This is a genomic window from Desulfovectis peckii, from assembly GCF_055391705.1.
Map to the genome: position 1 here is coordinate 977,621 of NZ_AP042409.1, position 57,671 is coordinate 1,035,291.

Below are 57,671 nucleotides of genomic sequence, written 5' to 3' on the forward strand. Positions count from 1 at the left end.
CAGGTACCTCATTGGAAGAAACCAGGCAGGTAACTGCTGATGTTGAGGAAATTATTGCCCGGGAATTACCGGATAATAAGCTTATTTTCAGCCGGGTCGGTACCAGCGATATGGCCGGTATGGGTACATCGAACAGCAATGAGGCCAGTATTTACTTAAAGCTTTTACCGGTCAATGAGCGGGATTATTCAGTAGAGCAGGCTGCCGAAAAACTGCGCACTGCCTTAGCCGATATACCTGACGCTACTATCAGAGTAGAAGTCAGCCAAACTATGAGCACCGGTAAGCCAATAGAAATAACTATTAAAGGTGACGATATGGAGGTATTGGCCGAATTAGGCGCGCTGGTTGCTCAAGCAATTGAAGAAGTGGAAGGAGTCAGAAACGTCACCAACTCTTTAGATGAAGAACGGGCGGAAGTGCAGGTAAGTGTAAATCGTGAGCACGCTTCAATCTACGGTTTGTCCGCATCACAGATCATGTCTGCGGTTCGCGTAGCATTTGACGGGCAGATTGTTGGTCAGGTGCGTACCGGTGATAACGAAGTAGATATTCGTTTAAAATATGCAGATGATTATGATGAAACAATGGATCAGTTAGAAAGCTTAATGATTACTTCCCCTAGCGGAGCAAGGGTAGCACTGAGCTCGGTAGCGGATATCAATGTCGTTGACGCACCGATGGAAATTAGCCGGATGGATCAGTCCAGAATAGTATCTATCCAAGCAGATATTACCGGACGTGATTTGGGAAGCATAAATCAAGACATTGAAACGCTGTTAAGTTCAATGGCTTTCCCTGCCGGTTACACCTATGAAATCGGCGGCCAAACTGAAGATATGATGGAAGCTTTCGGCCAGTTAGTTTTGGCTTTGATATTGGCCATAGTGCTGGTTTACATGGTAATGGCCGCGCAATTTGAATCTTTATTCTATCCCTTTGTAGTCATGTTTGCAGTGCCACCGACTATAGTGGGGGTAGCACTGGGATTGTTAGTAACCGGTATATCCCTTAGCGTAGCTGCCCTCATCGGCTGCATCATGCTGGTGGGTATTGTACTGAACAACTCGATTGTTTTGATTGACTATGTAAATACCTTAAGAAAACGAGGCTTGGAACGTGATGAAGCACTAAAACAAGCCGGACCAATCAGATTGCGGCCGATTTTAATGACCGCATCGGTTACGGTGTTAGCGATGCTGCCATTGGCCTTTGGTGTCGGGGAAGGTTCAGAAGGCATGAAACCAATGGCCGTGGTGATCTCTTTCGGTTTAACGCTGTCTACATTGATTACCTTGGTGTTTGTTCCGGTAGTTTATGCGGTGTTTGATGATGTTGGCAAAAAAATAAGCCATCGGCTGACAAAAATAAAGTGGCCACAACTTAAAAAACACAACAATCACACAACAGATGCCTAAATTTACAAATAAGGGCGCACCTGCTGACTACGTTTTTAGTAGATAGCAATGCGCCCTCACAAATTAATGCCCGGCAGCTTTATTAAGGCAGATTGTCGGTTTAATTTTTCAACTGAATAGCTAAAGAACTATTCTACTATTAGCTTGTTTTGTGATATTATTTAGAAAATAATGAACATTTTTACAAAAGGTTCTGCTATTGTTTTAGTCGAAATTTTTGTTATACTACGAAATATGTAGAAAGTCAGGTTGTGAAAATTTGCGCTTATAAATTTGACCTATCTAATAGATCTACAGGTTGGAGGGAACAACATGTATAAGATTGTGCATAAAGAAATACTATCCCCACAGATTAAATTGTTTGAAATAGAGGCACCTAAAATTGCCTCGAAAGCTAAGGCCGGGCAATTTGTTATTCTTCGGCTGGATGAAAAAGGAGAACGTATACCGTTAACAATTGCCGATTATAACCGGTCTACGGGAACCGTGACCATTATATTTCAAGAGGTGGGGCGCACGACAAAAGAACTGGGTAAGTTAAATGCCGGAGACTTTATTACCGACTTTGTCGGTCCCCTTGGCCAACCCACTGAAATTGAAAATTATGGTCGAGTGGTGTGTGTTGGCGGCGGTGTCGGTGTGGCCCCGATCTATCCTATTGCCAGGGCGCTTAAAGATGTCGGTAATGAAGTAATCTCCGTTATTGGTGCCCGTAACAAAGAATTGTTATTTTGGGAAGAAAAAATGGCGGCAGTAAGCGATCGGTTAATTGTTTGCACTGATGACGGCAGCTACGGACAAAAAGGCTTTGTCACAGATGCGGTCAAACAACTTGCTGAAGAAACTAAAATCGACCGAATTTGGGCTATTGGGCCCATGCCGATGATGCGGGCAATGGCTGCCACAACTAAGCCTTTAGGCATAAAAACTATTGTCAGCTTAAACCCCATTATGGTAGACGGCACAGGCATGTGCGGTGCTTGCCGGGTTAGTGTAGGCAATGAAACAAAATTTGCTTGTGTAGACGGTCCGGAATTTGATGCTCATTTAGTTGACTTTGATTTAGCAATGCTTCGTTCGGCATATTACAGAGAAGAAGAAAAAAGGGTAGATGCCGGCGGCAACTGTGGATGTGGAGGTGGTTGCAAATGCAGCAAGTAAAGAAAAGGCATGAAATGCCTACCCAACACCCAAAAGAAAGAATAGGCAACTTTAACGAAGTGGCTTTGGGTTACAGCGAAGAAACAGCCTTAGCCGAAGCAAGCCGCTGTTTAAATTGTAAAAAACCCAAATGTGTAGAGGGTTGCCCGGTAGAAGTGCCCATTCCTGAATTTATTGCTTTGCTCAAAGAAGGTGATTACAAAGGGGCCATTCAAAAAATTAAAACCAAAAACAATCTGCCGGCTGTTTGCGGCCGAGTTTGTCCACAAGAAAACCAATGCGAAAAGTACTGCATATTAGGCAGGAAGGGTGAACCGGTTGCCATCGGTCGTTTGGAACGTTTTGTTGCTGACTATGAACTGGCCCATGGCGGTGAGCCGGTTGAAAAAATGCCTTCAACCGGAAAAAAGGTGGCGGTAGTCGGCTCCGGACCGGCAGGATTAACTGCTGCCGGAGATTTGGCAAAAATGGGTCACCAAGTGACGGTATTTGAAGCACTGCATGTAGCCGGCGGAGTTTTAATGTACGGAATTCCGGAGTTTCGCCTGCCAAAGGAAATAGTACAAAGTGAAATCGAAAAGATTAAAGAATTAGGTGTGGAAATAAAAACCAATTATGTAATTGGTCAGCTGGATTCAGTGGATGAATTGCTGGCAGCAGGTTATGATGCAGTGTTTATCGGCACCGGTGCGGGATTGCCGTATTTTATGAACATTCCCGGTGAAAACTTAAACGGCATATACTCTGCAAACGAGTTTTTAACCCGCACAAACCTAATGAAGGCATATAAATTTCCGGAATATCTCACCCCAATTAAAGTAGGTGAGCGGGTAGCGGTAATCGGTGCCGGCAACGTAGCTATGGATGCCGCTCGTACGGCGCTGCGTTTGGGTGCTAAAGAATCCTATATCGTTTATCGCCGCTCAGAAGCAGAAATGCCGGCCAGAAGAGAAGAAATTGAGCATGCTCGGGAAGAAGGAGTTAAGTTCATTTTGCTAACCAGTCCGGTAGAATTTTTAGGAGATGAAAGCGGCAAGGTAACCGGTATGAAGTGTATTAAATTTGAGCTGGGTGAACCTGATGCTTCCGGACGCCGCCGTCCGATACCGATTGAGGGTTCAGAATTTGAAATGCCAATCGACAATGTAGTGCTGGCTTTGGGGCAAGGACCTAACCCGCTGGTTCCCCGGACAACCCCCGGTTTGGAAATAACCCGCAAAGGCAACATTGTAGCAGATGAAGAAACTTGTGCCACCTCTAAGCCGGGAGTATTTGCCGGCGGAGATATTGTCACCGGTGCAGCTACAGTAATTCAAGCAATGGGTGCCGGGAAAAGAGCTGCCCGGGCTATTGACCAGTACTTAAGAAGCAAATAAACTATCGTTAAATAGCAAACAGGGCAAGTGGGCACTTGCTCTGTTTTTTTATTGGGCTGTCGATAATATATAAGTATTTCTAAAAAAGGATATTTTTCGTTCTTAAAGAAAATTTAATATCATTAGCTGATTGCATTAGGAGGGGTTGAACATGACTGTTGCTCATGATTTTTTAACTAAATTAACTGCTCAGCGGGAGGAAAATCGGCAAGAACATGGTAATGATAACCGTACCATGCGGGAGTGGGCAATGATCTCTGTTGAACACATGGGGCATTTATTGCGGGAAATAAACCACAAAAATTATGAAAATATAGAAAAGGAACTGTTTCATGTAGCGGCACCGCTGTTAGAAATTTATCATCAGCTGCATACTTTAAAAGAATCTCAGTAGTTTCATTTAAGACAATAAAAAATTTGAGTATATTTATATATATCAGGTAAGTCATAACAGCTTTTGATAAAAAATTAGGAAGATTCCAGACATTAAAGGAAATCATTGTTTGACAGCGAAATGTATACATAATCTAAATAACACATTTGGAGAGATTACAGTGTTTGATTATGAAGCTACTGACTTTTTGCATGACATATTAGAAAAGAAACTGAAAATCAACCCTTGGGCCCCAATTATCAAGCATGTTGATCAAGCTCGTTTAAAACAGTTAGATTTAAACGAACTGCATTTTCGGGCAGTGATAAACACCGCTTCCGATCATCTGTTGGTAGAGCTATTCCCCGGGCCGGTAATAATTTTAGATGAGGACGGCAGTATAGTCTCTGCCAATGAAAGTGCACTGTCCTGGATGGGTAAAAACTTTTATGAAGTAGAAGGTGAATTTATCGGGGACTTGTTGTTCGATCGGCGGAGAAAAAGCCATAAAAATCAGTTTTTAAGCCCGATTATCGAGGTGCTGGTAAAGGATAAAGAATGCTTTTTAGCAAAAAGCTATGTAACGACTACCCTTTTTACTAACCCGATATCAGTTGAAATCAGTACCAAAAAAATAGTTAATCGCGATAAAGCTTTTTATATCGTAGTAATTTGCCATGAATTTTCAGCCGGCAGTTTTGACAGAGAAATTATTGATTTATTTACTAAACTTTTTGCCGACAGTCCGGAAACTTTATTATATTTTACCAAGTACATTTCAGGATTAGATGTTCATACCCGTGGACATTGTAAACAAGTTGCCGAAATTGCGGGCATAATTGGCTTGGAAATGGGCTTAAGCGAGCAAGAATTGGAAAGCCTGTATATTGCGGCAATGCTTCACGATATTGGAAACCTGGCCGTTTCTCCAGAAATTCTGCACAAAAAAGGTAAATTGACACCGGCAGAACGCAAGGAAATGCAAATTCATCCGGTGGCCAGTGCCGACATATTGGAAGAAATTGAGATATTTCAAGAACTGGTACCTTATGTTAGGCACCATCATGAAAGGTATGACGGTACAGGTTATCCCGATGGATTGCGTGGCGAACAAATTCCGTTGATATCCAGAATATTGGCAGTAGCGGATGCTTTTGATGCCATGACTTCTTATCGGCCGTATCGTGAACAACAATTAGACATGAAAGAAGTGCGCCGGGAATTATTGGCAAATGCAGCCACTCAGTTTGACCCTGCGGTAGTAAAAACAACGATAGAATTAATCGATAACCATAAATTAAAGCCGCTTCACTGTGGGTATTAAAAGTTGTACACATTTTTAGGGAAAAATAAAACAGGCACCAATCATACTGATGATTGGTGCCTGTTTATGCTGTATACTTTTTACGAATCTTTTTATTATGGAGGCAAATATGGACAACCGGCTAATCATTAATCAGATTTCGCAGGCATGTGGAATAAATGCTCAACAAGTAATGGCGACGGTAAAACTTCTTGATGAAGGCAATACAGTGCCCTTTATATCGCGCTACCGCAAGGAAGCCACTGGGGAACTTACCGAGGTAGAAGTGCGGGAGATTGAAGAAAAACTGAAATATTTCCGCAACTTGGCTAAGCGTAAAGAAGAAGTATTGCGCAACATTGAAGAACAGGGGAAGTTAACTGCAGAACTAAAGGGACAAATTGAAGCCGCTACTAAGATTACCGAAGTGGAAGATTTGTACCGGCCATACCGTCCCAAACGCCACACTCGCGCCTCGGCAGCCAAAGAAAAAGGCTTGGAGCCGTTAGCGGACTTTTTGCTGTCCTTTCCTAAACATGGAGATGTATATTCTGAAGCTAAAAAATACATTTCCGAGGAAAAAAAGTGCTAACCGTGGAAGATGCCCTGCAAGGTGCCCAAGATATAGTTGCCGAGAGGGTGGCGGATCATCCCGAGGTTAGGGGTTGGGTCAGAAACTATATGTTTAAGCAGGGAGTGCTGACGTCAACAAATAAAAAAGCTGATAAAAAGTCAGTTTATGAAATGTACTACGAGTTTAGTCAGCCGGTAAACAAAGTATTACCCCACCGCACCCTGGCTATCAATCGCGGTGAAAAAGAAGGTTTTCTGAAAGTAAAAATAGAAGTAGAAGAAAAAATTATTTTAGAACACTTATATAAAAATTGGCTTCAACCGGGAAGCATTACCGCTGAGTATGTAGAAAAAGCAATTAAAGACGCCCTCAACCGCCTGATGCTGCCGGCAGTAGAAAGAGAGGTGCGCAACGAGCTGACGGAAGCCGCTGAAGAACAAGCAATTAAAGTATTCAGTAAGAACCTGCGTCAATTGCTGCTGCAGCCGCCGGTACAGGGCAAAACCGTGTTAGGTGTGGATCCCGCATACCGAACAGGATGCAAATGGGCTGTAGTAGATGACACCGGAAAACTGCTGCAGGTGGGGGTTGTTTATCCCACGCCGCCGCAAAACAAAGTAAAAGAGGCAAAAGAAGAATTTAAACGATTAGTGGATAAGTACAATATCGATATTATAGCAATCGGCAACGGTACTGCTTCGCGGGAAACCGAGGCATTTGTAGCGGATTTTATTAAAGAATATACTCAAAAACAGTTGCAGTATATTATTGTCAGTGAAGCCGGTGCCAGTGTATATTCAGCTTCTAAGCTGGCCGGTGAGGAATTTCCTGAGCTTGATGTTGCCGAACGCAGTGCGGTATCTATTGCCAGAAGGCTGCAGGACCCACTGGCGGAACTGGTAAAAATTGATCCCAAATCACTGGGAGTCGGTCAGTATCAGCATGATGTTAACCCCAAAAAATTAGAAGAAAGCTTAGCTGTTGTAGTGGAATCAGCCGTTAACCATGTCGGCGTGGACGTAAATACCGCCTCTCCGGCACTGCTTTCTTATGTAGCCGGCATTAACAAAACAGTTGCCAACAACATTGTAAAATATCGTCAGGAGATCGGCCGCTTTAACAATCGAAACGACCTAAAGAAAGTTCCGCGTTTAGGGGCAAAAACATACGAACAGTGCGTCGGTTTTTTGCGGATTTTTAACGGTGAGAATCCATTGGACAAAACGCCGATTCATCCGGAATCATACCACATTGTTGAGGCACTGTTAAAAGAAATAGGCTGCCGGTTGAGTGATGTTGGCAGTAACGAAATGCGTTTACAATTAACTAAGCTGAATATAGAAGAAACTGCTGAAAAAATCGGTGCCGGGGTGCCCACGTTAAAAGACATTGTGGCATCTTTAATTCGTCCCGGACGCGACCCACGGGAAGATCTGCCTAAACCGATTTTGCGTACTGATGTTCTCACTATTGAAGATCTGGAACCGGGAATGGAACTTAAGGGTACGGTGCGCAATGTAGTGGATTTCGGCGCATTTGTGGATATTGGGATTGGGGTGGACGGTTTAGTTCACATTTCGCAAATTGCCGATTATTATATTAAGCACCCTTTAGAGGCGGTAGCGGTGGGTGACATTGTAACGGTTTGGGTATTGGATGTAGATACTCAGCGTCAGCGCATTGGACTGACAATGCGTCAAAATAATCAGTAAAAAAATATATTCACTGTATAGGGTTTGTGATATAATACACATATCATAAACTTGGAAATTATATAATTATGGAGGGGATTTTTGTGAACTTACTGATCATGGGACCACCCGGTGCCGGTAAAGGTACGCAAGCTGAAAGAATGGTTAAGGAACTGCAGATTACCCATATCTCTACCGGTGACATGTTCCGTGCAGCCATTGCCAATGGCACGGAAATGGGTATGAAAGCTAAGGAGTACATGGATAAAGGTGCCTTAGTACCCGACGAAGTGGTTATTGGAATGGTTAAAGACCGTTTGCAAGAAGAAGATTGCAAAAAAGGTTTCCTGTTAGACGGTTTTCCGCGCACGGTAGAACAAGCTGAAGCTTTGGATCAAACATTAAAAGAGCTGGCTATTAAGCTTGATGCAGTGATTAATATTGAAGTACCGTTGGACAAGCTGATGGCCCGCTTAACCGGTCGCCGTGTGTGCAAGAACTGTGGTGCTTCTTACCATGTTCTGTTTAATCCTCCTAAAACAGAAGGTAAATGTGACAGCTGCGGCGGTGAATTATACCAGCGTTCAGATGATAATGAAGAATCTGTAAAAACCCGTCTTGATGCCTATATGGAGAAAACCCAACCGCTGATTGATTATTATAAAGAAAAAGGCATTTTGAAAAACATCAACGGTGACCAAGAAATAGATAAAGTTTTAGAAGATATTTTGGCAGCTGTAAAGTAAATGATGGAAAATAAGCTGAAGCACTGCGAGCTAAAAGCTTCGATGGTGCTTCAGTTTTTTTGTGTATGGCTGGGCTCCACGCCGACCTGCAAAGAAAGGCACAGTTAAAAGCAACTGCAGTGAAGGCCGCCAAGGCATTTACCTACGCAAACACGCCGGCACCTATAATTGAACGAGCTCCGCCGCCTCCGGGCCGGCGGCCGTGTACTTTCATCCTAAATTTTTTAATCAGATGAAAGTGAACTCGCTGACGCTCAAACAGTCCTCGGCGCTAATCCTCCGTTAGCAATGCTCTTTGAATTAGCGGGCTATCGTTTGCTTCGGTAAATGGCCTTGGCGGCAAAGTAACCCTGCATTTATGAGAACAAGAAAGTTGCTTTTTTATCTTAAATAGGTAAGGATGTTGGGTTGAAGGTGCAGCTTTCTTTATCGTCGCTTGCATTTAACTGAAACAGGCAGGAAAGTACCCTGCCTGAAGAAGATTCTAATCTATAATTACGGATGAATTTCGTTGTTTGTTAACGGCTGTGGCGGATGCTGCGGCAAATAAGCCTTTCCGGACATCTGCATTTTTTTGGAATGTAAATGGGCACTTTCACCGTATTGTTGCGCCCATTTTTCCGCTTTTTTGTTTTCTAAGGCGGCAAAGACAGTTGCTTGTTTGGCATGACTGTCGACAATTTTAGCGGCCGTTTTGCTGTCGATAATCGTACCCGGCCCCCCAACACATCCATGGGGGCAGCCCATCCCTTCCATGAAATTAGCGTCTAAAGTGCCTTCTTCCAACTGCTTTAACAAGCGGTTGCATTCCTTTAATCCGTCTCCATAGACAGCCTTAACTTCATATTGAGGTGCCAACTGTTTTATTGCCCGGGTAATGGCTGCAGTAACACCTCCGGTATGGGCATAAATGCGTCCGTCGTGGGACGCATCAGTCAGCTCTTCAGTGCCCAAACTTCCGTCCAGTGGCACATCAGCGGCTTCAAACAATGCCATTGTTTCTTTGTAAGTTAATACACAGTCAATAGCGGGCTGAAGATCCGGTCTTTTAGCTTCGGCTTTTTTGGCAATGCATGGTCCGATAAAAACTACCCGACATTCCGGCTCACGCTGTTTTAACATTTTGCCCATGGCAATCATTGGTGAAACCGAAGGTGATAACAAGTTGCTTACCTTTGGTCGGATTTTTTCCACTAATTTAATAAACGCCGGGCAACAGCAGGATGTAATCATAAAATTTTTCCCTTTTTGCATTCTGTCTATATATATTTCCGCTTCATGCCGGGTGATAACATCTGCTGCCATGGCAACTTCATATACATCGGTAAAACCGATACTTTTCAGTGCCCCTTTGATTATTTCCGGGGTGGCTTTTTCGCCAAATTGCCCAACGAAAGACGGGGCTAAAATAGCATAAACCGGGTAATCTTGGCGTTGCATAATCATGGCGGCTACCTGCGCGAACTCCGATCTGGTGACAATGGAACCGGTAATGCAGTTGTCTACACATAATGTGCACTCTACACATCTGTCTTCATTGATGGTGATTTTGCCGGATTCATCCTTCGCGATGGCTCCGGTCGGACACAGGTCAACACAGGGCTTGTTATCTAAGCAGTCATCACAGGCACCTTCTATTAATTGTACCAGTAGCGCACTTTCGCCCCTGTCTTCATCTAAAAGCAGAGACAGCCTTTTTTCTACTCTGTCTTTCCAAAAATCATAATCAGGGTCATTTTTATCGATGCTTTCATTTAATATCCGCTGAACTAGTTTATTGCGTTCAAGGGCTGCTCCTTCTCTGATTTGTCGGGCTAAACTAACCAGCAGACGGTGAGCAAATTCATTGGGATTCATAGCGGTCACCTCTGCAGTTATTTTCGCCCAATTTTGCATAATTTATAAAAAATTATTGATCCGCTAAGTTAATCCATTCCTCCATATATTGCTCCTGCTTGCTTTTTAATTGCTCAAGTTCGTCAGTTAATTCTAAACACTTAACGTGGTCTTGGTAAACGTCAGGGCGTGTGAGGTGGGTTTCCAGCTCACTGATGCGTTGTTCGCACTGCTCAATTAAGTTTTCCAGTTGCTGTAACCTGCGCAATTTGCTCCTTTCTTTGCGTTTTGCTTCCTTGGCGGCTAAGTAGTTTTGCTTGTCCCGCTGTTCCTTAGGCTTTATTTCCTTGCGGGTCGGGGTAGTGCCGGTGTTGTTTTTCAGTTGTTCTTTTTTATAAACATAATAGTCGTAGTTACCATAATAGTTAGTCACTTGGCTTTCGCTTAATTCGATCACTCGGGTAGCTATTTTGTTTACAAAATAACGGTCGTGACTGACAAACAAAATTGTTCCGGGAAAGTCAATTAAAGCGTTTTCCAGAACCTCACGGCTATAAATGTCCAAGTGATTGGTCGGTTCGTCTAAAATCAAAAAATTAGCCTCTTTAAGCATCAGTTTGGCCAGTTCCAGGCGTGCTTTTTCACCGCCGCTTAAATCCTGCACTGATTTTAGCACATCGTCCCCGCTGAACAAAAAGTTACCTAAAACAGTACGAATATCTTTTTCGTTGATATGTGGGTATTCATCCCACAGCTCATCAAGCACTTGTTTAGTACTGTATAGCTTTGCTTGTTCCTGTTCGTAGTAGCCGATTTCTACATTGGCGCCAAATTTTATTTTCCCGTGTTTAGCTTTTAATTCCCCGATGATGGTTTTTAACAAGGTCGATTTACCTACACCGTTCGGACCCATCAGGGCTACTCTTTCGCCCCGTTCAATTAAGAAATTTATCTCAGCTGCCAGTGTATTTTCACCGTAACCAATAGCCAGGTTTTCTACTTTTAATACTTCTTTACCGCTTTGACGGGAAATATTAAAAGAAAAGTGAGCCTTGTCCGTTGAACGAGGCTTATCAATAACGTTCATTTTTTCCAACATCCGTCTGCGGCTTTGTGCACGCTTACTGGTTGCCGCCCGGGCGATATTGCGTTGAATAAAATCTTTCATGCGGGCAATTTCGTCCATTTGTTTGTTGTATTGTTTTAATTGTGCGGCCATAAGCTCAGCCTTTTGCTCTAAATATGCAGAGTAGTTTCCGTGATATTGGTATATTTTAGCCGATTCCAGCTCATAAATAGTATTTACAAGTGAATCCAACAAATAGCGGTCATGGGAAATGATCAAAATAGCGCCGGAGTATGATTTAAGATATTGTTCCAACCAATTAAGTGTGTTAATATCCAAATAGTTGGTAGGCTCGTCCAGTATTAGAACGTCCGGTGCTTGTAGTAGCAGTTTGGCCAGAGCCACCAATGTTTTTTGGCCGCCGCTTAAATTTTTTATCGGGCTATCACTGCCTAGCGCTTCCAAATTCAGGCCGTGCATAACACTCCTGATAGCGGCATGATAACTATAGCCGCCCAGTTCTTTAAATTTTTCTGATAGATGAGCGTATTTACTTAATAGTTGCTGCTGAAGTTTTTCGTCATTGGTTGTCGTTTTGCTGCTAATGGATTTTTCCAAATCTCTTAAGTTTAGTTCCATTTGCGCTAAATGATTAAAAACCGAAACCAATTCTTGATAAATGCTGCGCTCAGAATTTAACCCACTGTCCTGGGCTAAGTAGCCGATGGTGACATTCTTAGGCTGAATAATATCGCCCGCATCACAAGGCAATTGCCCGGCAAGGATTTTTGCCAAAGTAGATTTACCGGCACCGTTAGCACCGACCAAGCCAACTCTTTCGCCGGATTGAACAGTCAATGTCACGTCGTCAAGAATGATGTTAGCGCCATATGATTTTGTCACATGTGAAGCTTGTAATAGTATCAAAAGTTTTCACCTCTACCGATATGTAGTTTATCGCACCTTGATAGGAGGGGCAACCCTTTGTTCATAGAGAAGCAGTAGTAATGTAGGTAATAAATATAAAATTAAGGAGGACATCAAATTGATTAAAATTACACCAAAATCAGGCAGCATAGGTATCATTGAAGCGCCGCATGCTGTAAATACAACCGGCGTAACTTTGTTTAGTCCGGAATTTGAAAAGCCATACAATGAGTTAGACAAAGCAAGCAGAGTGGCCGGTGCTTACACCGGTAAGTTTGACTACCGGTGGCAGTATTCTGCCGAGGATGATGCTTATTTGCTGGTAGTGGATTATTACAAAGGGAAGACGGTATTTGCCGTACAATTCCCCCGGGCAACCGCCGGTCAGGTTCTGCAGGCATTAACTGATCAAGGACAAAGAATTTTTACCTTGGTGTTAAAATTTAAGGAAGGGTCAAAAAATTTATTTGAAGATGCCATCGTATTAATGGGCTTAGAACTGGATATAATTCCCGAGGCCGGATGGCCGGTTTAATTAACAGGCTGAAGCACAACGAGCTATCAAGTTCGTTAGTGCTTCAGCTTTTCTTATTTAGTTGGTTAGCAGCGGGCGGCCTGTACTTTCAGGCGTGTAGTTAATAACTAAAAACGGTTTTAAAAGCCCTTTTTTACATTTAGTGTCTGATAACTGTACAGCCAACTGTTTAAATGTTAATTAATTTTTTTAAAAATTATTGTATAGTTAGCAGGAGTTTATTAACTTATGCAGAATAAAAATACAATGTCAACTTATTAAACATTTAATTGTCCAAATGTTCAAGCTGACATTTTGCGTCCTGGGAAGCTTAGAGGTGGTGTCTATATTGGTAGCGCAGCACGGCTTTAATCTGCGCGTTAGCGATGTAACTTATATTCCGATAGAAGAAGTTAAAAATAATAGCGAACTTTCGGCACATTTAAAAAATGCCGTTTCTGTTACCGAAAGTGACCCGCTTTTAGAGATATTATCAAATTCTAAAAACAGCGGTAAATGCTTATTAGTAAAAGATAAGCACAATATGGAAAAAGGTTTAATAACATCGGAACAGTTGGTCAACTTTTTAAGTGCTGCCTATAAAAAACTGTTAAGTTATTTTGATGCGGTACTGAGAACGGTAAATGAGGCGGTAACTGCTGTAGATTCAAATAATAAGGTATTGATTTGGAATCAAAATGCAGAAGATTTTTATCGCCTTTCCGCCGAAAAAATATTAGGTGCCGACATTGAAGACTATTTTGCCAATTCAATTGTTACCCAAGCAATTCACGAAAATACAGCCGTGAATTCACATTATCATCAACCCTGTCCCGGTGTGCATGTTTTGGTTAATGCAGTGCCGGTAAGGCAAGGGCAACAGTTAATCGGTGGCGTGTCCTGTGGGCGCAATATTACAGATGTTGTGCGTTTAAATAATGAGTTATCCAAAGCAAGCTCCCAGGTTAATTTATTAAAACATGAAATTAGCAAAATCTCCGGCCGAGATTCTGCTTTTAACAAACTAGTCGGCCGCTCACGAAAAATTCAAGAAATACGCGAAATCGGCAGAAAAGTGGCCGGTACCGCCGCCACTATTTTAATCAAAGGAGAAAGTGGCACCGGAAAAGAGCTATTTGCCCGTGCGGTGCATTTAGACAGTCCGCGGCGTAACGGTCCTTTTATTACCGTCAACTGCGGTGCCATTCCGAATAATCTTTTTGAAAGCGAACTGTTTGGTTATGCTCCGGGCGCATTAATCGGCGGGGAGCCAAAAGGAAAACCGGGAATGCTTGAACTGGCCCACGGAGGCACAATTTTTTTAGATGAGGTAGGAGAACTGCCGTTAGACATTCAGGCTAAGCTGTTTAAAGCACTGCAAAATAAGCACTTTAACCGAATAGGGTCGTCAGAACCGATAAAAGTAGATGTACATATTATAGCGGCTACTCACCGCGACTTGGAAAGCATGGTAGCTAAAAATCAATTTCGAGAAGATTTGTACTATTACTTTAGTGTAGTGACGGTAAATATGCCGGCTTTAAGGGAACGCAAAGAAGACATTCCGGAACTGATGCACCTTTTTATACAAGAGTTTTCGCAAACCTACGGCAAAGTAATCAATAAGGTGGATCCGGAAGTAACTAATATCATGATGGATTACTCTTGGCCCGGCAATGTACGGGAATTAAAAAACGTGGTAGAAAGGCTGGTGGTATTGGTAGAAGATGACGTAATCACAAAAGAATACTTACCGGAAAACTTGCGCCGTCATACATATATATCTCTGCCTTCATCGCCCAATAAAGAAAAGCTGACTAAAGTGGCGGTTGAGGCCGAGCGACAGGTGATATTAAAAGCGCTGGAAAGATGTAACGGCAACAAGTCTGCAGCGGCGCGGTTTCTGGGCATTCCTCGCAGTACTCTTTATTATAAACTGCGGCATATGGATATCAGCGAAGGCTCAGGAAAGCATTCCGGTAATAGAGATGAAAAGTAATTTAACTAAATAATAATTATGGGAGGTATCTATCAATTGAAAAGAAAAAGTTTGTTATTAGCTTTAATTGCTATCTTGGCACTATCATTAGTTGCAGTCGGTTGTGGCGGAGGCGGTGATCAGGCTGCAAGTACTTCTGCCGACGGCGATACCATTAAGATTGGCTTTTTAGGTGCTAAAACAGGTGGGCATGCTGATTTTGGTATTAAGACTTTGGCCGGTATGAAAATGGCTGTTGAGGACATAAACAATGCCGGCGGCGTTCTGGGCAAGAAATTGGAAATTGTTGAAGAGGATCACGGCAGTAAGTTAACTGAAGGGGCTAATGTTACCCAAAAGTTAATTCAGAGTGATAAGGTGGTAGCTATTGTCGGTGACCCAACCACCGGTATTACCAAGCTGGCTGCCCCGATTGCTGAAAGCAACAAGGTAGTTTTACTTTCAGCCGGTGCAGTAGGTGATTATGTGGTTAGCGATGAACAAGGTAATTTGCGTGAATATGTCTACCGCAATACCCTGCTCGACGCGGTGGCCGCTCCTGCAGTTGTGAAGTATCTGAAAGAAGAAATGGGCTGGAATAAAGTAGCTTTAATTACCTCTATCAACAATGACTACAGTGTCGGTCTTTCTAAGATTTTCAAAAAGGCCTTAATAGATAATGGCGTGGAAATTGTGGCGGAAGAAAGTGTTCAAGACGGTGACCAAAACTTCAGTGCTCAGGTAACTTCCATTAAGCCGAAAAAGCCGGACGGCATTATCTTTACCGGTTACTATACTGAAGGCGGCTTAATTATGAAGGAAGTAAGAAAACAGGGTATGGACATTAAGATGGCCGGCGGTGACGGCTTACTTGGCTCTACCCTTTGGGAAATGGGCGGCGATGCGGTAAACGGCAGCATGGTTTACTGCGGTTTTGAAGCTGACCCGGAAAATGCTACCGGTAAAACCAAAGAATTTATTGAACGCTACAGTGCAGCAAATAACGGTGAACTGCCAAATATGTTTGTGGCTCAAGGCTATGATGCCGTAATGATGCTGGCCGATGCCATGAAAGCAGCCGGCAGTGCCGATCCGTCTGTATTTAAAGAAGAAATTAAGAAACTCAAGAATTGGCAAGGAGTTTCCGGTACCATTACCATTCAGGATAACCATGAACCTCTGAAGAGCCCGGTTTACTTGTTAGAAGTAGCTCAGGATGAAAACGGAAAACAATTCTTCAAGGTTAAGAAAGCCATCCCAGTTCAGTAATTCCTGTAAAGACAAGTTAGGTGATAGCCATTGTGCTGGTCACAATGGCTATTCCCTTGCTTAGCTTAATTAAATTACCTGTAATTTTTGCAGCAATAAAGCCTTAACCGATTGGAGGAGACGTTATGCTTGAGCAACAAATTATTAACGGGTTAACTCTGGGAGCAGTTTATGCCTTGATAGCCCTGGGCTATACAATGGTCTACGGTATTATTCAACTAATTAACTTTGCACACGGGGATATATATATGATTGGCGCCTTCACCGGTGTTACGGCTATTACCGTACTAGGGCAGAATTTCTTTGGCGCGATTTTGATTGCCATGCTGGTATGTATGATACTGGGTGTTACGCTGGAGCGAGTTGCCTACAGACCGCTGCGCAGGTCGGCGCGTTTGGCGGCTTTGATTTCGGCATTGGGTGCGTCGATTTTTTTCCAAAACTTCATGATGTTATTAAAAGGCCCGCAACCGGTAGGTTTTCCCAGAGTTGTTGAAGATGCCATTTATCATCTTGGGCCAATAGAGATAACTAAAGTGCAACTTATTATCTTAACGGTGTCTGCTATTTTAATGGCGGTACTTACCTATATTGTTAAGTATGTAAAAATAGGTAAAGCAATGCGTGCGGCATCTCAGGACTACGATGCTGCTGCTTTAATGGGAATTAACATTGACCGAGTAATTTCATTTACCTTTGCCATTGGTTCATCATTAGCTGCTGCCGGTGGTGTGCTGGTAGGCATGTATTTTAATTCCGTTGCCCCGTTAATGGGTTTAATGGCCGGTACGAAGGCCTTTTGTGCTGCGGTACTGGGGGGCATTGGCAGTATTCCCGGAGCGATGCTGGGAGGAATCTTTCTCGGTGTAGCGGAAACAATCGGCGTAGCCGTGGGGTTTAGCACATATAAAGATGCAATAGCTTTCACCTTATTAATTATAGTACTGCTGTTTAAACCGACCGGTTTACTCGGCAAGCCAATTCAAAAGAAAGTGTAGGTGACACAGCATGGAAGCGTATTTAGAGACATTTATCAACCCCTATTATATCCAAGTGTTAACCCTGCTGGGCATCTACATTATTGCTGCTCTAGGGTTAAACATTATCACCGGTGAAACCGGGTTGTTTTCTTTTGGACATGCGGCTTTCTTTGCCATTGGTGCATATGGTGCGGCAATATTAACAGTTAAGTTTCAAATGCCGTTTTTTGCCGCGCTGATTTTTGGCGGTATATTAGCTTCCATAGCCGGAATTGTTATTGGTTTTCCGGCCTTGCGTCTTACCGGTGACTACTTGGGAATTGTTACCTTAGGTTTTGCGGAGATTGTCCGGATTGTTCTGTTAAATCTCGGCATTACCGGTGGTGCTCTTGGCCTTTCCGGTATTGTCAGAGAAGTAAATATTGTTATGGTATACGTACTGACGGCAATAAGCATTGTTATTTTCTACTTGTTGCAAAATTCCAGGTTTGGTCGGGCACTGATTACAATACGTGAAGATGAAATTGCCGCCCAGGCTATGGGGATAAATATAGCTGCCTATAAGGTAAAAGCCTTTGCCATTGGCTGCTTCTTTGCCGGCATTGCCGGCGGTTTGTATGCCCATTTGTTGCAGTATATTAACCCGAACGATTTTGGGCTTACTAAATCATTTGAGTTTTTATGCTTTGTTGTGTTGGGTGGATTGGGCAGTATTCCCGGAGTGGTTTTAGGAACCTCAGTACTTACTCTTGCTCCGGAGTTCCTGCGCTCATCCGCTGAATACCGGATGCTGTTATACGGTGCACTGATGATTGCCTTAATGGTATTCCGGCCCAACGGATTACTGGGTGGAGTCAATTTGCGTTATTTAATCTTTAAAAACAAATATCGCCAACAATCTAACCGGGGTTCGACTGCCGGGGAAGCATAATAAAGCGGTAAGGAGGGTACTGGTTTGGCAACAATACTTGAACTAAATAATCTAACTATACGCTTTGGTGGTTTAACGGCAGTTGATCAGGTAGATATGAGTATTGAAGAGGGCTCTATTAATGCTTTGATCGGTCCGAACGGAGCGGGGAAAAGTACGATCTTTAATATAGTCTCCGGGATTTATCAGCCCACGGAAGGCAAAGTTTTCTTTAAAGGTGAAGATATAACCGGCTTGAAACCCCATGTGATCACTGCCAAAGGAATAGCGCGTACCTTTCAAAACATCAGATTATTTGCCAACATGACCGTTCTGGATAATGTAAAAGTAGGTCAACACTGTCGGACAAAATGTGATATGCTGGGAGCCTTAACAAGTTTTTTTAATCCGAAAGTAAAAAAAGAAGAAAAGCATATTACCGAAAAGTCGTTAGAAGTTCTGGAATTAATGGAGCTGTCTCATAAAAAATATGAACTGGCTAAAAATTTGCCTTACGGTGAGCAGCGCCGCTTGGAAATTGCCCGGGCATTAGCTACCGAACCCTCATTGTTGTGCTTAGATGAACCTGCTGCCGGGATGAACCCGCAGGAAAAACAAATGCTGATGAAGATGATTAATAAAATAAGAGAAGCCGGCCTGACAATATTCCTGGTAGAACACGATATGAAATTTGTGATGAACTTGTCAGACACCGTAGTTGTGGTGGATTATGGACGAAAAATTGCCGAGGGTACACCCGAAGAGGTGCAAAAAAACCCGGATGTTATTGCCGCTTATTTAGGAAAGGATGTGGATTAGATGCTGTTAGAAGTAAACAACCTACATGTTTCCTATGGAGCTATCCGGGCATTAAATGGAATCTCATTTAATTTGAATAAAGGTGAAATTGTGGCCCTGATAGGTGCTAACGGAGCGGGAAAAACTACTACCTTGCGCACAATATCCGGACTAATCAAACCGTCACAAGGCTCGATTAAATTTGACGGCCAAGAGTTGACCAAGATGCAGCCCCACAAAATAGTAAGTTTAGGCATATCCCAAGTGCCGGAAGGACGCAGAGTGTTTCCCTTGATGTCGGTGATGGAAAATTTAGAAATGGGGGCTTACACCAGAAAGAATAAGAAAGAGATAAATGAGGCTTTAGAAATAGTCTTTAAAAGATTTCCGCGGTTAAAAGAACGCATCCACCAGCCTGCCGGTACCCTATCCGGTGGTGAACAGCAAATGCTGGCCATGGGGCGGGCGTTAATGTCTAGGCCGAAAATTTTGCTTTTAGATGAACCGTCAATGGGTTTAGCTCCGATGCTGGTTAAGGAAATATTTGACATTATCAAAGTAATTAATCAGTCAGGTACCACGATATTATTAGTAGAGCAAAATGCTCATATGGCTTTATCGATTGCTAACCGAGCATATGTTTTAGAAACCGGTTCGATAGTGCTGTCTGGGCCGGCAGATGAACTGGCTAAAAACGAACAGGTACGCAAGGCATACCTGGGTGAGGACTAGTTAATTACCGAAAAACAGCCAGATTCCTCCTCGCGGAATTAGATATTGCAAAGGGTATAAATATGATAAAATTAAGTTAAATAGCTATTTAGTGATTATTTTAAGGGGAGGATCCTATGAAACAAGCTGAGTATATAACAGTAAGAGAGGTATTATACCGGAATTATATAGAAGTAAGCCCGGATACCATGATCAGTGAAGGCAGACTGCTTGCTGCTGAAAAAAGCTCTTTTTTGACAGTGGTTGATCGTGGTAAATTAGTCGGTCTTGTTTCCTATAAAAGATTATTTAAGGAAGGTCCTGACCCTGATGCTAAAGTCAGCGAAATTATGCGTACCGATTTTTCAATTTTAGAAAAAGAAAATTTAGACGACAATATTCTGACATATTTGGGAGAGCTGCGCTATCATCCGTTAGTTGCGGTTGGAGATAAAAATGAAGTGCTGGGTATACTGTATTTCGATATTTTATATACAGAACTGGCAACACGACTGAAAATTGTTCAGTCCAGGCTGGATACCGTCTTAAATACTGTAGATGAAGCAATATGTATAATTGACGATCAAGATATAGTTACTAATTGGAATTACCGGGCCGAGGCGTTGTATGATATTAAAGCTGAGGAAATCGTGGGAAACAATATTGAAGAATATTTTTCTAACTTAATGCTGACAAAAGTGATTAAAAACCGTGAAGGCGTACGCTCGGTATACCATCAACCCTGTGAGGGGACCCATGTTTTAATTAGTGCCAATCCCGTCAAAATAGGCAACCGGACATTTGGCGGCGTGTCTGTCGAAAGAGATATTACCGAAGTTGTTCAGTTAAATAAAAAACTAAATCACGCATCAAATCAAGTACATGAGTTACAAAGCGAGATCAACCGTATTACCGGCGGCACTAATCCCTTTGCCCGTATTAAAGGACAACATCGGAAATTAAAGGAACTAATTAAAATGGCCAAAAGAGTGGCTAACACCAATGCATCAGTGTTAATCCGCGGGGAAAGCGGGACCGGTAAAGAACTTTTTGCCCGCGCTATCCATGAGGCCAGTAATCGTGCGGGCAAGCCCTTTATAGTGGTTAACTGTGCGGCGATACCGCCTACTTTGTTTGAAAGTGAAATATTTGGCTACGAAGGAGGCGCATTTACCGGAGCAAGCCGGCAGGGAAAAGCCGGTGTTTTTGAAAATGCCAATGGCGGTACACTGTTTTTAGATGAGGTGGCGGAACTGTCTCCGGATTTACAGGTAAAACTCTTGCGTGTCCTTCAGGAACAAACCTTTTACCGTGTTGGCGGTTCAAAACCGATTAAAGTGGACGTGCGGATAATTGCCGCCACTCACCGCAATTTAGAAGACATGTTGGAAAAAGGGCTGTTTAGAGAAGATTTATATTACCGCCTAAATGTAGTGTCGTTAGAAGTGCCGCCTTTGCGTGAGAGAAGAGAGGATATTCCGGAACTGGTTTATCAGTTTACCCAAGAGTACTGTGAACTGTACAAAAAGCAAATTACCAAATTGGAACCGGAAGTTATGGCAGTCCTGCTGGCTTACCCATGGCCGGGAAATGTGCGTGAAATGAAAAACGTCATTGAACGGATGGTTATTTTGGCAGAAGGAGACGTCATTGACAGCGGCTGTATACCTAATGCACTAAAACAACACGGTAAACAAAGCCAATCCGGTCAGCTCGGTTTGGTATCAGTTACCGAGCAGACCGAACGGGAGTTAATTCAACGTACTTTAGAACAAACAAACGGCAATCGCTCACAAGCAGCAAAAATGCTAGGTATACCGCGTAGCACACTTTATTATAAGATGCATCAGCTAGGACTGATGGATTAGAATATAACAAGTGTCAGAACTGTCGAAAATAATGACGAACTGTTTAATAAACAGACACTTGTATACCGACTATAGAGCCAAAAAACGTGCTATTGCACGTTTTTTCTGTTGGCATGAAATTTGCTTATTATAGTTAGCAGGTAGTTAGCAGGGAGGTATGAGCCTATGCGAATAAATGAACATCCTATTCTCAATTTTGAGAGAGGAAAAAAAGTTAAGTTTTTTTATAACAACCAAGAGTTAGAAGGCTATGAAGGTGAGACCATTGCAGCAGCTCTGCATGCCAACGGTATTCGTGTCATGAGAGAAAGTATTCACCTGCATCGCCCCAGGGGGCTGTTTTGCAATATCGGAAACTGCTCATCCTGTCTGATGGTGGTTGACGGCAAGCCCAATGTGCGGGTGTGCGTCGAAAAGCTGCGGGAAGGTATGCGGGTGGAAACCCAAAAAGGGAAGGGTGAATTAAAATGATTCAAACTGAAATTTGCATTGTCGGAGGCGGCCCGGCCGGCTTGAATGCAGCTTTAAAGGCTGCGGCAATGGGGGCGTCCGTAACCTTAATTGATCGCAATGATTATCTTGGCGGTCAGTTAATTAAACAAACTCACCGCTTTTTTGGTTCTACCGAACAGCGGGCATCGGAACGGGGGATAAAAATTGCCCAAGAGCTTGCCGCTGCCGTACGTAACGTCGAAAAAATTAATATTCTAACCAGTGCCACAGTACTGGGATATTACAAAGAAGACGGCGTGTTGACAGTAGAGCAGAACGATAAACTGCTGAAAATTAAACCGCAAAAAGTGATTATGGCTACCGGCGGAGCGGAAAAGACTTTAGCTTTTCCGAACAACGATCTGCCGGGCGTTTATGGTGCGGGCGCGGTACAAACCTTAGTTAATGTAAACGGAGTTAAACCGGGCAATAAGGTGTTGATGGTCGGGGCCGGCAATATCGGAGTTATCGTCAGCTATCAACTGTTACAAGCCGGCATTGAAGTGGCGGCAATCGTAGAAGCCGCACCGAAGATCGGCGCCTATTGGGTGCATGCATCCAAAGTTGTGCGGGCGGGTGTACCTATCTATACCGGATACACCATTAAAAAAGCCTGGGGCGAAAAAGAAGTTGAAGGGGCGACAATTGTTAAGCTGGACGAAAACTGGCAGCCGATTCCGGGCACTGAGATCGACTTTGACGTTGATGTAATATGCCTTTCTGTGGGACTTTCTCCGCTGGCGGAGCTTTTATGGCAGGCCGGATGTGAGATGAAATATGTTGCGGAATTAGGCGGTCATGTACCGCTGCGTGATGAAAACCTGGAAACTACTGTGCCGGGTATATACATTGCCGGTGACGTGGGCGGTATTGAAGAAGCTTCAGCGGCCATGATGGAAGGGGCGTTGGCCGGGTTAAACGCTGCCAAGGCTTTAGGATATGATGCCCCGGATTTTGCAGAGCAAAAGGCTAAAGTGCTAAAAGAGCTGCAAGGTTTAAGATCCGGGCCGGTGGGAGAAAAAATTCGCAGCGGCTTATCGAAAGTACTTGTACAAGCTTAAACACATTGCAACAGTGAAGGGAGGAGAGTGTGTGTTAGCGCAAAACGGTATTCCAACGGCGGAAGATTTGGCGCAAGTAATGCCCAGTGCAGAAAGACTGGCAAAAGGGCCGGTAGCCATTGCCGAGTGTTTTCAAAATATACCATGTGATCCCTGTTATCATAGCTGCAAACAAGGGGCGATTAAGCCTTTTGACGATATTAACGAACGGCCGCAGGTAGACCATGATAAATGTAACGGCTGTGGTATGTGCTTAATGCGCTGCCCGGGGCTGGCTATTTTTGTTGTCGATGAAACTTACAGCGAGAATGAGGCTTTGGTAAAAATACCCTATGAATTTCTACCCTTACCGAAGCCGGAGCAAGTGGTCGATGCCGTAAACCGTGCCGGTAAAGTTGTCGGAGAGGCCAGAGTAGTGAAAGTTCAGTCTGGCAAGGGGATGGATGGAACGAATGTGGTTTGGTTAGCTGTACCGAAAAATCTCTCTATGGAAGTACGGCATTTTAAACTGAAGGAGGTGCGGTAATGTCAGAGTGCAAATGCAAGGAACAAAAAGACGTGACTGTCGTTTGCCGTTGTGAAGATATAACACTGGAAGAAATCCGTGCCTATATAAATAATGGTGTTACCGATTTGGAACAGTTAAGGCGATTACTTAGGGTAGGCATGGGGCCGTGCCAAGGCCGTACTTGCACACCGATTATTGTTCGGGAGTTAGCCAATGCTTTGGGTAAGTCAGTTGATGAAATTCCGCTGACTACTTTCCGGCCGCCCACTACCCCGGTAAAGCTTGGTGTGTTGGCAGGGGGTGAAAATGATGACTAAGGTAGCAGATGCCATAGTTATTGGCGGTGGTATTGTCGGTTGTTCTACTGCCTATAACCTGGCAAAATTAGGCTGCAAAAAAGTTGTTTTAATCGAGGAAAAATACTTAGCCAGTGGTGCTACCGGACGCTGTGGCGCCGGCGCACGGATGCAGTGGGGATCAGAACCAAACTGTGTGCTGTCTCGTGACAGCATCAAAATGTTTGAGACTTTAGAAGAAGAACTGGGCTATAACGACAGTATTGAGTTTAAACAAAACGGCTACGTTCTTTTGGCTTATAATGAAAAAATGGTTGAGCAGTTCCACAAAAATCTTAAATTACAAAACAAGCTGGGTATTCCCTCCCGTTGGGTTACCCCGGAAGAAATTAAAGAATTAGTGCCGCTCATCAATACCGAAGGACTTTTAGGCGGTACTTACTGTGAAAAAGACGGTCACTGCAACCCGTTTAAAACGACAGATGCCTATGCTCAGGCGGCTAAACGTTTGGGCGTTGAAATTTTGACCTATACAAAAGTTACTAACCTGCTAAAAGCAGGAGATCGCATCAAAGGTGTAGAAACTACAGCTGGAGTCATTGAGGCGCCTTTAGTAATCAGCTGTGCAGGAGCTTATACACGACAGCTGGGGCAAATGGTCGGCGTAGATATTCCGGTACATCCGGAGCGTCACCAAATATTGGTTACTGAACCGGTTGAACCGGCTATGGGCCCGATGGTTATGTCATTTTATCATGGCATATACTGTCAGCAGGTTCCCCATGGCGGATTTCTCATGGGTCTGGGCGACCCCAATGAAGTAAAAGACTTTAATATCACCTCTACCTGGCAGTTTATGCAGGAAATGGCAGAAAAAATTACATTTATTCTTCCGAAACTAAAAGAACTGCGCGTAGTACGTCAATGGGCCGGACTTTACGATTTAACACCTGATAAAACCCAGATCCTCGGTGCCGTACCGGAAGTACCCGGCTTCTTTGTTGCTTGCGGATTCTCCGGCCACGGATTTATGATTGCGCCAATAGTGGGCAAATTAATGGCTGAGGTAATGTTGGGCATGGAAACGGATTATCCCATTGATATGTATGGAATTAAGCGCTTTGAAAGCGGCGATTTATATATTGAGCCGTCAGTTGTTTAATTAATGGATGAGGGTGCCAAAAGCACCCTTCATCGGCTTTCTTATGCTGTTATCTTCTGTAACAGTATAAGAAAGCTTTAGCTTTCTAATTTATTGGGGGTGACATTGATTTATGAAAAAGCTTGTTAAAAACGAAGAACTGTGCACTGCCTGCGGTATTTGTGAGCAGGTCTGTTCTAAAACCTACTTTAAAGAAGAAAACAGAGAAAAATCGGCAATTAGAATTGAAAAAGTTGACAGTAACCTAAAAATTATTGCTTGCAATCAATGTGGCGAGTGTATTGATCTTTGTCCTGCAGATGCCCTGTACAGGGATAAAACCGGAGTTGTCAGGCTGAAGAAAGATCTTTGTGTTGGCTGCTTTTCTTGCGTTGGCTTCTGTCCGGAAGCAGCAATGTTTTATTATGGCGAATATACCGAGCCTTTCAAATGTATAGCCTGTGGAATTTGTGTTAAAGAATGTCCTACCGATGCTATTTCTATTGAAAAGTAATTTGCTTTATTTTAAATTAGGGAGGCGAAAAGATGGGTGTAGAAAAGCTAAAAAGTTCGGAAAAACTGATAGCTGAGTATAAATATACACCGGCAAAACTGGAAAAAGGTTATGCTAATAAATCCTTGTATATTAACTTATCAGACAACAAAATTGCGGAAAAACCGGTAACAGAAATGATGAAAGAAAAATTTATCGGCGGCAGAGGTTTTGGTTTATGGTATCTCTGGAACGCAGTTACTCCTGAAACGAAGTGGGACGATCCTGAAAACGAAATAATTATTTCACCCGGACCGGTTGGCGGTATTACTCAATATCCTGGAGCCGGCAAGTCTTTGGTAGTCAGCCTTTCTCCTACTACCGGAACGGTAATTGACAGTAACGTAGGCGGTTATTTTGGTCCGCTATTAAAGTTTTCCGGCTGGGATGCTTTAGAAGTACAAGGTAAAGCGGAAAAAGATGTAGTGATCTATATAAATGGCAACGAAGGTATTGTTAGAATTGTAGAAGCGCCTGTAGAGGCTGTTGACAGTCATTTGTTGGCTGAACAGCTTCATGAATACTATGCCGATTCAGAAGATGACAAGAAAAACATCTCAGTAGTGTCTGCCGGCTCAGCTGCCGATCATACCTTAATGGGGATGTTGAACTTTTCATTTTATGATTCCAAAAGAAAAGCAGTTAGACTAAAGCAGGCGGGCCGGGGTGGTATCGGTACTGTTTTAAGAAATAAAAAAATTAGAGCTATTGTTGTTAAATTTAAAGGTGTAAAAGGTGATTTAAACAATCCTGCAGATTTTGCTACTATTGCTAAGACCGGCATTAAACTGCATAAGGAAATTAAAGAAGGCGACGACAAACAATGCCAAATGCGGGTAAGAGGTACAACTTACCTGGTAAAAATTATGAATGATTATGATTTGCTGCCGGTAAATAATTTTAAATTCGGTTCCCATCCTGATGCAGAAAAAATATCCGCACCTAATTGGGTGAAATCCTTTAATTTAGGCAAAGCTGATGGTTGTTGGTATGGCTGTACACTTTCCTGTGCCAAAGTAATACGTGATTTTGAACTAAAAACCGGCCCCTATAAAGGGCAAAAGATAGTCACTGATGCTCCGGAGTATGAAACCATAGCCGGTGTAGGATCTAACTGCGGTATTTTTGACATAGATTACATTATTGAATGCAACTTTTACTGTGACACTTACGGTATCGATACAATATCTTTTGGCACGACAACGGCGTTTTTGATGGAATGCTATGAGAACGGTATTATCAATAAAGAAATCACCGGTGGTTTGGAATTAAACTTCGGCAATAAAGAAGCGGCAATAGAACTTCTGCATCAAATGTCCCGTGGAGAAGGCTTTGGTAAGATTGCCGGGCAAGGTGTTAGAAAATGTAAAGAATTATTTATCAAAGAATATGGTGCTGACCCGGCATTTCTTAATGACATTGGTATGGAAGTTAAGGGATTGGAATACGCCGAATATATCAGCAAAGAGTCACTGGTGCAGCAGGGCGGGTTTGGCATGGCCAATAAAGGACCGCAGCACGATGAGGCTTGGCTGATATTTATGGATCAAGTAAACAACCAGCTGCCGACTTTTGATGACAAGGCAGAAGCGCTGCATTATTTCCCGATGTTCAGAACATGGTTAGGATTGGTTGGCCTTTGCAAACTCCCTTGGAACGACATTACACCGGCAGATAATGCCCTGACCGATGAACCACATAAAATACCGGAACACGTGCAAAACTATGTTGATTTATTTAATGCGGTAACCGGTAACAATATTGATAAAGAAGAAATGATTCTCCAATCAGAACGAGTTTATAACTTCCAAAAGGTATTTAATCTGCGTATGGGCGTGGGCTTACGCAAAGATGATCAAATTCCGTATCGTTCAGCCGGACCGGTTACGGTAGAAGAGTATCTGTCCCGCCAAGAAAGATATGACAGCCAGATACAAGAACTTCTTGGCATCAATCCGGCTGAAAAATCCACAGAAGAAAAGATTAAACTTTTAAGAGAATACCGTGAGGCCCAGTATCAAAAACTCTGTGATGCGGTTTATGAGCGCAAAGGTTATACCAAAAACGGTGTGCCTAAAATTGAAACATTAAAGAGATTAGGCATTGATTTTCCGGAATTAGTGGAAGTAGTGCAGAAATATCTATAAGTTAAGTATGGTGAGGGTTATTCATGATTACAGTAAATGGCAGAAGCTTTCCCTGGGAAGAAGGATTGACTGTTAGAAAGTTGTTAGACAAAAAAAACTATACTTTTGCCATGATAGTAGTGAAAATAAATGGTCGTCATATCCCTCCTGATGAGTATGAAACTGCATTAATAAACGACGGTGATGATGTCCAAGTCATTCATATGATCACCGGAGGATAATAAATAAAATCCACCTTAAATCGGCGCCCGTTTTATACGGGTGCCGACTGTTTGTTATTGCTACAATATGGCGGCAAAAATTTAACAAAATATTTAGTCAATTTAGCTGACATTATTGCCTAAATTAATATATAATAATACAATACGCAGGGAATAAGCCAAAAGCACATTAATTATAAGGGCTTGCTTTTTGACGAAATTTGACGAAAAATAATAAATATGTAATGATGTAAAATATCAGTCTGTAGGTGGTGTAAATTATGGAAATTAAAGATTTGGTAATTATTGGCGGCGGTCCGGCAGGATTAACCGCAGGTATTTATGCCGCTCGGGCAGCCTTGAATACTGTTTTAATTGAACGGGGCATGCCGGGTGGACAAGCAGCGTCAACAGAACGAATTGAAAACTATCCCGGTTTTCCTGATGGGATAGGCGGTCCCGATTTGGCAATGAAAATGGCTGAACAAGCGCAAAAATTTGGCTGTGAAATTGTCTATTACGATGTAGAAAAATTAGAGCGCCTGGATGACGGTTTTAAGATTACAGCCGGTGATTTCGAATTCTTTTCCAAGGCGGTGATCGTCACCAGTGGTGCTAAACCGAAGTTTTTGGGCGTTAAAGGAGAAAGGGAATTTCACGGGCGTGGTGTTTCTTACTGTGCTACTTGTGACGGCGCCTTTTTCCGCGATGCCACTTTAGCAGTGGTGGGCGGTGGAGACGCGGCAGTAGAAGAAGCGATGTTTTTAACTAAATTTGCCTCTAAGGTTTATGTTATTCACCGCCGTGGTGAACTTAGAGCAACTAAAATTCTGCAAAAACGGGCGAAAGAAAATCCCAAAATTGAATTTGTTTGGCACTCTGTAGTAGAAGAAATTAAGGGTGAACAAAAGGTTGAGTCGGTATTATTGCGGGATGTGCGTACCAATGAGCAAAAAGAACTTAAAGTTGACGGTGTATTTGTATATGTAGGTACCGAGGCTAACTCGGACTTAATCAAGGATTTAGTGCCGTTAGATCAAAACGGCTATGTGATTGCCGGTGAAGATACAACTACCGATGTGCCCGGTTTATTTGTCGCCGGAGATATTCGTAAAAAAACGCTGCGCCAAGTACTTACTGCTGCTGCTGACGGTGCAGTGGCAGCAACCCAGGCGGAAAAATATCTAATGGGTCTGAAATAAAAAACTGCACCCTAACCAGGGTGCAGCAAAAAAGGGAGAGGAGATTGAGATAGTTAATTTGGTATTAGTATAACCACAAACATAATGCTCAATTCCTCTGTTAAAATTAGGTAGATATTAATAAATGCTTGCATCGACTTTAAAGTCTTGGTGCAAGCATTTTTTCTTTAGACGTTAGTTTCCTCTCGCAAGGCCAGCCAATCGGCGGCCCACAACACCGCCATGAATCCCAAAATGTTTAAGCCTAAACTATGCCACAAACTCCAGTTTAAGTGGACAAAATATCCGAGTTGCATCATTATCCACTCTAACAGTAAAAATGCTGCGGCCAGCGCCACCGTAGCAATCGGTTTTAGGGTTTTGTCAAAGGGTACAAAGCGAACCAGCAAAATTCCGTTGGCAAAATTAGCGATGATATAAAATAAAGGAACCCCTTGGTAGGCATAAACCGCATGATTATATTGAAATGCCCCTAACTTTACAAGTGTTGTATCGATAAGCAGGGTGACCGCCACGGCGATAACACCTGCCGGCCACAATTTATTTATGCCGGGGTTGCGCACCAAAAGGATTGTCAGCCCCCAGGACACTAACGCCAACACTAACCACATCAGTTTTTATTCACTCCTAGTTTTAATTGGCAGCCGTTATTTCACTTTTCAAGTTATCCATTCCCAGTCGTTCAATAGTAGCCCCTAAACGTTCATTGGTTTGAGCATTTTTTTCATACCATTCAATTATTTGATCCGCTATTCTTAAGGCTTCGTCTTCCGATACATTTTCCACCAGTACCTGCCCAAAGCGAGGCTTAATACCGCCGTTGCCGCCGACATAAATTGTCCAACCTTTTGGCGTACCCATGAAACCGATATCATTAATTACTGTGTCCATACACTTTCTGGGACAACCGCTGACACTGATTTTAAACTTATTAGGTAAACTTCGGCCATGATATTTCTGATCAATCTTACTGCCCAGACTTACCGAATCTTGCAACCCCCGCTTGCAAAAGCTAGTGCCGGGGCAAAATTTAATTCTGCGTACGCAAAGTCCAATGGCATAACCCGGATCCATTCCTAAATCAGCCCAAGCGGAGTCAATTTCATCTTCTTTAAGCCCGACCAAGGCAATGCGTTGAGCGGAAGTAATCTTTAAAGCCGGTAGTTTGTATTTCTTAGCTACTTCGGCAATTTTAATTAACATATCGGGATCTGTAATCACACCGCCCGGAATGTGCGGCGCAATAGCGTATGTGCCGTCGCGCTGAAGTATCGCCCCTTTTTCTAATAAGTCCTTTTTAACCGGGGGATCATGCCGATATCTTTCATCTATTGTGTTTGGTATTTCCTTACTGTTATTGGGTTGCACTTGATTTAATGAGTGAGAAATTTCCCTTTTATCCGGCATAGTGGTGAGCACCTCCATGTAGAAAAATTCAGTTTATATTTTTTGCATTTTATTCCGGCAATATGTAAAAGAATCGAGCAAAAAGTATATTCCGTTAATAAGCTAAATACTAATTTAATAATTAATTAACCGAAAATAGGGGGGATAAAATGCGTTCTTTGTTTATTAAACGCCGCTGGATTGCCGCGGTAATGGCAACCGCGTTGATTGTCCTGCTCTTATTTGTCTTTGTTGACAGCAACCAAATTCAACTGCTTCAGGCAGAGGATTCTTTTCGCTTTGTAGTGATGAGCGACAGCCAGGGCCCAAACGCAGTTACTCAAATCAATGAAAAGCGGTTGAGGCAATTGCTGGAAAGGGTGGACGAACTGCCTACGCAACCAAGTTTTCTTTTATTTGGCGGTGATATGGTCTATGGTAAAGACAATGTTGTCAGTGCTTTAAATGAGTGGAAAGATATTGTTGATGACTATTTTCCGTTAAAGAAAGTTTATCCGGCGATAGGTAACCACGAGGATGAAAAATCCTTCAACAGGGCATTTGCTTACCTGCCGAAAAATCAGCTGCCCGGCTATGAGCACACCGTTTATTATTTTGATTATAAAAATTGCCGCTTTATTGTGTTAAATTCAAGGTGCAGAGACGATAATTATAATTATATCATCACAGATGAGCAGCTTGATTGGTTGGAAAAGGCTTTGGCAAACAGCAATAAAGACCATAACTTTGTAATGTTTCATTTGCCGGCATATCCTGTAGGAAAGTACTACCGACAGTCGCTGGATACCAACCCCAAACAAAGAAATGCTTTGTGGGATATTATCGATAATTATCATGTAACGGCAGTGTTTGTCGGTCATGAACACAATTATAACCGGCGCTTGATTGATGAAACATTTGACGGTTACGGTTATAGCTATGAAAACGAAATTTATCAAATTACCGTCGGCAGTTCAGGGGGTGAAACTAACAGATATGTAAAAGACGCTAAAAATGTTAAGGGTCCCTATGCCGTGTACTGCTATACTGTAGTTGACGTTAAGGATAATGTCGTCTATTTCAACGTGTATGATATCAACAACCGCAAAATCGACTCTTTTAAAGTAAGAAGATAGAAAGATATTTAATAATGTGCCGTCAGCGGGCTGTATATTATGCAGGTTTTCCGGCAAAAGTGGCCAATATAGTAATAAATAACCTAAAGGAGTGAAGCGGTAAATGAAGATTACTTTTATCGGTCATGCCGGTTTTTTATTAGAACATGACGGGGTACGCCTGGCAGTTGATCCCTTTATTACCGGAAACCCGCTGGCAAAAATTAGCCTTGCCGACTTAACCGATGTAGATTATGTTTTGGTATCCCACGGGCACGGCGATCATTTAGGCGATGCCGTTGACATTGCTAAACAGTCCGGGGCAACGGTGGTAAGTGTCTTTGAAATTGCCAACTACTGTGCGCGGCATGGCGTTAAAGCTCATGGCATGCATTTGGGCGGCAGTCATAATTTTGGCGATGTCCAAATTAAACTTACCCTGGCATTACACGGCAGTTCTATTGGCGGGGAAAAGGGGCCGGCAGAGTATCTGGGTAACCCTTGTGGCTTTTTAATTAATCTTGGCGGAAAAACAATCTATCATGCCGGCGATACCGGTTTGTTTGGCGATATGGCATTAATCGGCAGCCGTAACCGCATTGATGTGGCCATGTTGCCAATTGGAGATAATTTTACCATGGGCATTGATGATGCCGTTGAAGCAGCGGCCATGTTAAAACCGGCGGTTTGCATTCCCATGCATTACGATACCTTTCCGCTGATTAGTCAAAATCCTGAGGAGTTTAAAAACAAAGTGGAAGAACGAACGGCTGCTAAAGCGGTAATTTTAAAACCTGGCGAAAGTTATCAGCTGTAGCAATATCGGGCAGAAGCGTAACGGGCTAAAGGCTTGTAGTGCTTCTGCCCCTTTTTGTGTCGAGTGGTCAGTGGTCAGTAGACAGCAGTCAGTTGGACAGGGGGATATGGGATCGGCACCCCAAATCATTGCGATAATTTGTGGAGGTGGGTCACTAAGTGCTAAAAAGCGGCATTGCGGCTTGCCGATTTATTAAGTGCCAAGCGAGTCCAGATATTTTACGGCCATCAGTGCTGCCACCTGGCCTTCGCCTACCGCTTTGGCTAATTGATGTGGGGCACCGGTATTGTCGCCGGCGGCAAATAAACCGGGCAAATTGGTAGACATGTCTCGGTTTACTTTTATCGCCCCGTTTACAATTTCCAGTCCCGGCACCAGTTGCTCCGGTAGTACCGCATCGCGAATGACAAAAACGCCTTCCACATCTAAAGTGCCGTCAGTAAGTTTAAGCCCGGAAACCAGTAAGTCGCCTTCAATAGACAGGGGTTTTTGTTCTTTTATTATCTCAATTTTATTATTGTCCTTAACTTGCTGTAAGTGATGTTGATAGTTTTTAAATAAAGGAAGCAAATACACCTTTTCGCAGATTTCCGCAAGATAGTTTGCCTCTTCTACACCTTCAGCAGTATAGGCCAGGACGGCAACTTTACGGTTTTTAAATAAGTTGCCGTCACAGGTGGCACAGTAACTGACACCCAAACCGAGTTTCTCTTGTTCACCGGGCAGCAGTTTAGCCACACTAATGCCGGTAGCTAAAATAACGGCCGGTGCATAAAACACTTTATTTTTGGTCTGAACGGCAAATCGGCCCTCCTGAGGTATGACCGCGGTAACGCGATTTTGCAATATTTCTATTCCCATGGCCTTGACATGAGCTAAAAATTTTTGCCGCAGTTCCTCGCCGCTGATGCCGTAAAAACCAAGATAATTATCAATGTGGGGCGACTTATGTAACTTAGGGCTACACATTCCCGGCCCGAAAACTGCCAGCTTTTTACCGCGCACTTTGGCGTTAACCGCAGCAGACAGTCCCGCCGGGCCGCAACCGATAATGGCAATGTCAACATATTCAGCAGCACTCATCTATTTGTACCTCCAATTTATTCCGTGATATCCCTTCGCGCAAAATTCCAAGCCCTTACCAAAGGGGATAATAAACATCTATACCGGTTGGCACCTTTACCGGGTTAAATGCCCGTTTTAGCTGATGCATTTGGACAAAGGCAGTGGTGACTATTAAATAACAGTTTTCCGGTAATTTTAGTTTATTATGCAATTTTGCCGTAACAGCTTCTAAAAACTGCAGAGGAGTGTCTTTTAATGGGAGGGGCAAGTCCAGATAGACGATCCCTTGTTGGTTGTTTAATTTAGCAATTCCCTCTGCCAGCTTAACGGCCGCTATTGGCAGTATTTCTGCCGTACTGTCAATCACCGGGGCTAAAGTCACTACCCCTAAATCGCCGGCTGAAAAATGTACAATAATGTCAGGGCAATTATCGCCGTTATTTAAGGTAATGTGCTCGCTGTAGTTCAGGTAGCCGTTGGCAATACTTAACTGGTAGCAGGCGGTAGAAAAATCATCCACGTTACCTTTTAAACGATCTAAAATTTTGCTGAATCCCGTTATATGCTGTAGATTGTTTAAATCGGCAGCTAAACGTATTAGGCGCAATGTAGATTCCGCCGGAGTAAAACCGCCGGTCAACTCAGCCATAGCCAATTCATCATTGGCTTTCAGCCAAGCGACGGCAAGCGGCGGGCTGGCATCATAAGCCCGGCCGTAATCGTCCCGCATGTTGTGTACCCAGTGTTCCAGCCATTGTGTGCCCACTGTTTTTTCAATTACGGCCAACTGTTTTTTATAATTTTCCAAGATATTGTAGTTCATATAATTTTCACCTACCAGCAACTATTATACCATGAGTTTCCTTTTTTCATTTAGTAAAAAATGATATGATATTATTCACGATAACAGTCTAGAAGGGGTATTGTTGATGAAAGTAGCTTATTTCGATTGCTTTGCCGGCGCTGCCGGCGATATGATTGTCGGTGCCATGCTTGATGCCGGACTTCCTTTGGCCGTACTGGAAAAAGAACTTAACAAGCTTAAACTTGACGGCTGGTCAATTTCCGTACAAAAAGTAAAAAAGCACGGCATAAGGGCCACTAAGTTTAATGTGCATACCGAACATCACCACGGGGACCACTGCCATCATCACCGCAACTTGCAGGACATTCAAAAAATTATTAATCAAAGCGATTTACAAGCTGCCGTAAAACAAACCGCCCTAAAAATATTTAGTCGTTTGGCCCAAGCGGAGGCAAAAGTACACGGTACAACGGTAGAAGAAATTCATTTTCACGAAGTAGGTGCGCTAGATGCCATTATTGATATTGTCGGTGCTTCAATAGGCATTCACTACTTAGGCGTAGAACAGGTGTATGCTTCGCCCCTTATTACCGGCAGCGGCTTTGTAGAGTGTGCCCACGGTAGAATACCGGTACCCGCTCCGGCTACCGTAGAACTGCTTCACGGTGTGCCCTACCGCCATGGGGACCAGCCTTATGAAATGACAACGCCAACGGGGGCCGCCATACTAACGACAATTTGCCGTCAGTTTGGCCCGCTGCCGGAAATGATCACTCACCGGGTCGGTTATGGTGCCGGTGATCGTGAGCTGGCAATTCCCAATTTACTGCGGTTACATATTGGCGAAAAAAAAGACGAATCATTTGAGCAAATACAAGTAATTGAAGCAAATATTGATGACATGAACCCGGAGTTTTACCCTTCCGTGGTTGAGAAGCTGATAAATCAAGGGGCCCTGGACGTATACATCAGCCAGGTGCTGATGAAAAAGGGCCGCCCCGGGGCAGTGTTGCACGTGCTTTCACCGCTGCATTTGGCAGAAAAATTAGGGCAAACCTTACTACAGGAAACCACAACGATCGGTTATCGCTGTTACCATGTTCAGCGCAAAGTGCTAAAGCGGGAAACGATACCGGTAGCAACGGATTACGGCCAGGTAAGAATGAAAATTGCCCGCTGTCAAGGCAAGTTAGTAAACGCGGCCCCTGAATATGAAGATTGCCTGAAACTGGCTCAAAATAACAATATTCCGCTGAAACAGCTGTATCATTTGGCGATGAAGGAGTTTTTCCGCCAATATTCCGCCCAGGATAAAACTAATTGATTTGTAAAGGGAAACGGCGGCACAAAGAGAATTATTCAAATAAAAACAAGAAGGTGAAAAGCATGCAATTTCACGGGATTTTAGGTATTTTCTTTGCCATTGCGGTGGCTGTTTTTGCCGTGCAAAACTCGGCGGCGGTAGACATCAAGTTTTTGACCTGGCAGTTTTCCAATGTTTCAGTAGTGCTGCTCATTTTAATCAGTACAGCAGTAGGAGCACTGATTGCTATCTTGCTGGGGTTACCGCGACAGCTGCGCCAAGCAATTAAAATGCGGGAGATAATTAACAAAAATCACCAGTTAGCCGCAGAAATTGAAAGATTAACAAAAGAAAAAAATGGTACAAAGCCCCAAAATACTCAAAGTATGTAGCTTATTAATATCTTACAAATGTAGGTGTGTAAATTTTGAACGGAACCTATATCGGATTGGATTTAGAAACAACCGGAACAGATCCCCAAAAAGACAAAATTATTGAGGTCGGCCTGGCAAAATTGGTAGACGGTGAGATCACGGAAACATTTCATTCGTTAGTCAATCCGGGTGTGAAATTGCCGCTGAAAATAAAAAGATTAACCGGTCTTGATGATCAAATGCTGCAAGACGCGCCTCGGATTACAGAACTTATACCAAAAATCGTTAGTTTTATCGGCCATTACCCCATCATCGGCCATAATGTTAATTTTGACGTCAGTTTTCTTCTTAACGCCGACAGTGAACTGGAAAAACATCTTCATTTAAATGTGCTTTACGACACGCTTGATTTGGCACAAATTGTACTGCCCAATGCCGCCAACCACCGGCTTAATACGCTGTGCGCTGTCTGTGGTATAGAACTGTCAACTTACCACCGGGCATTGTCGGATGCAATTGCATCGGCACAGTTAGCGGTGGCATTGATCAGGCGCTTGCAGTCTTTTGAAATGCCCTTATTAGGTAATTTGTTAAACTTGCTAATGATGGCGAAATCCCCCTGGTATGATGTGCTCGCTCGTTCGGTGACAAAAGAATTTGCCGATCGGAAAATAGGCAATAAAACCGGTTTGCGCCCTTTGCCGGAACAAAGGGAATCGGTGCCAAAGATAAAAATTGCCGCCAAAGAGCAACTGCAGCAAATAAGCGAAGAAGAGCTTAACGGCTTTTTTGGAAAGGACGGCTTGTTAAGTCAGGCCATTGAGCGCTATGAATACCGCCCCCAGCAATTAGAGATGGCTTTCGCGGTGGCGGCGGTAATTAATGAAGGCGGCTATTTGTTGGCGGAAGCGGGTACCGGAACCGGGAAAAGTATTGCCTATCTTTTGCCGGCGGTAATTTGGGCACAGCACAACCGACAAAGAGTGGTGATATCTACCCATACCATTAACTTGCAGGAACAGCTGTGGAATAAAGACATTCCTTTGCTGCAGTCCTTGCCGGGAATGGATTTTACCGCCGCCTTAGTTAAAGGCCGCAACAACTATATATGTCTTAGGCGCTGGCAGGCGGCATTAGATAACCCCAATATCTCATCCCGGGAGGCTGTTTTCTATGCCCGCATATTGGTGTGGCTTACTGTAACTGAAACCGGCGATCGCAACGAATTAAACTGTAGTTGGCATGATTTAGACTTATGGAATAACCTGTGTGCTGAGAGCGACAGCTGTTTGGGTAGAGGATGCGGTTATTTCAGTAGCTACTGTTTTGTCAATCGGGTTAAGCGTCAGGCAGAACAAGCAAATGTGATTATTGCCAATCATTCTCTGGTGTTTTCGGATATCAGTGCAGAAAACCGGGTGTTGCCTCCTTATAACGTGCTGGTCATGGATGAGGCTCACCATTTAGAAGATACCGCTACCGAGTACTTAGGCACTCATTTTAACCGCAGAATGCTGCTGCGCTGGCTTTCCAGGGTAGCTAAACTCACTAATAAGATAAATATGCTCAAGCCTTTAGATGACAGAGAGTTGTGGGATGACACCGTTAAAAATATAAAAGAGCTGCAGCTTAAGGTAAGAGAAGCGGCAGAAGCATTTTTTACACTGTTGGAAAATTACTTGGAACGCAATGCTACCGCTTTTGAAAACAAACGCAGTACTGCCAGATTGGCACTGGGAAGCTTAAATGATGCTCAGCCGGAAATTGAGAACTTAGTCGGTCGGATTAATAATTTATCGGGCAAGTTGCAGCTAATTGCCGAAAAAATTGCCAGTCAATCCTTTGATAGGGAAAGTGAAGCGGCGCGAGAACTTATGCTGACGGCAGAAGCGGGTTACTCTTTGGCCACGGACATTTCATTTATTTGTGCCTGCGATAACAGTAATACCGTGTATTGGCTGGAAAGGGAACAAGGTGACAAGGGTTACAGTGATGTTTCTCTGCATGCGGTACCCGTTGAAGTCGGTCCTTTACTTTACTTATTGTTGTATCAAAACAAAGAATCAATTATTTTTACTTCTGCTACCTTGACGGTAAACGGATCTTTTAACCACTTTATTGAACGCAGCGGCTTAAAGCTGGTTAAGCCGGAGCAGCTCAAAACATTGTTAGTTGACTCTCCCTTTTGCTATGATGAACAAACCATGCTTTCTATCATCAACGACCTGCCGGAGCCGCAAACGGGCGGAGAGGAGTACTTTAATGCATTAGCGGAAGTTATTGCCGACATTGTGAGCATTACCCAAGGGCAGACCCTGGTACTTTTTACCGCCCACAATACTTTGCGGGAGGTTTACTTTCGCCTAAAGCCGGTATTAGAGGAACAAGATATCCTTTTGTTAGGCCATGACATAGACGGAAACAGAACTCGCTTACTGGAAGAATTTAAAGAGAATAAACGCTCGGTACTGTTTGGGGCATCAAGTTTTTGGGAAGGTGTTGATATACCCGGACAGTCATTGTCTTGTGTAATATTGGTTAAACTGCCTTTTTCGCCGCCCAATGTGCCGATTGTTGAAGCGCGGGTAGAAGCTTTGGAAAAAGCAAATAAAAACGGCTTTGTCAATTTCAGCCTGCCGGATGCCGTTATTCGTTTTAAACAAGGTTTTGGTCGCTTAATACGTACCAAATATGACCGCGGGATAGTCGTTGTGTTGGATAAAAGAATTATCAATAAAAGATATGGCCGCAGTTTTCTCTGTTCACTACCCGTAAACACACATTTGCGCGGGGAAAAACAAGTTATTTTAAATAAAATAAAACGGTGGTTTAAAATAGCAGAAGCTAATAATTAAATTAAATATACCAAATTTTTGAAATATTGGATAAAAAATAAAATAATGTCTATGCACATATCTACCCTAACGACAATAAAATATAAAAAGCCAAATCACGAAGGGGTGATATGACTTGCGTGTTTACTATATTAGATTACCCGGATTTTTACGTTCAATATTAGCCAAAATAATTAAGTGACAAAGCAGATATGGGAGGTATTTAACATACCGCCCATATTTTTTCGACAATTTAATTACCAAAATAAGGCAGGATTAACCCGGCTTTTGTGGAATATCATTTTTGGCTTTAAGAAATTGACGATACGGGGGTAAAAATAATTTATAAAAATGACAGGTAAGAAATCCAGAAGCATTTATGTAAATAAAATTTACTTTTTTAGCGGTATCATTGCCTATTTGGTGATAATTAATGTGTTATTATGGTGTTATTACAAGAAAATACTTACACTGGCCGGCTTAATAATTACCTTCGAGATCATTTCCTTCGTCGGTGTTATAATATTAATAGCCTGCTGTAGGTGCAGGAATGAGCATTTGCCCGATGAAAACAATGAACATATTGATTCATTGAACGGTACAAAAGGTATGCTTTTTCAGCTAATTAACCATTTGCCGATTGCGGTACTGGCTGTCAACAACGCGGGAGAGATGATGTTCAGTAACCCGCAAGCTAACAAATTATTAAAATGTCCGGATGATCAAATAATAAACGGTTGTAGCACAGGCAAAAACTCACTCATGAAATTGTTACAGCACACATTGCGCAAAGGAAAGGCCATAACGGACCACAACTATCAACTGCAAACGGCACCAAATGAATATAAACAATTAATGGTGAACACGAAAACCCTCAAGGACATCGACGGCAATTGTTTGGGAGCGGTATTGATTGCCTATGACGTCACCGAGCATAAGCAAATCGAAGAGCAGATGCAGCATGCTGAAAAGTTGTCCATGATTACTGAATTGGCTACCGGAATCTCACATGAGATAAAAAATCCTTTAACTACGGCCAGAGGTTTAATGCAAATTTTACAAAACTATTTCGATGAAGAGGATATCGCTCAAAAGCATATCAAAGTGGCCATTAGTGAAATGGATCGGATTAATTTAATTATTAACGAGCTGGAATTGCTGTCTCAGTCATCTAATTCCGGCAATCTTTCTTTCAGTCAGTTAGAAAATGTACTGAATGATGCTTTGCTTTTGCTTGACGGAAAAGCCGTTTGCAATAACATTGTCATTGAAAAGAAATTTCAATCCAATTTACCATTGGCTGTGATTGACGAAGCCCAAATGAAGCAGGTTTTTTTAAATTTAGGCATCAATGCACTTAATGCCATGCCCAACGGAGGCAAATTAACAATCACAGCCCGTTTTAATAACACCAGCCAGGAATTTGAGATCTGTTTTCGAGACAACGGTATTGGCATTAGTAAGGATCAGCTCAACAAAATTTTTCTTCCTTTTTATACTACTGAAGAAAACCATACCGGTTTAGGGTTAACCTTATGTTACCAAATGGTTAAAAAACACGGCGGACGCATCCATGTGCAAAGCGTTAAAAATAAAGGCAGTGCATTTACCGTTTACTTGCCGGCGGCAAGCAAGCTTTCCACGGTAAGTTAAAAGGGAGCGAATTCATTTCTCCCCGGTGATATGTACTTAAGCTTTTAAACTTACTCCCAGTATACCGCCCAGTGCACCGGATAAAAGTGTTAAGATTAGTTTGATGGCAAATCCGGAAAAAGTAACAAAACTTTGTAAAAACAAGGCGGCTACCAGCCAAACCAAGATAAAATAAATTACTGCCACACCAATGCCGTGATATAAGCCTTTGGCCCCTGCTTTGGCAGCCGCATAGCCGCCGCCGACGAGCACACTTAAGCATAAAATTCCGGAAGACACCCAGGGAAGGCTGTTTTCTGACAGATTAGTTAAGTAATATACGGTGCCAAAAAACATACTGAGCACCAGTGAAATTAACAATGTGCTGATTACACCCTTGTAAATTGCTGAAAAATTAAGGTTATTGGATGGCTCGCTTTTCATCGGCCGCAATAAAAACACCTCCCAATTGCTATATTTATAAGATATGGGATGATATGATAAAATATGATTAATATGGTAATTAAAGGAGAATGAAAGTGGAAAAACAAATGACTGTTGCTTATACAATTAATGACTCGCTATATTTAAATATTACTAATCGCTGCACCAACAACTGTGTTTTTTGCATCAGGCGCACGAAAGAAGGGGTGGGTTATGACTTGTGGTTGCCCCATGAGCCTAATCTGCAAGAACTGCTCGCCGCCGTAGGTGACCCATCCAAATATAAAGAAGTGGTTTTTTGCGGTTATGGGGAGCCCCTGGTCAGAGTTGAATTGGTAGTGGCTGCAGCGGGCGAATTAAAAAAACTGGGAGCGAAACAAATTCGTATTAACACTAACGGGCATGCTAACCTCATTCACGGCAGAAATGTCGTTCCCGAACTGGCAAAAGTAACAGATGTAATATCAATCAGCTTAAATGCTCACAACGTTGCCTCTTACGCTGAGTTAAGCAAACCGATTAAGTTTTCGCCGGAAGAAGCTTATATTGCGGTATTGGACTTTGCTCGGGAATGCAAAAAATATATTGATAAAGTGGTGCTGTCGGTGGTCAAATGGCCGAAGGTGGATGTAGAGGCCTGCCGGAAAATTGCTGAAGAACTGGGCGTTGACTTTAGGGTCCGGGATTTTATCGGCACCATTGTGGAATATAACCAAGAATAAGGCAAATTATAGTTTTTTCGCAATATATATCGACAAAGTAAAATTAATATATTATACTAGAAAAAATACAACCTTGTTAAATATTAAGGTTGTATTTCTATTTAATATGCAAAACTTTTTTTAAGATTTGTTTTTGGTTTTCGCTTGTTTTTTTGCCGGTGTACTCTCATCGTAGAAATCATGTTCCCAGTTTCCGTCAACGTTAATCAAAGTTGCGGAACCGGTGTGTTCACCGATAAAGGCGTCCCCTTCGGCATATTTTCCGCCCAGGTCTTTTTTCTTTTTAGCCATTTTTATCCCTCCTGTTTGATTTACTTTTATTGTGACCTTTTTACCGGCTGATTAATCTTGAATTTAACGGACAAACTAAGTTTACTAAAATTAGCAATCTATTTAGGGAGAGGTATAAAATGAGTACATTGACGCTCAAAGTTACCGGTATGAGTTGTGCAGCCTGTTCCGCCCGAGTAGAACGGGTGTTAAACAAAGCGCCGGGAATTAAATCAGCCCAAGTTAATTTAGCGTTAGAAACAGCGACCATAGAATACGACCCAAACACTGTCACAAAACAGGATATCATTGAACGAATCACGGCTATCGGCTACGGCGTCCAGTTGGATAAAATTCAACTGGGCATCAGAGGTATGACCTGTGCAGCTTGTTCCGCCCGGGTGGAGCGCGGCTTAAACAAAATGCCGGGTATTTTCAGTGCCACGGTAAACTTGGCAACGGAAAAAGCGGTGATTGAATATAATCCGGCTGAAGTTAATTTAGAAGATATCAAAAGAAAAATCACCCAGCTTGGCTATAAACCTGTTGCAGTTGACGACGGGGTTAAAGGTGATCGGGAAAAGAATCTGCGGGAAAAAGAAATTAAAAATCAGCGTATTAAATTTATTTTGGCGGCAGTCTTTTCCACTCCCTTATTGCTATTTATGCTGACTATGTTCTTTCCCCGTGCCGGACTCGCAAATGCAGTGATTTTTCACCCTAAAGCTCAACTTGTTTTTGCTACCTTAGTACAATTTATACCCGGTTGGCATTTTTATAAGGATGCTTATGCCAGCCTAAAAGGCGGCAGCGCCAATATGTCGGTACTTGTTGCCCTTGGTACCAGTGCAGCTTACTTTTACAGTGTATTTGTCGTGTTTTTTGGCGCCCGCTTTGGCATGGAACATGTCTATTTTGAAAGTTCAGCGATTATCATTACCTTGGTTTTACTGGGTAAAATGTTGGAATCCCAAGCCAAAGGACGTACATCGGAAGCTATTCGCAAGTTAATGGGCTTAAGGGCAAAAACTGCCAGAGTGATCCGCAATGATCAAGAAACTGAAGTACCGATTGAAGAGGTGGTAGTAGGAGATTTGATTGTTGTCCGTCCCGGGGAAAAGATACCGGTGGACGGCATTATTCTGGAGGGGCATTCTACGGTAGATGAATCCATGCTCACCGGGGAAAGTATCCCGGTAGATAAAAAGGCCGGGGATGAGGTGATAGGTGCTACCATAAACAAATTAGGCACCTTTAAATACCGGGCAACTAAGGTGGGAAGGGATACCGCACTTGCTCAGATTGTCAGAATTGTGGAAGAAGCCCAAAACTCTAAGGCGCCGGTACAGCGTATGGCTGACATCATTGCGGCGTATTTTGTTCCGGCAGTTGTTGGGGTGGCGATAATTACATTTTTAGGTTGGTATTTGTTTGGCGACCCGGGAAACTTTACCAGGGCGTTAATTAACTTTACCGCGGTACTGGTGATAGCCTGCCCTTGCGCCTTGGGCTTGGCGACACCGACCTCAATTATGGTCGGTACGGGCAAAGGAGCGGAATATGGCATCTTAATTAAGGGTGGCGAACACCTGGAAAACGCTTATCGTTTAGATACCATCGTATTAGACAAAACCGGTACCATCACTAAGGGTGAACCGGCTTTAACCGATATTGTTTCCTGCGGTGACGTTACTGATTCCGAACTGTTAAAGATTACAGCCTCTGTAGAGAAAATGTCTGAGCATCCGCTGGCCAAAGCAATTGTTAAAGAAGCGCGAGAGCGCGGCATTGAACTGTCAGAGCCGGAAAACTTTGCGGCGATACCCGGACATGGCGTGGCTGCCCGGTTGGCAGGCAGTGAGATATTGATTGGCACGATAAAATTAATGCAGGATCGTGAGGTGGATGTGGCTAATTTGGTTGGCCGTGCCGAAAAGCTGGAAGGGTCGGGCAAAACTGCCATGTACGTTGCTAAAGACGGACAAGCATTTGGCATCATAGCGGTGGCGGATACCGTAAAGGAAAACTCCCGACAAGCTATTAAAGCCCTGCAGGATTTAAATATTGAAGTATGGATGATTACCGGTGATAACAGACGCACTGCCGAATCAATTGCCCGGGAAGTGGGGATTACCAATGTGATGGCGGAAGTTTTACCCGAGAAAAAAGCGGAAAAAATTTCTGAACTTAAAGGACAAGGGAAAAAAGTGGGAATGGTAGGAGACGGCATCAATGACGCTCCCGCTCTGGCCACAGCAGATGTTGGCTTTGCCATTGGCACCGGCACGGATGTGGCCATGGAAGCAGCCGATATTACCTTAATCCGCGGCGATTTGTCCGGTTTGGTGAACAGCATAAAACTTTCCCGGGCTACAATGCGCAATATCAAACAAAACTTGTTTTGGGCGTTAATATATAATACGATAGGTATACCGCTGGCTGCACTGGGTTTTTTAAGCCCCATCATAGCCGGGGCGGCGATGGCCTTTAGTTCGGTATCGGTAGTGAGCAATGCCTTGAGATTAAAAAGGCTTAAATTTCAAAACATTTAAGTACTGGAGGTTGTAAAAATGGCGGTAACTCAAGAAAAAATTACTGTAAAGGGGATGTCCTGCGGTCACTGCACAGCTGCGGTAGAAAAAGCATTGATGGCTATTCCCGGCGTGGAGAAGGCGGAAGCCAGCTTAGAAGAAAAGAACGTGACCGTAAGCTATGACCCGGGCAGAGTGTCTTTTGAAGACTTAAAAAAAGCAATCGAAGAAGAAGGCTATGAAGTAGGTTAGTGGTAGAATCTCTTTTCATCCGTGGTACGGAATGTGCCACGGATTTTTTATTCTCTATAATGCCATCCATTCATTGGCACAAGAGGAAAATAAAAATATTATTGTCAATATTCACCAATTATTGACTGAGAACATAAGATAGGATAACAATTTAAGTTTTGCCTAATTTGAGGAGGGATAAGCAACGCAGTTTAGATGTAAAAACAATTAGCTTACACCAAAAAAAACAATAAGGAGTGAATTCATCAATGGCTGAAATTGTCAAAACTCGCCAGAATCAAATCGATGATAATGATTTATTAAAGCAAGGAGTAGAACATGAAATTAAGCAAGATGCGCAAAACAATGCATCTCAGGTAAATGTCAGCAAAAAAGGTTGTGCCATTGCCGTTGGCCTGGAAGGGAGTGCCGCAGTGGTAACACAAGAAGTGGATCAATTAAACTCTGCCAGTCAAGAAATCATTCAAGATCAACCCTTTGCGCTAAATGTTAATGCTGCCTTAGAAGCTTTAGATTTACAGAATTTACTGATGTCTGTACCTTCGGTCAGCGCAAAAGTCAAATATGATGAAGAGGGCAATTTATTTGTAAACGGGAAAAAATACGACGCTAAAGATGTAAACATGATTGTTATCGGTCAAAAACAGCACAGTGAAAACAATACCACTGAGGAAACTAAATAGCTAAACACCCTTGACTTTATGAGAAGGAGGCAACTTTGATATGAGAAGTAAAGTTAGACAAAGTATACCCGACAATGCTGCCTTTGGCGAAGAAGATAAGTTCATTCAAATAGTAGAACAAGAAATAGAGCAAGAAGCGGAAAACAGAGCGGAACAGATCAACGTCAGTGAAACGGGCGATGCCATTGCCGTTGGCCTGGAAGGCAGTGTAGCATCCGTTACCAGCAATACTAATCAGGTTAATACTTTGACACAAAATATCGATCAAGACCAATTAGGTATCAATGCAAATGCCGGTGCAGAGACGGTAGGTATACAATAAGATATTAAGATATAAAGAAATAATTAACGTAAAACTCGATTATGTAAACTCGTGGCCTGCCACGGGTTTTATTTTTAACTGGAAAAATAATTAATTTTTAGCAATAATCACCATAAAATTAATGCTTTCATACAATATTGGTATCTAACAGATACAAATTGGGAGGATGATTAAGTAATGAAAAGATCCGATTATCACTTAAGACTGAGCAATCAAAATAAAGAAGAGGAAAGGCAGGCCGTTAATAGCGCCAGTCTGGGAGAAGGTACTGCACTGGCTTACGGTGAAGGAGCGGCGGCAACAGTTGAACAAAATGTTTATCAAACTTTTGTGGTTAATATTTTTTATCTCAACGATACCGTAGGTAGCAATGCCAAGGTAGAATTAACGGAACTGGCTAAACTTCTTAACATTACCGTTAAAAAAGACGGCAATTTAGTAATCAACGGTGAAGAGGTAGATACCGGTGAGCCTAATCAAGGGGTTAAAACAATCATTCTCAGCAAAAAAGATGTAAATAAGATATCATCAAATGAACAAAATCAATAATTTAACCGACAAACTAATGAAATGATGAAAAGTTAAGGGCGTGTCGTCAAATTACGGTTAGTAGACGACACGCCCATCCAATTTACCGCTCAGTTATGGTTTGGTTAGTGATTGGCTGACAGACAAAAAGCTGAAGCACTGCGAACCTCAGCCTGCAGTACTTCAGTACCTGTGTTATTTGCGCATCATTTTAAATTCCGGAATGGTTAACTCCAAATCGGTTAAAAAATCATCCACCGCTTTTTTGATTTTCTTATCTTTGTCCTCACTTTTAATTGCTTCCCGGATTTTAGCGTTAAAGTCTTTTATACAGGGGGTAAATTTTGAAGCGTATTTCGCCATTCCAGCTATCTCCTTTCCTTTATTTATTTTTGTTAGTTTATGCAAAAAGATTAGCCATTGTTACATAAATTGACAATTAAACCACCTACTGGCAATGAGAAATATTTTTAATAACTGTAACTAAATGTAAAAACAAAACATATTATGTAAAAAATGCCAGAGAGGAGGGTTGAATGGTGTGGTCGAAACACAGCTACTACAGCATGATGAAATTCTTGTATGAATATTTGTGCTTTTGTGAAAAATGGTATAAACACTTAGACAAATCCAAAAAGCATTTTGACAAAGGTAAGGAACACCATGACAAAAAGAAGAAGGATAAAATACTTAAAGAAAAATTGAAGAAAGAAAGAAAACATTGCATAGAGAGAATGAAGCACTGCAAAGAACAGTTTGACAAATGCGGCAATGATAAAAAATGCAAGAAATACTATCTGGAAAAGTATAAGCAGTATAAGCAAAGATATGAAAAGTGCAAGGAAGAGTACAAAAAACATTTTAGCAAAGAAGACAATAAAAAATCAGATAAAGGCAAAAAATAACCAAATAAGAACCCTATCCGGCAGGATAGGGTTCAGTTTTACTAAGGATGTGACAGTAAATGCTTAAACAGGCTGATGAAAATAAATTTCTGTTATTATTAGTAATTAAATTTCTCAGCGAACAAAAAAATGTGGAGCTGCGAAAATTAATTGATGAGCTGCAGCCCTATGACTTGGGCAAAATTTACCAAGGCCTTTCAGAGAAGCACCGCTTAAAGCTGCTTTTGCTTTTAACGCCAAAGGAAATTGCCAATTTGCTCCAAGAGTTAGATAAGGAGTTGCAAATCAATACTCTGCAGCAAATTGGCGTGACAAAATCAGCCAAAGTACTGGATATTATGGAGAATGACGATTTAGCGGAGTTATTGAGCGGTTTGTCCCGTGAAGAAATTAATAAATTATTGCGGCTAATGAAAACGGAAGAATCTCAAACGGTGCAAAAGCTGTTAAGTTATCCTCCGCATACCGCCGGCAGGATAATGACCAACCGATTCGTTTGGATTCGCAATTATTATACCGTAAGAGAGGCGATAGATAAGCTTAAATCTTTTGCCGAGTATGCCGAGAACCTCTACTATCTTTATGTTTTAGATGAAGACAAAAAGCTGGTCGGTGTGGTATCATATCGAGATTTATTATTGGCTGACACTGAGGAAAAAATTGGCAACATTATGTATGACCGGGTAATTTCCGTGCCGGTAGATATGGATCAGGAAGAGGTGGCCCGCATTTTTGAGCGATATGATTTTATCGCTGTACCGGTAGTTAATAAAAATCAGCATATTTTGGGCATTATTACCGTTGACGATGTGCTTGACGTTTTAATTGAAGAAGCCAATGAGGATATTGAAAAGTTGTCGGCGAGCGGCAAGTCGATAGATTTTAATACCGCTCCGCTTACGGCAGCGATGCGCCGGTTGCCTTGGTTAGTGTTGTTGCTATTTATCGGCGTTTTATCAGGGAGTATTATCAGTCGTTTTGAAACTACCCTGCAAAAAGTAGTCTCGCTGGCTTTTTTTATGCCCATGATTGCCGGCATGACCGGTAACACCGGGACGCAATCATTGGCTGTGGTTATTCGCGGCTTGGCTTCACATGATGCCGATTTAAAAACATTGTATCGGTTAATTTTAAGAGAGTTGGCAGTGAGCCTGATCATTGGCTTAATTTGTGGGCTGCTAATATCCTTAATAGCTTACATTTGGCAGGGCAGTATTGTCTTAGGCTTAGTTGTCGGCAGTTCATTATTTATTACCCTGATTATCGGTACTATGGCCGGTACCGTTATCCCGCTCATTCTTTACCGCCTGAAGATAGATCCCGCCGTTGCTTCCGGGCCGTTAATCACTACACTGAACGATATTTTTTCTTTAACGGTGTATTTTGGACTGGCTTCATTGTTTATTACCAAACTGCTGTAAATAACTTTAATGCATATTTATCTGTTCATTATCTCAAAATATCTAAGGAGGTGGAATTATGACGGTAGCAGCTCAAGTAAAGCAAACCTTAGCCGGCCTAAAAGGCGTTCAATCTACACTGCATTCCTTTACCGTCATTGAAAACAATGGGGAAAATAAGCAATTGTTAACCGACAGTGCGGAGCGTATTCAGCAAGTGATAGAGCGGTTGGAAAAAAGAGTCGGTGAATTAGAACTCAGTGAACCGCAGTATCGGGGTTTTTAAGGGGTTTTTACTATGGCGAAGTGGCTTATAATATTGATTTTATCTTTTAGTTTTTTTATTTTAACCTTTATCTTGGCTCGACTGTTAGGAAAACGCCAAATATCACAGTTCACCTATTTTGAGTTGATCCTCGGCATTGCCATCGGTGTCATTGCCGCGGTAACTTCCCTGAACATGATTAAGGTTGTTTACGGCATAATTGCCCTTTTAGTGTGGGCAATCGTGCCCATTGCCCTTCATTATTTGTCGCTCAAATTTAAGGCGGTACGGGATGTGTATCAGGGGAAGGAAACGATCCTGATTAATCATGGCAAGGTATTGGAAGACAAGCTGCAGGAGGTGCGCTTTACACCGGAAGATTTGTTGAGCCAACTGCGCCGGAAAAATATTTTTCAAGTGGCAGATGTGGAATTTGCGATTTTAGAACCCAACGGTGAGTTAAGTGTTTATCCGAGAAAGGATAAACAGCCCCTTACTGCCAAAACGATGGGGCTAAAAGTAAGCAATGAGAGGGTTCCGCAAACGGTAATGCTGGACGGAGAGATTATTGACGAGGCCCTTACGGCAATGGGATTAAACCGGCGGTGGTTGCACACAGAGCTTGAAAAGCTGGGTGTGGCAGCGGAAAATGTTTTTATTGCTCAGGTAGATGCCACAGGGCAGTTATACATAGATTTATTTGACGATGCCATACAGGTGCCTAAACCGAAAGCAAGGCAATTGGCCTATGCTACTTTGCAAAAGTGCTATGCTGACTGTCAATTATATGCCTTAAGTACCCAGTCACCCGAAGCAAAAAAAATTTACGCCCAATCAGCCGATGATTTAAAAGAAGTAATCAATAATTTAGAACCCTTATTAATGAGGTAAAAAACCCTGAGGTGAGTGTAGATGTCCGATAAACAAAACAAAAAATTAACTCCTACCCAGCAAGAATACAAAACCCTTTCCAATCGAATAGAGCCGCCCCGTCCTATTTTAGCTAATGTATTAAAGGCCTTTCTAGTTGGCGGACTGATTTCAATTCTAGGTCAAGGCATTTCGGAAATTTATCTTTGGAATTTTGATTTTACAGAGAAAACAGTGGGCAACCCAACAGCGGCCACGCTGATTATTATTTCGGTAATCTTAACTTCTCTGGGCATTTATGATCATATCGCTCAGTGGGCCGGTGCCGGTACTGCCGTCCCGGTAACGGGTTTTGCCAATTCCGTAGCTTCTGCGGCAATTGAACATCGCAGCGAAGGCTTTGTATTGGGTGTGGGCAGCAATATGTTTAAACTGGCCGGTTCGGTGATTGTCTACGGTGTTTTTGCCGCTTTTGTGATCGCCTTACTGAGAACAACCATTACCATGCTGGGAGGCTTTTAAAATGCAGCAAGGACACCAAAGTTGGATATTTAACAACAAACCGGTAATTGTTTCTACTGCTACGGTAGGCGGCCCTCTTGAGGCCCAAGGTCCGCTAGCGGAAGATTTTGACATACTGCACGGTGATTTGTGGCTGGGGCAGGACAGTTTTGAAAAAGCGGAAAGAAAAATGATGGAAGAGGCCTGTGAGCTGGCCATTGAGAAAGCGGGTTTAAAAAAGCAAGATATTCATTTTTTTCTCAGCGGTGATTTAATGAATCAGATTATCTCCAGCAGTTTTACTGCCCGCACGCTGTCCCTTCCTTACATAGGTTTATTTGGCGCCTGTTCCAGTTCGATGGAAGGATTGGCCTTAGCTTCATTACTGGTAGATGCCAAGGCCGCCCAACGGGTTCTTTGCGCAACTTCCAGCCACAATGCCAGTGCAGAAAAACAGTACCGCTACCCCACCGAATATGGCTCACAAAAACCTCCCAGCGCGCAGTGGACGGTCACCGGTGCCGGGGCAGCAATTGTGGCCGATAGCGGTGTAGGGCCCAAAGTTACAGCGGCCACAATCGGTCGGGTAGTAGATATGGGAATAAAAGATCCCTTTAATATGGGGGCGGCGATGGCGCCGGCCGCAATGGATACAATTATTGCCCATTTTAGAGATTTACAGGTTTCCGCCGATGATTACGACCTAATCGCTACCGGTGACCTTGGCCAAGTAGGGCATGACATATTGCTGGAACTGATGGCAAAACACCGCATGCCTTTGCCGGCGGAGAAATATGTAGACTGCGGTCTGCTCATTTATGACCGGGAAAAGCAGCAGGTATTTTCCGGAGGCAGCGGCTGTGCCTGTTCGGCCACCGTTACCTATGGACATATTTTAAAGCGCATGCAAAATAAGGAACTGAACAAAGTATTGATCGTAGCAACCGGAGCGCTAATGTCTCCGTTATCATACCAGCAGAAAGAAAGCATTCCCTGTATTGCCCATGCTGTGTCCATTGAATCTGACAACTAAGGGGGGAGCGCCGTTGGAAGTATACTTTTGGGCCTTTATCGTCGGCGGGTTAATTTGTGTTGCCGGTCAATTAATGATGGATGTGGGGAAACTCACGCCGGCACATACGATGAGTACTTTGGTAGTTATCGGCGCAATTTTGGGAGGATTGGATCTGTATCAACCTTTAATAGATTTTGCAGGAGCGGGAGCAACCGTACCGATAACCAGTTTTGGCAACTCACTGGTTAACGGTGCTTTATCTGAGGCGGAAAGGACAGGAATTATCGGTATTTTAACCGGCATATTTGAAGTAACCAGTGCCGGTATCTCATCGGCGATTATTTTTGGTTTTCTGGCCTCATTACTGGCCAAACCTAAGGGCTAAACCCAGTACAGTACAGAAGGTGATTTCATTGAAAAAATTACATAAGTTACTGGTCGGCATGTTAATTTTCGCATTGGTTGGCTGTCAAGCGGCTCAAAAACCAATGCCGCCAACGGAACAAATACCGGCAGAGGAAATTTCTACCGATACTGCATTGGCTGCTGAACTTGAAAGACTGGCCAAGCAGGTTGAGGGTGTAGATGACAGCGTTGCAGTGGTGCTGAAGAGGGATATATCGTTGGGTTTAAAAGTGAGCGGATTCCACCGCCTGCGCTTAAAGCAGATACGCAATGATGTGCACCACAAGGTGCGGGAGCGGGTGGGGGAAAAGTATCAGATTCATGTGACCACAGATAAAAAGCTCTTTGCACAACTGCTCAAAATAAAGCAAGATATCGGGAAAGGCAAATTAAACACCGATTTGATGAAGAAATTTAACAAGGTAAATGAGGATATGAAAGGTTAGGAGTAAGATATTGTGCTTTTAATTATCATCCGCACATTAATATTGTTTATTGTTGTTGGCATTAGCCTTAAAATAATGGGCAAGCATCAGGTCGGTCAACTGCAGCCTTATGAATTGGTAATCATCATACTACTGGCCGACATGACGGTAACCCCGATGGCCAATACCGGCATACCGCTGCTTTGGGGCATTGTGCCGGTGTTGATATTGGTCATGGCCCAGGTAATATTATCGTACCTGACAATGAAAAGTAATCGAGCGCGTAAATTTATTTGCGGCACACCGGTCGTGCTGGTAGAAAACGGCAAATTGGTAGAAAAGGAAATGAGAAAATTACGCTACAATATAAATGATCTCTTAGAGCAGCTGCGGGATAAAAACATTTACAATATTGCCGACGTGGAATTTGCCATCTTAGAAACCAGCGGTAAGTTAAGCGTGATACCTAAATCGCAAAAAAGGCCGGTAACCCCGGATGATCTTGAACTGCCTACAAAATATGAAGGACTTCCCATTACTTTAATTGTTGATGGCAGTGTGATGCACGATAACCTACGAAAATGTAATTTGAGCGAAGAGTGGCTTAAGAATGAATTAAAGAAATTTGGCATTAATGGCACAAAAGAGGTATTTTTCGCCAGCTTAGATACTCAAGGAAGGTTGTTCTACCAAAAAAAGGAGTCATAGTGTAATGCGTTTAATAGCCTCATTAACTTTAGTTTTAGCACTGATTATTGCCTTAGGCTTATGGATAAATCATTCTTTGGTGGTAACCTGTAATGAACTGACAAAAAATATTGATCAGATTATTACTTTAGTGGAAAATGAGGATTGGCAACAGGCGGAAACAGAAGTTGCCGTTTTAGATAAACTGTGGCAGAAAAAAGCCGGCTGGTGGCCGGTAGTTTTAGAACACCAGGAAATAGACAATATTGACTTTGCCCTGGCCAGATTAAAACAATACGTGGCCAATAAAGACAGCACTTTAACTCAAAGTTTGTTGTCGGAACTAAAAGTAATGGTGAAACACATTCCGGAAAAGGAAGCGGTTAATCTGGAAAATATCCTCTAAAAAAAGGAATAGAGGGTGCAATGTAGAACAAATAAAATAGCCAAACAATAGTTCGGAAGTGGTGGTGGGCCGCAAATTGCTTGATTTTTCCAGTGTAATTTCGCAAATAGATAATATGATTAGATCAAACTTAACCAAGGTTAAGGATAGCGAACAAAAGTTAAAAAATGCTTTGGAAATTCTTTTAAAACAGCAAGGCAATCTAGCCCCAATTGTAAAGCGGGTAAAAGAAAGTAAAACATCTTGGCTGGTGGCTGAGCCGCTGGAAGAAGTAAATAGCGCCGTTGGCCTTCCTTTAGAAATCAATAACTATACCGTGCTGGCCAGCGACGGTTCACAGCTGTTTCCCGATCACCATGAAGTCACGTTATGTTATATGATCAACATCGGCACGGCTGCCTTAAGATACGGTTTAAACAGCATTGCCCAGTTAACCAGCAAGCCGGAATTATATTACCGGGAAGAAGATTTATATGTAGAAGAAAACGGTGTTAAGTGTTTAGTAGACAGCAGGCGCATTTCCTGTTTGCGCACCCAAAAAGAAGTGGAGGCACTGGCCGGCCTGGCTGAAAAATTTGCCGACGATGGTAGCCCCACAGTGGCGCTGACTGACGGGACATTGATTCATTGGTTTGTCGAACACCAGGGTAAGTACGCAGACGACTTTTTCGCTAAAATATTTACCTGTTATGAATACCTGCGCCGGCGCAATATTCCCATTGCCGGTTATATCTCCGGTACGCGCAGTACCGATGTGATTAACATGCTGCGGGTGATGTTGTGTCCGCAAATGCTGGTGGACTGCGATCATTGCCCTTATTTGGCTGATGACCGGCTTCCCTGTGATGCCGTTTCCGGCATTCGCGATGCCGCCCTATTTCAAGGCAAGTTGCAGTATGGACAACGATCGGCAATTTTTAAGTCCCATTCCAGTGTGCTGGAAAAATACGGTGATCATTGGATTTGTTTTTTTTACGTCAATGTGGGAACGGAAATCGTTCGCATCGAAGTGCCCCTGTGGGTAGCGGAAAATCCTGCCTTATTAAACACAGTACACAGTGTGGTTGTCAGCCAGGCGGCAAAAGGCCAAGGCTACCCGGTTTGCCTGGCGGAAGCCCACTTGCAGGCGGTAATCACCGGTGCCGATCGCCAGCTTTTTTATCAATTAGTTGAAAGAAAAATGATCGAAAACGGCTTGACTTCCGAAACCTCTTACAAAAGTTTAAGGAAAAGGAGCGCTCCGGTTTAATGAGTGATATTAATACTGCCAACCGCATTGGTGAAGTTATTGAAAGTCATACCACCCAATTTACCTGCGAGGCTACCGAGTTACATCAAGCACCGGCCTTTGGTAGTTTTGTGCAGGTAGACGACGCCTACGGCCCTATTATCGGCGTTGTTTTTAATAGCACCACTGTAAGTACCGATCCTTCCCGCAAGCCGGTGGCTTACGGTCAAAGGGAAGAGGAGCTCCGGCACCAGCAGCCGCAAATCTTTTACTTGCTGCGCACCTATTTTTCCGTGCTGGTGGTGGGTCATTACCGAGACGGTCGGTATTTGGGTTATTTGCCGCCCAATCCTCCCCGCATCCATTCTTTTGTTCGTCCCTGTACCGCGGAACATTACCATGACATCATTCAGGATGTAAGTTATCTCAGTACCATTCTCGCTTCCAATTGTGAGGCCAAGGATGAACTGGCAGCGGCGGTAGTGCGCAATGCCAGCGCCTACTGTGATGACAGTATTGCCTATCAACGTAGGGCGGGGAAGGAGCTTAGAAGGCTGTTAGTGGCCGATTATGAACGCTTTAAATCAATTATAAGGAGGATTCGCCGGTGAGAGGCAAAGTAGTAAGAGGTTCGTTAAGTACCGGTGTGGAAGTAAAACTGGATCTCGAATATACCGTGGAAGATGTTAAAGTGGGAAACTTTGCCGTCATTGACGGTCAAAAATACCGCTACTTTTCACTGGTATCTGATGTCAAAATAGAATCCACCAATCCGGCGATGCTGGTAGACTCTTTTGATGACGAGGAAGATGCGCTGGCCCGAGAAATTATCATTGGCGACAGCATCTTCGGCAATGTTTCTTTAAACCCCATGTTAATGTCAGACATTAAGCTCGAGGGCGAGGTGCGGGCGGTACGCACCATTCCCCCGCACGGCTCGCCGGTACGCACCGCTACCGCCGAAGACGTGGCCCATGTTTTTGGCCAGCCGGACAATAAAGTTTATTTTGCTTTGGGTACACCGCTGGAAATGGATACTCCGGTGTGTGTTAACTTGCCGCGCTTAGTGGAACGCTGCACCGGGATATTTGGCAAAGCCGGTACCGGAAAAACTTTTCTTACCAGGTTAGCCCTGGCCGGAATCACTAAAAGCCAAGTGGCGGTCAACCTTATTTTTGACGCCCACAATGAATATGGGTGGGAGGCTACTAAAGAAGAGGATCGGGGTGACGGCATCAAAAGAGAATCCAACGTCAAAGGCTTAAAACAGCTCTTTCCTTCTAAAGTTGTCATCTTTACCCTTGATCCGGAATCCAGCCGCCGCCGGGGTGCTAAGTACGATCACGAAATTCACGTCGCTTATAAGCAAATCACACCTGATGACGTGCTGCTGCTGCAATCGCTGCTTAATTTAAACAGCACGGCCACGGAAACGATGCATTTGCTGGCCGCCAAAATGGGACAGGAACACTGGTTTAAAATTTTAATAGAAATGCAAGCGGAAGAACTAAAAGAATATGCCGAAGAACACGGCCTGCACTTAGGAGCTTTACAGGCATTACAGCGCAAACTAAGGCGCATTTATGACCTGCCTTTTATGGCTGATGAAATTCCCTTTGACGCCGTGGATAAAATAATGCAGTATCTCACTAACGGCAAGCACGTGGTCATTGAATTCGGCAGTACCAAGCTTTTGGGCTACATGTTAGTTACTAATTTACTGACTAAACGCATCCATGCCGAATATGTGAAAAGAATGGAAAAGTATTTGGCCACCAGACAGAACAAACCGCCGCAACTGGTGATTACCATTGAAGAGGCCCACCGGTTTTTAAGCCCGGAGCTTTCCCGGGACACCATTTTTGCCACTATTGCCCGGGAAATGCGCAAGTACAATGTTACTTTGCTGTTGGTAGATCAGCGCACCTCCGGTATTGACAGTGAAGTGATGTCGCAAATTGGCACGAAAATAGCTTGTAAGTTAGACGATGAAAATGATGTCAGCGCCCTGTTGACCGGCGTACATAACGCCAAAAACCTGCGCAATGTACTGTATACTTTGGATTCTAAACAGCAGGCGTTAATAATGGGGCATGCCGTGCCAATGCCGGTAGTAATCAAAACCAGGAATTACGACGCTCATTTTTACAACGAAATCAGTGAACAGCCGGACTATAGCGAAAACGATCAGGCTTTTCGCGAGATGGTTGACGGCATGTTTAATGACGATATTGAAATATAAAAGGAGAATAGCAAATGATACGCATTTTGCATACCGCAGACTGGCATATAGGGGTAGAAAATTACGGGCGCATTGACCGCACCACCGGGGTGCACAGCAGGCTGCGCGATTTCTTAGCCTCTTTAGACCGTTTGGTGGATGAGGCAATTGACCAGCAAGTAGACTTGGTGCTGTTTTGCGGTGATGCCTTTAAAAATCGCGAGCCTTCCGAAACCCATCAAAATGCCTTGGCCCGCCGGTTGAAAAAACTGTCAGATGCCGGGATAAAGGTATTTTTACTGGTAGGCAATCACGATTTGCCTAATGCCATTGGCAAGTCTAACGCATTAGATATTTACCGCACGCTACAGGTGCCGGGCATTACCGTCGGGCGTGTGCCGCAAATTTATCCTATTGATACCAAAAAGGGCCGGGTGCAAATTGCGGCGATACCCTATCCTTCCCGCAGTTCGTGGCTGTCCCGCAGTGATAAGAGCGGTAAATCCATCAGTGAGCTGGAGGAAGAAATGGCCGCCAACTTAGCCGCTGTAGCCCGGCAATTGGCTGCCCAAATAAACCCGGATATACCTGCCGTACTTTGTGCGCATATCACTGTGGACGGGGCTGTTGCCGGTTCGGAAAAATGTATTATGGTAGGCAGAGATCTGGCGGTACCGGCCAGCGCATTACAGCATGACCCTTTCAGTTATGTTGCCCTAGGACATATTCACCGCCACCAGGTAGTGGCTGAGAATCCGCCGGTAGTTTACAGCGGCAGCCTGGACCGGATAGACTTTGGCGAAGAAAAGGAAAAAAAAGGCTATGTCATTGTCGAGTTAGATAATGCTCACTGCAGTTATCGATTTTGCGAGCTTTCTACCCGGCCTTTTATTACCGTTAAGGCTGCCGTGAAAGGCAATGATCCTACAGCGGAAATAATTGCCCAACTGCAGCAGTCGGCAAATCCGGAAGCAATATTAAGGCTAATTATTGAGTGCACCGCCCATGATTACGGCAATATCAATCACCGGGAAGTGCAGCGGTTTATTGAAGAACATTACTACTACCTGGCTTCAATAAGTCGAGAGTTAACCGAAGATACTACCGCTTTGCGCAATCCCAATCTTAACGAGCAACTAAACCCGATTACCGCATTAAAAC

At 43.1% G+C, this 57,671-nt stretch carries 58 protein-coding genes and 1 pseudogene (2 of these 59 running past the window's edge); 50 read left to right on the forward strand and 9 right to left on the reverse strand.

Features of this window, described 5'->3' with window-relative positions; translation table 11 throughout:
* From ACZ5NG_RS04920 to ACZ5NG_RS04950, 7 genes and pseudogenes are all read left to right on the forward strand, one after another.
* Positions 1 to 1,418, forward strand: the 3' end of a protein-coding gene (locus ACZ5NG_RS04920) for an efflux RND transporter permease subunit (RefSeq protein WP_464252874.1). The gene continues 1,714 nt to the left of window position 1, outside the view; the window shows 1,418 of its 3,132 coding nt (coding positions 1,715–3,132); the start codon falls outside the window, past its left edge; it ends in the stop codon at positions 1,416 to 1,418.
* A 312-nt stretch (positions 1,419 to 1,730) separates the two neighbouring features.
* Positions 1,731 to 2,579 (forward strand): sulfide/dihydroorotate dehydrogenase-like FAD/NAD-binding protein, encoded by an 849-nt coding sequence (locus ACZ5NG_RS04925; RefSeq protein ID WP_464252875.1) that lies wholly within the window; start codon positions 1,731 to 1,733, stop codon positions 2,577 to 2,579.
* Complete coding sequence (gene gltA, locus ACZ5NG_RS04930) at positions 2,567 to 3,955, forward strand: NADPH-dependent glutamate synthase (RefSeq protein WP_464252876.1); 1,389 nt, start codon at positions 2,567 to 2,569, stop codon at positions 3,953 to 3,955. Before ACZ5NG_RS04925 ends, gltA begins: the two co-directional genes overlap by 13 nt.
* 151 nt (positions 3,956 to 4,106) lie before the next feature.
* On the forward strand, positions 4,107 to 4,349 hold the full coding sequence (locus ACZ5NG_RS04935; protein ID WP_464252877.1) for a hypothetical protein: 243 nt from the start codon (positions 4,107 to 4,109) through the stop codon (positions 4,347 to 4,349).
* A 160-nt stretch (positions 4,350 to 4,509) separates the two neighbouring features.
* Complete coding sequence (locus ACZ5NG_RS04940; protein ID WP_464252878.1) at positions 4,510 to 5,652, forward strand: HD-GYP domain-containing protein; 1,143 nt, start codon at positions 4,510 to 4,512, stop codon at positions 5,650 to 5,652.
* A gap of 109 nt (positions 5,653 to 5,761) precedes the next feature.
* Positions 5,762 to 7,917: pseudogene (locus ACZ5NG_RS04945) on the forward strand (Tex family protein).
* Positions 7,918 to 8,000: 83 nt separating this feature from the next.
* Positions 8,001 to 8,642 (forward strand): adenylate kinase, encoded by a 642-nt coding sequence (locus tag ACZ5NG_RS04950; protein WP_464252879.1) that lies wholly within the window; start codon positions 8,001 to 8,003, stop codon positions 8,640 to 8,642.
* A gap of 495 nt (positions 8,643 to 9,137) precedes the next feature.
* Here the strand turns inward: ACZ5NG_RS04950 and ACZ5NG_RS04955 are convergent, their stop codons facing one another.
* Together ACZ5NG_RS04955 and ACZ5NG_RS04960 are read right to left on the reverse strand one after the other, a co-directional pair.
* Positions 9,138 to 10,499: a [Fe-Fe] hydrogenase large subunit C-terminal domain-containing protein gene (locus ACZ5NG_RS04955; RefSeq protein WP_464252880.1), complete on the reverse strand. Its 1,362-nt coding sequence runs from the start codon at positions 10,497 to 10,499 to the stop codon at positions 9,138 to 9,140.
* 52 nt (positions 10,500 to 10,551) lie between these two features.
* Positions 10,552 to 12,471: an ABC-F family ATP-binding cassette domain-containing protein gene (locus tag ACZ5NG_RS04960; protein WP_464252881.1), complete on the reverse strand. Its 1,920-nt coding sequence runs from the start codon at positions 12,469 to 12,471 to the stop codon at positions 10,552 to 10,554.
* 118 nt (positions 12,472 to 12,589) lie between these two features.
* Here ACZ5NG_RS04960 and ACZ5NG_RS04965 point away from each other — a divergent pair, with 118 nt between their 5' ends.
* The 17 genes from ACZ5NG_RS04965 (at position 12,590) to trxB (ending at position 29,099) form a co-directional block, all read left to right on the forward strand.
* Positions 12,590 to 13,006, forward strand: a complete 417-nt coding sequence (locus ACZ5NG_RS04965; RefSeq protein WP_464252882.1) for a hypothetical protein — start codon at positions 12,590 to 12,592, stop codon at positions 13,004 to 13,006.
* 328 nt (positions 13,007 to 13,334) lie between these two features.
* A complete protein-coding gene (locus ACZ5NG_RS04970; RefSeq protein ID WP_464252883.1) occupies positions 13,335 to 14,984 on the forward strand; it encodes a sigma-54 interaction domain-containing protein in 1,650 nt (549 codons plus the stop codon).
* A gap of 36 nt (positions 14,985 to 15,020) precedes the next feature.
* Positions 15,021 to 16,232 (forward strand): ABC transporter substrate-binding protein, encoded by a 1,212-nt coding sequence (locus ACZ5NG_RS04975; protein ID WP_464252884.1) that lies wholly within the window; start codon positions 15,021 to 15,023, stop codon positions 16,230 to 16,232.
* Positions 16,233 to 16,357: 125 nt separating this feature from the next.
* Positions 16,358 to 17,230 carry a branched-chain amino acid ABC transporter permease gene (locus ACZ5NG_RS04980; protein ID WP_464252885.1) on the forward strand — a complete coding sequence of 291 codons (873 nt, stop codon included), beginning with the start codon at positions 16,358 to 16,360 and terminating at the stop codon, positions 17,228 to 17,230.
* Between the two features lie 10 nt (positions 17,231 to 17,240).
* Entirely contained in the window at positions 17,241 to 18,143 is a 903-nt protein-coding gene (locus ACZ5NG_RS04985) for a branched-chain amino acid ABC transporter permease (RefSeq protein ID WP_464252886.1), read from the forward strand.
* 24 nt (positions 18,144 to 18,167) lie between these two features.
* The gene (locus tag ACZ5NG_RS04990; protein WP_464252887.1) at positions 18,168 to 18,941 is read left to right on the forward strand and encodes an ABC transporter ATP-binding protein; all 774 of its coding nucleotides are present in this window, start codon (positions 18,168 to 18,170) and stop codon (positions 18,939 to 18,941) included.
* Entirely contained in the window at positions 18,942 to 19,652 is a 711-nt protein-coding gene (locus ACZ5NG_RS04995; protein ID WP_464252888.1) for an ABC transporter ATP-binding protein, read from the forward strand.
* A 116-nt stretch (positions 19,653 to 19,768) separates the two neighbouring features.
* Positions 19,769 to 21,499 carry a sigma 54-interacting transcriptional regulator gene (locus ACZ5NG_RS05000; protein WP_464252889.1) on the forward strand — a complete coding sequence of 577 codons (1,731 nt, stop codon included), beginning with the start codon at positions 19,769 to 19,771 and terminating at the stop codon, positions 21,497 to 21,499.
* Between the two features lie 165 nt (positions 21,500 to 21,664).
* Positions 21,665 to 21,970, forward strand: coding sequence for a (2Fe-2S)-binding protein (locus ACZ5NG_RS05005; RefSeq protein ID WP_464252890.1), 306 nt, complete (start codon positions 21,665 to 21,667; stop codon positions 21,968 to 21,970).
* Complete coding sequence (locus ACZ5NG_RS05010) at positions 21,967 to 23,052, forward strand: NAD(P)/FAD-dependent oxidoreductase (RefSeq protein ID WP_464252891.1); 1,086 nt, start codon at positions 21,967 to 21,969, stop codon at positions 23,050 to 23,052. Before ACZ5NG_RS05005 ends, ACZ5NG_RS05010 begins: the two co-directional genes overlap by 4 nt.
* A 31-nt stretch (positions 23,053 to 23,083) precedes the next feature.
* Positions 23,084 to 23,578 (forward strand): 4Fe-4S dicluster domain-containing protein, encoded by a 495-nt coding sequence (locus ACZ5NG_RS05015; RefSeq protein ID WP_464252892.1) that lies wholly within the window; start codon positions 23,084 to 23,086, stop codon positions 23,576 to 23,578.
* Positions 23,578 to 23,877 (forward strand): (2Fe-2S)-binding protein, encoded by a 300-nt coding sequence (locus ACZ5NG_RS05020; RefSeq protein ID WP_464252893.1) that lies wholly within the window; start codon positions 23,578 to 23,580, stop codon positions 23,875 to 23,877. The genes ACZ5NG_RS05015 and ACZ5NG_RS05020 overlap by 1 nt, the downstream gene beginning before the upstream one ends.
* Positions 23,867 to 25,018: an NAD(P)/FAD-dependent oxidoreductase gene (locus ACZ5NG_RS05025; protein ID WP_464252894.1), complete on the forward strand. Its 1,152-nt coding sequence runs from the start codon at positions 23,867 to 23,869 to the stop codon at positions 25,016 to 25,018. The genes ACZ5NG_RS05020 and ACZ5NG_RS05025 overlap by 11 nt, the downstream gene beginning before the upstream one ends.
* A gap of 112 nt (positions 25,019 to 25,130) precedes the next feature.
* Positions 25,131 to 25,511, forward strand: a complete 381-nt coding sequence (locus tag ACZ5NG_RS05030) for a 4Fe-4S binding protein (protein WP_464252895.1) — start codon at positions 25,131 to 25,133, stop codon at positions 25,509 to 25,511.
* 32 nt (positions 25,512 to 25,543) lie between these two features.
* A complete protein-coding gene (locus tag ACZ5NG_RS05035) occupies positions 25,544 to 27,697 on the forward strand; it encodes an aldehyde ferredoxin oxidoreductase family protein (protein WP_464252896.1) in 2,154 nt (717 codons plus the stop codon).
* A gap of 23 nt (positions 27,698 to 27,720) precedes the next feature.
* Positions 27,721 to 27,918 (forward strand): sulfur carrier protein ThiS, encoded by a 198-nt coding sequence (thiS, locus tag ACZ5NG_RS05040; protein ID WP_464252897.1) that lies wholly within the window; start codon positions 27,721 to 27,723, stop codon positions 27,916 to 27,918.
* Between the two features lie 260 nt (positions 27,919 to 28,178).
* The gene (trxB, locus tag ACZ5NG_RS05045; RefSeq protein ID WP_464252898.1) at positions 28,179 to 29,099 is read left to right on the forward strand and encodes a thioredoxin-disulfide reductase; all 921 of its coding nucleotides are present in this window, start codon (positions 28,179 to 28,181) and stop codon (positions 29,097 to 29,099) included.
* A 167-nt stretch (positions 29,100 to 29,266) separates the two neighbouring features.
* On the opposite strand, the gene ACZ5NG_RS05050 is transcribed toward trxB, so the two are convergent.
* Positions 29,267 to 29,710 (reverse strand): hypothetical protein, encoded by a 444-nt coding sequence (locus tag ACZ5NG_RS05050; protein ID WP_464252899.1) that lies wholly within the window; start codon positions 29,708 to 29,710, stop codon positions 29,267 to 29,269.
* A gap of 22 nt (positions 29,711 to 29,732) precedes the next feature.
* Complete coding sequence (locus ACZ5NG_RS05055; RefSeq protein ID WP_464252900.1) at positions 29,733 to 30,506, reverse strand: NAD(P)/FAD-dependent oxidoreductase; 774 nt, start codon at positions 30,504 to 30,506, stop codon at positions 29,733 to 29,735.
* A gap of 149 nt (positions 30,507 to 30,655) precedes the next feature.
* Between ACZ5NG_RS05055 and ACZ5NG_RS05060 the strand changes: the two genes are divergently transcribed.
* Both ACZ5NG_RS05060 and ACZ5NG_RS05065 read left to right on the forward strand, forming a co-directional pair.
* Positions 30,656 to 31,621, forward strand: coding sequence for a metallophosphoesterase family protein (locus tag ACZ5NG_RS05060; RefSeq protein ID WP_464252901.1), 966 nt, complete (start codon positions 30,656 to 30,658; stop codon positions 31,619 to 31,621).
* Positions 31,622 to 31,724: 103 nt separating this feature from the next.
* A complete protein-coding gene (locus ACZ5NG_RS05065; protein WP_464252902.1) occupies positions 31,725 to 32,417 on the forward strand; it encodes a metal-dependent hydrolase in 693 nt (230 codons plus the stop codon).
* Between the two features lie 192 nt (positions 32,418 to 32,609).
* Here the strand turns inward: ACZ5NG_RS05065 and ACZ5NG_RS05070 are convergent, their stop codons facing one another.
* Positions 32,610 to 33,500 (reverse strand): NAD(P)/FAD-dependent oxidoreductase, encoded by an 891-nt coding sequence (locus ACZ5NG_RS05070; protein WP_464252903.1) that lies wholly within the window; start codon positions 33,498 to 33,500, stop codon positions 32,610 to 32,612.
* A 55-nt stretch (positions 33,501 to 33,555) separates the two neighbouring features.
* Entirely contained in the window at positions 33,556 to 34,305 is a 750-nt protein-coding gene (locus tag ACZ5NG_RS05075; RefSeq protein ID WP_464252904.1) for a hypothetical protein, read from the reverse strand.
* 106 nt (positions 34,306 to 34,411) lie between these two features.
* Here ACZ5NG_RS05075 and larC point away from each other — a divergent pair, with 106 nt between their 5' ends.
* The 4 genes from larC (at position 34,412) to ACZ5NG_RS05095 (ending at position 40,451) form a co-directional block, all read left to right on the forward strand.
* Positions 34,412 to 35,611, forward strand: coding sequence for a nickel pincer cofactor biosynthesis protein LarC (gene larC, locus ACZ5NG_RS05080; RefSeq protein WP_464252905.1), 1,200 nt, complete (start codon positions 34,412 to 34,414; stop codon positions 35,609 to 35,611).
* Between the two features lie 62 nt (positions 35,612 to 35,673).
* Positions 35,674 to 35,982 carry a LapA family protein gene (locus ACZ5NG_RS05085; RefSeq protein ID WP_464252906.1) on the forward strand — a complete coding sequence of 103 codons (309 nt, stop codon included), beginning with the start codon at positions 35,674 to 35,676 and terminating at the stop codon, positions 35,980 to 35,982.
* A gap of 35 nt (positions 35,983 to 36,017) precedes the next feature.
* Entirely contained in the window at positions 36,018 to 38,819 is a 2,802-nt protein-coding gene (locus tag ACZ5NG_RS05090) for a helicase C-terminal domain-containing protein (protein ID WP_464252907.1), read from the forward strand.
* Positions 38,820 to 39,233: 414 nt separating this feature from the next.
* Positions 39,234 to 40,451 (forward strand): two-component system sensor histidine kinase NtrB, encoded by a 1,218-nt coding sequence (locus tag ACZ5NG_RS05095; RefSeq protein WP_464252908.1) that lies wholly within the window; start codon positions 39,234 to 39,236, stop codon positions 40,449 to 40,451.
* Between the two features lie 36 nt (positions 40,452 to 40,487).
* Here ACZ5NG_RS05095 and ACZ5NG_RS05100 read toward each other — a convergent pair whose 3' ends face one another.
* Positions 40,488 to 40,874, reverse strand: a complete 387-nt coding sequence (locus ACZ5NG_RS05100; protein WP_464253108.1) for a TIGR04086 family membrane protein — start codon at positions 40,872 to 40,874, stop codon at positions 40,488 to 40,490.
* Positions 40,875 to 40,963: 89 nt separating this feature from the next.
* Between ACZ5NG_RS05100 and ACZ5NG_RS05105 the strand changes: the two genes are divergently transcribed.
* Complete coding sequence (locus tag ACZ5NG_RS05105; protein WP_464252909.1) at positions 40,964 to 41,596, forward strand: TatD family nuclease-associated radical SAM protein; 633 nt, start codon at positions 40,964 to 40,966, stop codon at positions 41,594 to 41,596.
* A 120-nt stretch (positions 41,597 to 41,716) separates the two neighbouring features.
* On the opposite strand, the gene ACZ5NG_RS05110 is transcribed toward ACZ5NG_RS05105, so the two are convergent.
* The gene (locus tag ACZ5NG_RS05110; protein ID WP_464252910.1) at positions 41,717 to 41,887 is read right to left on the reverse strand and encodes an LAS seventeen-binding protein 3; all 171 of its coding nucleotides are present in this window, start codon (positions 41,885 to 41,887) and stop codon (positions 41,717 to 41,719) included.
* Between the two features lie 119 nt (positions 41,888 to 42,006).
* Here ACZ5NG_RS05110 and ACZ5NG_RS05115 point away from each other — a divergent pair, with 119 nt between their 5' ends.
* The 5 genes from ACZ5NG_RS05115 (at position 42,007) to ACZ5NG_RS05135 (ending at position 46,203) form a co-directional block, all read left to right on the forward strand.
* The gene (locus ACZ5NG_RS05115; protein WP_464252911.1) at positions 42,007 to 44,418 is read left to right on the forward strand and encodes a heavy metal translocating P-type ATPase; all 2,412 of its coding nucleotides are present in this window, start codon (positions 42,007 to 42,009) and stop codon (positions 44,416 to 44,418) included.
* A gap of 18 nt (positions 44,419 to 44,436) precedes the next feature.
* A complete protein-coding gene (locus ACZ5NG_RS05120) occupies positions 44,437 to 44,649 on the forward strand; it encodes a copper ion binding protein (protein WP_464252912.1) in 213 nt (70 codons plus the stop codon).
* Positions 44,650 to 44,897: 248 nt separating this feature from the next.
* A complete protein-coding gene (locus ACZ5NG_RS05125; RefSeq protein WP_464252913.1) occupies positions 44,898 to 45,332 on the forward strand; it encodes a hypothetical protein in 435 nt (144 codons plus the stop codon).
* Between the two features lie 40 nt (positions 45,333 to 45,372).
* Positions 45,373 to 45,654 carry a hypothetical protein gene (locus tag ACZ5NG_RS05130; RefSeq protein ID WP_464252914.1) on the forward strand — a complete coding sequence of 94 codons (282 nt, stop codon included), beginning with the start codon at positions 45,373 to 45,375 and terminating at the stop codon, positions 45,652 to 45,654.
* Between the two features lie 177 nt (positions 45,655 to 45,831).
* Positions 45,832 to 46,203: a hypothetical protein gene (locus ACZ5NG_RS05135; protein WP_464252915.1), complete on the forward strand. Its 372-nt coding sequence runs from the start codon at positions 45,832 to 45,834 to the stop codon at positions 46,201 to 46,203.
* 174 nt (positions 46,204 to 46,377) lie between these two features.
* On the opposite strand, the gene ACZ5NG_RS05140 is transcribed toward ACZ5NG_RS05135, so the two are convergent.
* Complete coding sequence (locus tag ACZ5NG_RS05140; protein ID WP_464252916.1) at positions 46,378 to 46,545, reverse strand: hypothetical protein; 168 nt, start codon at positions 46,543 to 46,545, stop codon at positions 46,378 to 46,380.
* A 173-nt stretch (positions 46,546 to 46,718) separates the two neighbouring features.
* Here ACZ5NG_RS05140 and ACZ5NG_RS05145 point away from each other — a divergent pair, with 173 nt between their 5' ends.
* The 14 genes from ACZ5NG_RS05145 to ACZ5NG_RS05210 form a co-directional block, all read left to right on the forward strand.
* The gene (locus ACZ5NG_RS05145) at positions 46,719 to 47,087 is read left to right on the forward strand and encodes a hypothetical protein (RefSeq protein ID WP_464252917.1); all 369 of its coding nucleotides are present in this window, start codon (positions 46,719 to 46,721) and stop codon (positions 47,085 to 47,087) included.
* Positions 47,088 to 47,146: 59 nt separating this feature from the next.
* Positions 47,147 to 48,508 carry a magnesium transporter gene (mgtE, locus tag ACZ5NG_RS05150; RefSeq protein WP_464252918.1) on the forward strand — a complete coding sequence of 454 codons (1,362 nt, stop codon included), beginning with the start codon at positions 47,147 to 47,149 and terminating at the stop codon, positions 48,506 to 48,508.
* A 58-nt stretch (positions 48,509 to 48,566) separates the two neighbouring features.
* Positions 48,567 to 48,773 (forward strand): DUF1657 domain-containing protein, encoded by a 207-nt coding sequence (locus tag ACZ5NG_RS05155; protein ID WP_464252919.1) that lies wholly within the window; start codon positions 48,567 to 48,569, stop codon positions 48,771 to 48,773.
* A gap of 12 nt (positions 48,774 to 48,785) precedes the next feature.
* Positions 48,786 to 49,643 (forward strand): DUF421 domain-containing protein, encoded by an 858-nt coding sequence (locus tag ACZ5NG_RS05160; RefSeq protein ID WP_464252920.1) that lies wholly within the window; start codon positions 48,786 to 48,788, stop codon positions 49,641 to 49,643.
* Positions 49,644 to 49,664: 21 nt separating this feature from the next.
* The gene (spoVAC, locus tag ACZ5NG_RS05165; RefSeq protein ID WP_464252921.1) at positions 49,665 to 50,144 is read left to right on the forward strand and encodes a stage V sporulation protein AC; all 480 of its coding nucleotides are present in this window, start codon (positions 49,665 to 49,667) and stop codon (positions 50,142 to 50,144) included.
* Position 50,145: 1 nt separating this feature from the next.
* Positions 50,146 to 51,156 (forward strand): stage V sporulation protein AD, encoded by a 1,011-nt coding sequence (spoVAD, locus tag ACZ5NG_RS05170; protein WP_464252922.1) that lies wholly within the window; start codon positions 50,146 to 50,148, stop codon positions 51,154 to 51,156.
* 13 nt (positions 51,157 to 51,169) lie between these two features.
* The gene (gene spoVAE / locus ACZ5NG_RS05175; RefSeq protein ID WP_464252923.1) at positions 51,170 to 51,523 is read left to right on the forward strand and encodes a stage V sporulation protein AE; all 354 of its coding nucleotides are present in this window, start codon (positions 51,170 to 51,172) and stop codon (positions 51,521 to 51,523) included.
* 28 nt (positions 51,524 to 51,551) lie between these two features.
* Positions 51,552 to 51,989, forward strand: a complete 438-nt coding sequence (locus tag ACZ5NG_RS05180; RefSeq protein WP_464252924.1) for a YhcN/YlaJ family sporulation lipoprotein — start codon at positions 51,552 to 51,554, stop codon at positions 51,987 to 51,989.
* A 12-nt stretch (positions 51,990 to 52,001) separates the two neighbouring features.
* The gene (locus ACZ5NG_RS05185) at positions 52,002 to 52,676 is read left to right on the forward strand and encodes a DUF421 domain-containing protein (protein WP_464252925.1); all 675 of its coding nucleotides are present in this window, start codon (positions 52,002 to 52,004) and stop codon (positions 52,674 to 52,676) included.
* Between the two features lie 4 nt (positions 52,677 to 52,680).
* A complete protein-coding gene (locus ACZ5NG_RS05190; protein ID WP_464252926.1) occupies positions 52,681 to 53,061 on the forward strand; it encodes a DUF4363 family protein in 381 nt (126 codons plus the stop codon).
* Positions 53,062 to 53,137: 76 nt separating this feature from the next.
* On the forward strand, positions 53,138 to 54,310 hold the full coding sequence (locus ACZ5NG_RS05195) for a DNA double-strand break repair nuclease NurA (RefSeq protein WP_464252927.1): 1,173 nt from the start codon (positions 53,138 to 53,140) through the stop codon (positions 54,308 to 54,310).
* Positions 54,310 to 54,900 carry a hypothetical protein gene (locus tag ACZ5NG_RS05200; protein ID WP_464252928.1) on the forward strand — a complete coding sequence of 197 codons (591 nt, stop codon included), beginning with the start codon at positions 54,310 to 54,312 and terminating at the stop codon, positions 54,898 to 54,900. Before ACZ5NG_RS05195 ends, ACZ5NG_RS05200 begins: the two co-directional genes overlap by 1 nt.
* Complete coding sequence (locus tag ACZ5NG_RS05205) at positions 54,897 to 56,531, forward strand: ATP-binding protein (RefSeq protein WP_464252929.1); 1,635 nt, start codon at positions 54,897 to 54,899, stop codon at positions 56,529 to 56,531. The genes ACZ5NG_RS05200 and ACZ5NG_RS05205 overlap by 4 nt, the downstream gene beginning before the upstream one ends.
* A gap of 14 nt (positions 56,532 to 56,545) precedes the next feature.
* On the forward strand, positions 56,546 to 57,671 hold the 5' portion of the coding sequence (locus ACZ5NG_RS05210) for a metallophosphoesterase family protein (protein ID WP_464252930.1). It continues 101 nt past the right edge of the window; the window shows 1,126 of its 1,227 coding nt (coding positions 1–1,126); its start codon is at positions 56,546 to 56,548; its stop codon lies off the right edge, out of view.

Coding starts and splice junctions, on each gene's coding strand:
- ACZ5NG_RS05050 (WP_464252899.1), bottom strand. CDS start 29,710: ATGTGGTTAGTGTTGGCGTTAGTGTCCTGGGGGCTGACAATCCTTTTG.
- ACZ5NG_RS05110 (WP_464252910.1), bottom strand. CDS start 41,887: ATGGCTAAAAAGAAAAAAGACCTGGGCGGAAAATATGCCGAAGGGGAC.
- trxB (WP_464252898.1), top strand. CDS start 28,179: ATGGAAATTAAAGATTTGGTAATTATTGGCGGCGGTCCGGCAGGATTA.
- ACZ5NG_RS05060 (WP_464252901.1), top strand. CDS start 30,656: ATGCGTTCTTTGTTTATTAAACGCCGCTGGATTGCCGCGGTAATGGCA.
- ACZ5NG_RS04980 (WP_464252885.1), top strand. CDS start 16,358: ATGCTTGAGCAACAAATTATTAACGGGTTAACTCTGGGAGCAGTTTAT.
- ACZ5NG_RS05025 (WP_464252894.1), top strand. CDS start 23,867: ATGATGACTAAGGTAGCAGATGCCATAGTTATTGGCGGTGGTATTGTC.
- ACZ5NG_RS05100 (WP_464253108.1), bottom strand. CDS start 40,874: ATGAAAAGCGAGCCATCCAATAACCTTAATTTTTCAGCAATTTACAAG.
- ACZ5NG_RS05155 (WP_464252919.1), top strand. CDS start 48,567: ATGACGGTAGCAGCTCAAGTAAAGCAAACCTTAGCCGGCCTAAAAGGC.
- ACZ5NG_RS05120 (WP_464252912.1), top strand. CDS start 44,437: ATGGCGGTAACTCAAGAAAAAATTACTGTAAAGGGGATGTCCTGCGGT.
- ACZ5NG_RS05065 (WP_464252902.1), top strand. CDS start 31,725: ATGAAGATTACTTTTATCGGTCATGCCGGTTTTTTATTAGAACATGAC.
- ACZ5NG_RS05140 (WP_464252916.1), bottom strand. CDS start 46,545: ATGGCGAAATACGCTTCAAAATTTACCCCCTGTATAAAAGACTTTAAC.
- ACZ5NG_RS04995 (WP_464252888.1), top strand. CDS start 18,942: ATGCTGTTAGAAGTAAACAACCTACATGTTTCCTATGGAGCTATCCGG.
- ACZ5NG_RS05105 (WP_464252909.1), top strand. CDS start 40,964: ATGAAAGTGGAAAAACAAATGACTGTTGCTTATACAATTAATGACTCG.
- ACZ5NG_RS05000 (WP_464252889.1), top strand. CDS start 19,769: ATGAAACAAGCTGAGTATATAACAGTAAGAGAGGTATTATACCGGAAT.
- gltA (WP_464252876.1), top strand. CDS start 2,567: ATGCAGCAAGTAAAGAAAAGGCATGAAATGCCTACCCAACACCCAAAA.
- ACZ5NG_RS05130 (WP_464252914.1), top strand. CDS start 45,373: ATGAGAAGTAAAGTTAGACAAAGTATACCCGACAATGCTGCCTTTGGC.
- ACZ5NG_RS04985 (WP_464252886.1), top strand. CDS start 17,241: ATGGAAGCGTATTTAGAGACATTTATCAACCCCTATTATATCCAAGTG.
- ACZ5NG_RS05020 (WP_464252893.1), top strand. CDS start 23,578: ATGTCAGAGTGCAAATGCAAGGAACAAAAAGACGTGACTGTCGTTTGC.
- ACZ5NG_RS05190 (WP_464252926.1), top strand. CDS start 52,681: ATGCGTTTAATAGCCTCATTAACTTTAGTTTTAGCACTGATTATTGCC.
- ACZ5NG_RS05010 (WP_464252891.1), top strand. CDS start 21,967: ATGATTCAAACTGAAATTTGCATTGTCGGAGGCGGCCCGGCCGGCTTG.
- ACZ5NG_RS04935 (WP_464252877.1), top strand. CDS start 4,107: ATGACTGTTGCTCATGATTTTTTAACTAAATTAACTGCTCAGCGGGAG.
- larC (WP_464252905.1), top strand. CDS start 34,412: ATGAAAGTAGCTTATTTCGATTGCTTTGCCGGCGCTGCCGGCGATATG.
- thiS (WP_464252897.1), top strand. CDS start 27,721: ATGATTACAGTAAATGGCAGAAGCTTTCCCTGGGAAGAAGGATTGACT.
- ACZ5NG_RS05075 (WP_464252904.1), bottom strand. CDS start 34,305: ATGAACTACAATATCTTGGAAAATTATAAAAAACAGTTGGCCGTAATT.
- ACZ5NG_RS04925 (WP_464252875.1), top strand. CDS start 1,731: ATGTATAAGATTGTGCATAAAGAAATACTATCCCCACAGATTAAATTG.
- spoVAC (WP_464252921.1), top strand. CDS start 49,665: ATGTCCGATAAACAAAACAAAAAATTAACTCCTACCCAGCAAGAATAC.
- ACZ5NG_RS05160 (WP_464252920.1), top strand. CDS start 48,786: ATGGCGAAGTGGCTTATAATATTGATTTTATCTTTTAGTTTTTTTATT.
- ACZ5NG_RS05070 (WP_464252903.1), bottom strand. CDS start 33,500: ATGAGTGCTGCTGAATATGTTGACATTGCCATTATCGGTTGCGGCCCG.
- spoVAD (WP_464252922.1), top strand. CDS start 50,146: ATGCAGCAAGGACACCAAAGTTGGATATTTAACAACAAACCGGTAATT.
- ACZ5NG_RS05125 (WP_464252913.1), top strand. CDS start 44,898: ATGGCTGAAATTGTCAAAACTCGCCAGAATCAAATCGATGATAATGAT.
- ACZ5NG_RS05005 (WP_464252890.1), top strand. CDS start 21,665: ATGCGAATAAATGAACATCCTATTCTCAATTTTGAGAGAGGAAAAAAA.
- ACZ5NG_RS05085 (WP_464252906.1), top strand. CDS start 35,674: ATGCAATTTCACGGGATTTTAGGTATTTTCTTTGCCATTGCGGTGGCT.
- mgtE (WP_464252918.1), top strand. CDS start 47,147: ATGCTTAAACAGGCTGATGAAAATAAATTTCTGTTATTATTAGTAATT.
- ACZ5NG_RS05115 (WP_464252911.1), top strand. CDS start 42,007: ATGAGTACATTGACGCTCAAAGTTACCGGTATGAGTTGTGCAGCCTGT.
- ACZ5NG_RS05030 (WP_464252895.1), top strand. CDS start 25,131: ATGAAAAAGCTTGTTAAAAACGAAGAACTGTGCACTGCCTGCGGTATT.
- ACZ5NG_RS05035 (WP_464252896.1), top strand. CDS start 25,544: ATGGGTGTAGAAAAGCTAAAAAGTTCGGAAAAACTGATAGCTGAGTAT.
- ACZ5NG_RS05145 (WP_464252917.1), top strand. CDS start 46,719: ATGGTGTGGTCGAAACACAGCTACTACAGCATGATGAAATTCTTGTAT.
- ACZ5NG_RS04955 (WP_464252880.1), bottom strand. CDS start 10,499: ATGAATCCCAATGAATTTGCTCACCGTCTGCTGGTTAGTTTAGCCCGA.
- ACZ5NG_RS05055 (WP_464252900.1), bottom strand. CDS start 30,506: ATGCCGGATAAAAGGGAAATTTCTCACTCATTAAATCAAGTGCAACCC.
- ACZ5NG_RS05135 (WP_464252915.1), top strand. CDS start 45,832: ATGAAAAGATCCGATTATCACTTAAGACTGAGCAATCAAAATAAAGAA.
- ACZ5NG_RS05200 (WP_464252928.1), top strand. CDS start 54,310: ATGAGTGATATTAATACTGCCAACCGCATTGGTGAAGTTATTGAAAGT.